This window comes from Exiguobacterium sp. s50, from assembly GCF_018618175.1.
GTDB lineage: Bacteria > Bacillota > Bacilli > Exiguobacteriales > Exiguobacteriaceae > Exiguobacterium > Exiguobacterium chiriqhucha.
In genome coordinates, this window is record NZ_JACSLP010000003.1 from 1 (window position 1) to 56,625 (window position 56,625).

The 56,625-nt window shown below is 51.5% G+C and carries 62 protein-coding genes (1 of these 62 only partly in view); 15 read left to right on the forward strand and 47 right to left on the reverse strand.

Features of this window, described 5'->3' with window-relative positions; all coding sequences use genetic code 11:
* Positions 1-155: 155 nt before the first annotated feature.
* The 10 genes from KNP68_RS04510 to cyoE all read right to left on the reverse strand — a co-directional run bounded on the left by KNP68_RS04510 (position 156) and on the right by cyoE (position 8,102).
* Positions 156-647, reverse strand: coding sequence for a cysteine hydrolase family protein (locus KNP68_RS04510; RefSeq protein ID WP_021067025.1), 492 nt, complete (start codon positions 645-647; stop codon positions 156-158).
* A gap of 133 nt (positions 648-780) precedes the next feature.
* Positions 781-1,053 carry a hypothetical protein gene (locus tag KNP68_RS04515; RefSeq protein WP_021067024.1) on the reverse strand — a complete coding sequence of 91 codons (273 nt, stop codon included), beginning with the start codon at positions 1,051-1,053 and terminating at the stop codon, positions 781-783.
* Positions 1,054-1,058: 5 nt separating this feature from the next.
* On the reverse strand, positions 1,059-1,673 hold the full coding sequence (locus KNP68_RS04520; protein ID WP_021067023.1) for an SCO family protein: 615 nt from the start codon (positions 1,671-1,673) through the stop codon (positions 1,059-1,061).
* Positions 1,674-1,693: 20 nt separating this feature from the next.
* A complete protein-coding gene (locus tag KNP68_RS04525) occupies positions 1,694-2,155 on the reverse strand; it encodes a DUF420 domain-containing protein (protein ID WP_034777049.1) in 462 nt (153 codons plus the stop codon).
* 23 nt (positions 2,156-2,178) lie between these two features.
* Positions 2,179-3,102, reverse strand: coding sequence for a cytochrome c oxidase assembly protein (locus tag KNP68_RS04530; RefSeq protein ID WP_214755770.1), 924 nt, complete (start codon positions 3,100-3,102; stop codon positions 2,179-2,181).
* A 134-nt stretch (positions 3,103-3,236) separates the two neighbouring features.
* A complete protein-coding gene (locus KNP68_RS04535) occupies positions 3,237-3,566 on the reverse strand; it encodes a cytochrome C oxidase subunit IV family protein (protein WP_021067020.1) in 330 nt (109 codons plus the stop codon).
* A 1-nt stretch (position 3,567) separates the two neighbouring features.
* Positions 3,568-4,194, reverse strand: a complete 627-nt coding sequence (locus KNP68_RS04540; RefSeq protein WP_021067019.1) for a cytochrome (ubi)quinol oxidase subunit III — start codon at positions 4,192-4,194, stop codon at positions 3,568-3,570.
* Positions 4,195-6,033 carry a cytochrome c oxidase subunit I gene (ctaD, locus tag KNP68_RS04545; RefSeq protein WP_214752323.1) on the reverse strand — a complete coding sequence of 613 codons (1,839 nt, stop codon included), beginning with the start codon at positions 6,031-6,033 and terminating at the stop codon, positions 4,195-4,197.
* 68 nt (positions 6,034-6,101) lie between these two features.
* Positions 6,102-7,118: a cytochrome c oxidase subunit II gene (gene coxB / locus KNP68_RS04550; RefSeq protein WP_260570837.1), complete on the reverse strand. Its 1,017-nt coding sequence runs from the start codon at positions 7,116-7,118 to the stop codon at positions 6,102-6,104.
* Positions 7,119-7,175: 57 nt separating this feature from the next.
* Entirely contained in the window at positions 7,176-8,102 is a 927-nt protein-coding gene (gene cyoE / locus KNP68_RS04555) for a heme o synthase (protein WP_214755769.1), read from the reverse strand.
* Between the two features lie 331 nt (positions 8,103-8,433).
* Here cyoE and KNP68_RS04560 point away from each other — a divergent pair, with 331 nt between their 5' ends.
* A complete protein-coding gene (locus KNP68_RS04560; protein ID WP_058763310.1) occupies positions 8,434-9,336 on the forward strand; it encodes a COX15/CtaA family protein in 903 nt (300 codons plus the stop codon).
* Positions 9,337-9,392: 56 nt separating this feature from the next.
* On the opposite strand, the gene KNP68_RS04565 is transcribed toward KNP68_RS04560, so the two are convergent.
* The 4 genes from KNP68_RS04565 to KNP68_RS04580 form a co-directional block, all read right to left on the reverse strand.
* Positions 9,393-10,748: a cryptochrome/photolyase family protein gene (locus KNP68_RS04565; protein ID WP_214798904.1), complete on the reverse strand. Its 1,356-nt coding sequence runs from the start codon at positions 10,746-10,748 to the stop codon at positions 9,393-9,395.
* 52 nt (positions 10,749-10,800) lie between these two features.
* Positions 10,801-14,238: a pyruvate carboxylase gene (locus tag KNP68_RS04570; protein ID WP_131471133.1), complete on the reverse strand. Its 3,438-nt coding sequence runs from the start codon at positions 14,236-14,238 to the stop codon at positions 10,801-10,803.
* Positions 14,239-14,269: 31 nt separating this feature from the next.
* Entirely contained in the window at positions 14,270-15,505 is a 1,236-nt protein-coding gene (locus tag KNP68_RS04575) for an FtsW/RodA/SpoVE family cell cycle protein (RefSeq protein ID WP_029595754.1), read from the reverse strand.
* Between the two features lie 86 nt (positions 15,506-15,591).
* A complete protein-coding gene (locus KNP68_RS04580) occupies positions 15,592-15,870 on the reverse strand; it encodes an Fpa/YlaN family protein (RefSeq protein WP_021067011.1) in 279 nt (92 codons plus the stop codon).
* 172 nt (positions 15,871-16,042) lie between these two features.
* On the opposite strand from KNP68_RS04580, the gene KNP68_RS04585 reads away from it, so the two are divergent.
* Together KNP68_RS04585 and KNP68_RS04590 are read left to right on the forward strand one after the other, a co-directional pair.
* On the forward strand, positions 16,043-16,510 hold the full coding sequence (locus KNP68_RS04585) for a hypothetical protein (protein WP_021067010.1): 468 nt from the start codon (positions 16,043-16,045) through the stop codon (positions 16,508-16,510).
* 92 nt (positions 16,511-16,602) lie between these two features.
* Positions 16,603-17,814, forward strand: coding sequence for a multidrug efflux MFS transporter (locus tag KNP68_RS04590; protein WP_051627736.1), 1,212 nt, complete (start codon positions 16,603-16,605; stop codon positions 17,812-17,814).
* 30 nt (positions 17,815-17,844) lie between these two features.
* On the opposite strand, the gene KNP68_RS04595 is transcribed toward KNP68_RS04590, so the two are convergent.
* Complete coding sequence (locus KNP68_RS04595) at positions 17,845-19,161, reverse strand: PhoH family protein (RefSeq protein WP_021067008.1); 1,317 nt, start codon at positions 19,159-19,161, stop codon at positions 17,845-17,847.
* Between the two features lie 32 nt (positions 19,162-19,193).
* Complete coding sequence (locus KNP68_RS04600; protein WP_021067007.1) at positions 19,194-19,643, reverse strand: PNPOx family protein; 450 nt, start codon at positions 19,641-19,643, stop codon at positions 19,194-19,196.
* 112 nt (positions 19,644-19,755) lie between these two features.
* On the opposite strand from KNP68_RS04600, the gene KNP68_RS04605 reads away from it, so the two are divergent.
* A complete protein-coding gene (locus KNP68_RS04605) occupies positions 19,756-19,956 on the forward strand; it encodes a YlaI family protein (protein ID WP_214798906.1) in 201 nt (66 codons plus the stop codon).
* 41 nt (positions 19,957-19,997) lie between these two features.
* On the opposite strand, the gene KNP68_RS04610 is transcribed toward KNP68_RS04605, so the two are convergent.
* Together KNP68_RS04610 and typA are read right to left on the reverse strand one after the other, a co-directional pair.
* The gene (locus KNP68_RS04610; RefSeq protein ID WP_235045181.1) at positions 19,998-20,342 is read right to left on the reverse strand and encodes a YlaH-like family protein; all 345 of its coding nucleotides are present in this window, start codon (positions 20,340-20,342) and stop codon (positions 19,998-20,000) included.
* Between the two features lie 86 nt (positions 20,343-20,428).
* A complete protein-coding gene (gene typA / locus KNP68_RS04615; protein ID WP_021067004.1) occupies positions 20,429-22,273 on the reverse strand; it encodes a translational GTPase TypA in 1,845 nt (614 codons plus the stop codon).
* Positions 22,274-22,436: 163 nt separating this feature from the next.
* On the opposite strand from typA, the gene KNP68_RS04620 reads away from it, so the two are divergent.
* Positions 22,437-22,613, forward strand: coding sequence for a hypothetical protein (locus KNP68_RS04620; protein ID WP_021067003.1), 177 nt, complete (start codon positions 22,437-22,439; stop codon positions 22,611-22,613).
* 61 nt (positions 22,614-22,674) lie between these two features.
* On the opposite strand, the gene KNP68_RS04625 is transcribed toward KNP68_RS04620, so the two are convergent.
* From KNP68_RS04625 to KNP68_RS04635, 3 genes are all read right to left on the reverse strand, one after another.
* The gene (locus KNP68_RS04625; protein WP_058763305.1) at positions 22,675-23,928 is read right to left on the reverse strand and encodes an inositol monophosphatase family protein; all 1,254 of its coding nucleotides are present in this window, start codon (positions 23,926-23,928) and stop codon (positions 22,675-22,677) included.
* Between the two features lie 79 nt (positions 23,929-24,007).
* Positions 24,008-24,196 carry a hypothetical protein gene (locus tag KNP68_RS04630; protein ID WP_015881266.1) on the reverse strand — a complete coding sequence of 63 codons (189 nt, stop codon included), beginning with the start codon at positions 24,194-24,196 and terminating at the stop codon, positions 24,008-24,010.
* A 246-nt stretch (positions 24,197-24,442) separates the two neighbouring features.
* Positions 24,443-24,709 carry a UPF0223 family protein gene (locus KNP68_RS04635; RefSeq protein WP_021067001.1) on the reverse strand — a complete coding sequence of 89 codons (267 nt, stop codon included), beginning with the start codon at positions 24,707-24,709 and terminating at the stop codon, positions 24,443-24,445.
* Between the two features lie 171 nt (positions 24,710-24,880).
* Between KNP68_RS04635 and KNP68_RS04640 the strand changes: the two genes are divergently transcribed.
* A complete protein-coding gene (locus tag KNP68_RS04640) occupies positions 24,881-26,362 on the forward strand; it encodes an aminotransferase class I/II-fold pyridoxal phosphate-dependent enzyme (protein WP_029595757.1) in 1,482 nt (493 codons plus the stop codon).
* A gap of 108 nt (positions 26,363-26,470) precedes the next feature.
* On the opposite strand, the gene KNP68_RS04645 is transcribed toward KNP68_RS04640, so the two are convergent.
* Complete coding sequence (locus tag KNP68_RS04645; RefSeq protein ID WP_214798909.1) at positions 26,471-26,794, reverse strand: DUF3055 domain-containing protein; 324 nt, start codon at positions 26,792-26,794, stop codon at positions 26,471-26,473.
* 74 nt (positions 26,795-26,868) lie between these two features.
* Here KNP68_RS04645 and aac(6') point away from each other — a divergent pair, with 74 nt between their 5' ends.
* The gene (gene aac(6') / locus KNP68_RS04650; protein ID WP_214798912.1) at positions 26,869-27,312 is read left to right on the forward strand and encodes an aminoglycoside 6'-N-acetyltransferase; all 444 of its coding nucleotides are present in this window, start codon (positions 26,869-26,871) and stop codon (positions 27,310-27,312) included.
* Positions 27,313-27,329: 17 nt separating this feature from the next.
* Here the strand turns inward: aac(6') and lpdA are convergent, their stop codons facing one another.
* The 4 genes from lpdA to pdhA all read right to left on the reverse strand — a co-directional run bounded on the left by lpdA (position 27,330) and on the right by pdhA (position 32,182).
* Positions 27,330-28,742, reverse strand: a complete 1,413-nt coding sequence (gene lpdA, locus KNP68_RS04655) for a dihydrolipoyl dehydrogenase (RefSeq protein WP_021066997.1) — start codon at positions 28,740-28,742, stop codon at positions 27,330-27,332.
* Between the two features lie 4 nt (positions 28,743-28,746).
* Positions 28,747-30,039: a dihydrolipoamide acetyltransferase family protein gene (locus KNP68_RS04660; protein WP_021066996.1), complete on the reverse strand. Its 1,293-nt coding sequence runs from the start codon at positions 30,037-30,039 to the stop codon at positions 28,747-28,749.
* A 76-nt stretch (positions 30,040-30,115) separates the two neighbouring features.
* Entirely contained in the window at positions 30,116-31,093 is a 978-nt protein-coding gene (locus KNP68_RS04665; protein WP_021066995.1) for an alpha-ketoacid dehydrogenase subunit beta, read from the reverse strand.
* 3 nt (positions 31,094-31,096) lie between these two features.
* Positions 31,097-32,182 (reverse strand): pyruvate dehydrogenase (acetyl-transferring) E1 component subunit alpha, encoded by a 1,086-nt coding sequence (pdhA, locus tag KNP68_RS04670; protein ID WP_021066994.1) that lies wholly within the window; start codon positions 32,180-32,182, stop codon positions 31,097-31,099.
* Positions 32,183-32,512: 330 nt separating this feature from the next.
* Between pdhA and def the strand changes: the two genes are divergently transcribed.
* Both def and KNP68_RS04680 read left to right on the forward strand, forming a co-directional pair.
* Positions 32,513-33,052: a peptide deformylase gene (def, locus tag KNP68_RS04675; RefSeq protein ID WP_021066993.1), complete on the forward strand. Its 540-nt coding sequence runs from the start codon at positions 32,513-32,515 to the stop codon at positions 33,050-33,052.
* 1 nt (position 33,053) lies between these two features.
* A complete protein-coding gene (locus KNP68_RS04680) occupies positions 33,054-34,679 on the forward strand; it encodes an alpha/beta hydrolase (protein WP_029595760.1) in 1,626 nt (541 codons plus the stop codon).
* A 104-nt stretch (positions 34,680-34,783) separates the two neighbouring features.
* Here KNP68_RS04680 and KNP68_RS04685 read toward each other — a convergent pair whose 3' ends face one another.
* Complete coding sequence (locus tag KNP68_RS04685) at positions 34,784-36,241, reverse strand: phospholipase D family protein (RefSeq protein WP_021066991.1); 1,458 nt, start codon at positions 36,239-36,241, stop codon at positions 34,784-34,786.
* 65 nt (positions 36,242-36,306) lie between these two features.
* Complete coding sequence (gene rnjA / locus KNP68_RS04690) at positions 36,307-37,974, reverse strand: ribonuclease J1 (RefSeq protein WP_021066990.1); 1,668 nt, start codon at positions 37,972-37,974, stop codon at positions 36,307-36,309.
* 219 nt (positions 37,975-38,193) lie between these two features.
* On the opposite strand from rnjA, the gene KNP68_RS04695 reads away from it, so the two are divergent.
* On the forward strand, positions 38,194-38,970 hold the full coding sequence (locus KNP68_RS04695; RefSeq protein WP_029595761.1) for a Cof-type HAD-IIB family hydrolase: 777 nt from the start codon (positions 38,194-38,196) through the stop codon (positions 38,968-38,970).
* A gap of 32 nt (positions 38,971-39,002) precedes the next feature.
* On the opposite strand, the gene KNP68_RS04700 is transcribed toward KNP68_RS04695, so the two are convergent.
* The 5 genes from KNP68_RS04700 to KNP68_RS04720 all read right to left on the reverse strand — a co-directional run bounded on the left by KNP68_RS04700 (position 39,003) and on the right by KNP68_RS04720 (position 44,472).
* On the reverse strand, positions 39,003-39,665 hold the full coding sequence (locus KNP68_RS04700) for a potassium channel family protein (protein ID WP_029595762.1): 663 nt from the start codon (positions 39,663-39,665) through the stop codon (positions 39,003-39,005).
* Between the two features lie 107 nt (positions 39,666-39,772).
* Positions 39,773-40,804 carry a cytochrome d ubiquinol oxidase subunit II gene (locus tag KNP68_RS04705; RefSeq protein ID WP_021066987.1) on the reverse strand — a complete coding sequence of 344 codons (1,032 nt, stop codon included), beginning with the start codon at positions 40,802-40,804 and terminating at the stop codon, positions 39,773-39,775.
* 14 nt (positions 40,805-40,818) lie between these two features.
* A complete protein-coding gene (locus KNP68_RS04710) occupies positions 40,819-42,207 on the reverse strand; it encodes a cytochrome ubiquinol oxidase subunit I (protein ID WP_214798915.1) in 1,389 nt (462 codons plus the stop codon).
* Between the two features lie 268 nt (positions 42,208-42,475).
* The gene (locus tag KNP68_RS04715; protein WP_131471124.1) at positions 42,476-43,597 is read right to left on the reverse strand and encodes an N-acetyldiaminopimelate deacetylase; all 1,122 of its coding nucleotides are present in this window, start codon (positions 43,595-43,597) and stop codon (positions 42,476-42,478) included.
* Positions 43,594-44,472 carry a transcriptional regulator CcpC gene (locus KNP68_RS04720; RefSeq protein WP_021066984.1) on the reverse strand — a complete coding sequence of 293 codons (879 nt, stop codon included), beginning with the start codon at positions 44,470-44,472 and terminating at the stop codon, positions 43,594-43,596. Before KNP68_RS04720 ends, KNP68_RS04715 begins: the two co-directional genes overlap by 4 nt.
* A 110-nt stretch (positions 44,473-44,582) precedes the next feature.
* On the opposite strand from KNP68_RS04720, the gene KNP68_RS04725 reads away from it, so the two are divergent.
* The gene (locus tag KNP68_RS04725; protein ID WP_021066983.1) at positions 44,583-44,972 is read left to right on the forward strand and encodes a disulfide bond formation protein B; all 390 of its coding nucleotides are present in this window, start codon (positions 44,583-44,585) and stop codon (positions 44,970-44,972) included.
* 381 nt (positions 44,973-45,353) lie between these two features.
* Here KNP68_RS04725 and nadE read toward each other — a convergent pair whose 3' ends face one another.
* The 8 genes from nadE to KNP68_RS04765 all read right to left on the reverse strand — a co-directional run bounded on the left by nadE (position 45,354) and on the right by KNP68_RS04765 (position 50,977).
* Positions 45,354-46,169 (reverse strand): ammonia-dependent NAD(+) synthetase, encoded by an 816-nt coding sequence (nadE, locus tag KNP68_RS04730; RefSeq protein WP_131471123.1) that lies wholly within the window; start codon positions 46,167-46,169, stop codon positions 45,354-45,356.
* Between the two features lie 117 nt (positions 46,170-46,286).
* Positions 46,287-47,129: a BsuPI-related putative proteinase inhibitor gene (locus KNP68_RS04735; protein ID WP_242678884.1), complete on the reverse strand. Its 843-nt coding sequence runs from the start codon at positions 47,127-47,129 to the stop codon at positions 46,287-46,289.
* A 100-nt stretch (positions 47,130-47,229) separates the two neighbouring features.
* Positions 47,230-47,424, reverse strand: coding sequence for a hypothetical protein (locus KNP68_RS04740; protein WP_021066980.1), 195 nt, complete (start codon positions 47,422-47,424; stop codon positions 47,230-47,232).
* Positions 47,425-47,668: 244 nt separating this feature from the next.
* Positions 47,669-48,760 (reverse strand): virulence factor, encoded by a 1,092-nt coding sequence (locus KNP68_RS04745; RefSeq protein WP_029595766.1) that lies wholly within the window; start codon positions 48,758-48,760, stop codon positions 47,669-47,671.
* 72 nt (positions 48,761-48,832) lie between these two features.
* Positions 48,833-49,072 (reverse strand): hypothetical protein, encoded by a 240-nt coding sequence (locus KNP68_RS04750; RefSeq protein ID WP_214799090.1) that lies wholly within the window; start codon positions 49,070-49,072, stop codon positions 48,833-48,835.
* Positions 49,073-49,141: 69 nt separating this feature from the next.
* Positions 49,142-49,702, reverse strand: a complete 561-nt coding sequence (locus KNP68_RS04755) for an NADPH-dependent FMN reductase (protein WP_021066977.1) — start codon at positions 49,700-49,702, stop codon at positions 49,142-49,144.
* Positions 49,695-50,408 (reverse strand): alpha/beta fold hydrolase, encoded by a 714-nt coding sequence (locus KNP68_RS04760; protein WP_214713866.1) that lies wholly within the window; start codon positions 50,406-50,408, stop codon positions 49,695-49,697. Before KNP68_RS04760 ends, KNP68_RS04755 begins: the two co-directional genes overlap by 8 nt.
* A 2-nt stretch (positions 50,409-50,410) precedes the next feature.
* Entirely contained in the window at positions 50,411-50,977 is a 567-nt protein-coding gene (locus KNP68_RS04765; RefSeq protein ID WP_021066975.1) for a GNAT family N-acetyltransferase, read from the reverse strand.
* Positions 50,978-51,128: 151 nt separating this feature from the next.
* On the opposite strand from KNP68_RS04765, the gene KNP68_RS04770 reads away from it, so the two are divergent.
* Together KNP68_RS04770 and KNP68_RS04775 are read left to right on the forward strand one after the other, a co-directional pair.
* Complete coding sequence (locus KNP68_RS04770) at positions 51,129-51,860, forward strand: hypothetical protein (RefSeq protein ID WP_214798917.1); 732 nt, start codon at positions 51,129-51,131, stop codon at positions 51,858-51,860.
* Between the two features lie 273 nt (positions 51,861-52,133).
* Positions 52,134-52,421: an FHA domain-containing protein gene (locus KNP68_RS04775; RefSeq protein WP_029595769.1), complete on the forward strand. Its 288-nt coding sequence runs from the start codon at positions 52,134-52,136 to the stop codon at positions 52,419-52,421.
* Positions 52,422-52,441: 20 nt separating this feature from the next.
* On the opposite strand, the gene KNP68_RS04780 is transcribed toward KNP68_RS04775, so the two are convergent.
* From KNP68_RS04780 to KNP68_RS04795, 4 genes are read right to left on the reverse strand one after another with little or no spacing between them, the layout of a single operon-like run.
* A complete protein-coding gene (locus KNP68_RS04780) occupies positions 52,442-52,633 on the reverse strand; it encodes a hypothetical protein (RefSeq protein WP_058763287.1) in 192 nt (63 codons plus the stop codon).
* On the reverse strand, positions 52,630-53,163 hold the full coding sequence (locus KNP68_RS04785; RefSeq protein WP_214713868.1) for a hypothetical protein: 534 nt from the start codon (positions 53,161-53,163) through the stop codon (positions 52,630-52,632). Before KNP68_RS04785 ends, KNP68_RS04780 begins: the two co-directional genes overlap by 4 nt.
* The gene (locus tag KNP68_RS04790; RefSeq protein ID WP_214713870.1) at positions 53,160-53,744 is read right to left on the reverse strand and encodes a phosphatase PAP2 family protein; all 585 of its coding nucleotides are present in this window, start codon (positions 53,742-53,744) and stop codon (positions 53,160-53,162) included. The genes KNP68_RS04785 and KNP68_RS04790 overlap by 4 nt, the downstream gene beginning before the upstream one ends.
* Positions 53,744-54,289 carry a phosphatidylglycerophosphatase A family protein gene (locus KNP68_RS04795; RefSeq protein ID WP_029595773.1) on the reverse strand — a complete coding sequence of 182 codons (546 nt, stop codon included), beginning with the start codon at positions 54,287-54,289 and terminating at the stop codon, positions 53,744-53,746. Before KNP68_RS04795 ends, KNP68_RS04790 begins: the two co-directional genes overlap by 1 nt.
* Positions 54,290-54,461: 172 nt before the next feature.
* Between KNP68_RS04795 and KNP68_RS04800 the strand changes: the two genes are divergently transcribed.
* Positions 54,462-54,971 carry a YjcG family protein gene (locus KNP68_RS04800; RefSeq protein WP_021066965.1) on the forward strand — a complete coding sequence of 170 codons (510 nt, stop codon included), beginning with the start codon at positions 54,462-54,464 and terminating at the stop codon, positions 54,969-54,971.
* A gap of 2 nt (positions 54,972-54,973) precedes the next feature.
* On the opposite strand, the gene KNP68_RS04805 is transcribed toward KNP68_RS04800, so the two are convergent.
* Complete coding sequence (locus KNP68_RS04805; protein ID WP_021066964.1) at positions 54,974-55,162, reverse strand: hypothetical protein; 189 nt, start codon at positions 55,160-55,162, stop codon at positions 54,974-54,976.
* An 84-nt stretch (positions 55,163-55,246) separates the two neighbouring features.
* Positions 55,247-56,020, reverse strand: a complete 774-nt coding sequence (fabI, locus tag KNP68_RS04810; RefSeq protein WP_058763280.1) for an enoyl-ACP reductase FabI — start codon at positions 56,018-56,020, stop codon at positions 55,247-55,249.
* Between the two features lie 150 nt (positions 56,021-56,170).
* Between fabI and KNP68_RS04815 the strand changes: the two genes are divergently transcribed.
* A protein-coding gene (locus KNP68_RS04815) for an FtsW/RodA/SpoVE family cell cycle protein (RefSeq protein ID WP_021066962.1) crosses the window boundary here: on the forward strand, positions 56,171-56,625 show its beginning. 712 nt of this gene lie beyond the right edge of the window; 455 of the gene's 1,167 nt are visible here — the first part of the coding sequence; the start codon lies at positions 56,171-56,173; its stop codon lies beyond the right edge, outside the window.

Sequence of the window (56,625 nt, forward strand, 5' to 3'; positions counted from 1 at the left end):
GGCTGAAGGGCGATGAAAACAGAGGAGCGTCATCCCTCCCGGGACGACGCTCCTCTGTTCAAAATCATTTGAAGTTTTTCAGTGCCCTCGCATAAGCGAAGGGGTTTTTCTTATGGACACATATAACGAACCGAGGTAAGCATCGGCAGAGCAGATTACGCCGACAAGTCCTCTGATTGGATGATGGTGCAGCCCTTACCCTCGTAATACGCGATCATGTCGTCGATTTTCTTCAAGTCATAGCTCGTGATGCAATCCGACAGGACGCTGACCGTATAGTCGGATTTCCGCAGATTGTAACACGTCGACTTCACACAGGCGGTCGCATCGGCACCGGTGATATAGAACGTGTCGATGCCATGCTGTTCAATGAACGCCGCGAACGCCTCGCTCGTCAAGGCGTTGCCCTTGTATTTGGTGAATACGTGATCGGACACGATCTTCAAATCTGGCGCTAATTCCGCCCCGCGCGTCCCGGTTTTGAACGTTCTTGTCCCCGCAGATAAGTTCTCATGTCGGATATAGACGACGGGAATCCCCTTGTCGACCGCCCAATCGATCGATGTGTTGATGTTGTCGATGACCGCTTTGTAATTTTTCGTGATGTCATTCTGAATGTCGATGACGACCAATGCTTGCTGTTGCATCTGATTTCCCCCTCGATGAGTCGCGTATCGTGACTACTGCCTTCATCATACCAGAGTTCACCACTGGAAAATATAGACAACAATCATCATCAACAGACAAAAAAGGGAGGACCCGCCGAGGGCCTCCCTTTTGTCATGTCGCGATGACGTTGAGCGTCACATCGACTTGTCCGAGCAACAAGTCGAACTGGTCGCGCACGTACCGATATAAGCGTTCAGCCTCAACGAGTGAGACGGGTGCAACGATTTGATAATCGTATCGCTCTTTCGAGACGGACACGACCTTCACTTCACGCAATCCGAATTCGATTGCACTGCAAGCAATCAAATCCTCAATCGCCCGCTCAGCGATCGTCACATCTCCATAGGAATAATCATTTCCGATGACAGCCATCGTATCATTCATCTTCTTCACTCCTTTTCTGCCGCGAGTACTAACACGTCCTCCATAATGGTTTCGATATCGACGGGTTTTTCTCCTGCCGTGGCCATTTGGGCGACCGCACGGACGTCGTGCTGACGGTCGATGATATACATCGTCGTCGCATGCGTGACGAGTCCGCTGTTCGCTTTCGAATAATAGAATTGAAGTTGACGCGTGATGCGGTCGATATCGGCCTGGTCACCGGTCAACATCTTCCAGCCCGTTGGTTCGGCTTGGAACGCCTCCCCGTAATTCTCTAGGACCGGCACCGTATCGACTTCAGGGTCGACAGTGATGGCGACGAGCTCGACGTCCGTCCCGTACAAGTCGTTCGCTTTCAACTCTTGCTCGAGCTTCATGAAGTCACGCAACGTGAGCGGGCAGATGTCCGGACAGTTCGTATAGAAGAACGTGACGATTTTGACTTTGCCATTGTCCGAATTGTACGACTGACCGTCGAGCGCATTCGTCAACGTGAACGGGGTCGGCTCTTGGATGACGGGCAGGTCCTCTTCTTTAAAGAATAAGAAGTACGAGGCCACACCGATCGCCACCAGAATGGCGACCGTCAAGCCGACCGTCATATAGCTGTTCCGTTTCATCCTCATCCCCCTCTCTCGATTCACCCACCGATAATGGCACGGAAGACGTTTGTCGTCTCACCCGGGTCATAGGCGACATAAAGGAGGACGTATACCGTCACGCCTGTAATCGCTGTGAAAAACCAGACGACTGAGGCTTTCGGTCCGATTTTACGGTGTTTCTCGACTTTATTTTTATAGCCGAGGTAAAGCGTGATCAATCCGAGGACCCCACCTGTCGTCGCGAGCAGGATATGGAAAATCATGAACGCCAAATAGTAAGGCTTCACTGAATCCGGTCCCCCGAAGGCGGTATTGCCGACGAAAATCGTCCGTGAGACGTAGAGAATGAAGAATGTCGTCGCGGCGATCGCGGCGGCCGTCATGACTTTCTTATGTTTGTCGACGTTGCGACGATCGCGCGCAATGATCGTCCATCCGATTGCGACTAAAATAGCACTGATGACAATGAATGTCACACTGATCAAGGCAAGATAGTTCATCGTAGTTTCCCCTTTGATTTAGTTCATTTTTTCTCTTTTGGTTCTTGCGGTGTGAACGACATGCCTTCGTCAAGCGCAAGCGATTTCGTCCGGCGCACCCAACCGAAGAACGTCCAGCCGAAGAAGAAACCGTATACGACTTCTTGACCGAGCTTCATCAATACCCCGCCGAAGCGTTGGTCTTCAAGAGCGCTGTTCGTTGCTCCCATGAGCGCATTCAAATCGAGACCCGACACATCGCCGTTCGGCATACAGTAGCCGAGCACCGTCGCGAACGTCTCGGCGTCCGTATAGGCGTCATAAAGAATTCCTTGGCTGAAGATGATGAGTGCACAGGCCGGTGTCAACAGCACGCCGTTCGCGATGATGTACACCATCCGCTTCAAATCCGACATCCCTTCCTCTTCTTCTGAGAGGAACGGTGCGATGACCGGATACCACATCGTCAAACTGAAGACGATGAGAGCGCCGTGGAAGATACGATGCACTTCATAGTTCGTCAAGACGTAGTCAAAGATGAATGGCATGTGATACAAGGTGAACAATGCATTGAACAAAACGAGGGCGATCAAAGGTTTTGACATAAATCTGAGCGTCGGCCCAATCACCTTATAGCCAAATAATTTCTCGAACACCCAATATGGCATCCCGTACACGACGAGCGCCGGTGCGAGCACATAGACGAGCACCATCTGCAACATGTGCACCGAGAAGATGATGTGTGCAAGGACATCGACCGGACTTCCGAAACCGATATAATACAATACAATGGCGGATAACATGCTGAACTTTTGTAGTAACGTGGTCGACTCGTACCCTCGCTTCGCCATTTTCTCTGTGACGACCGCATAGAGGACGTACAACCCTACCATCAACAATCCGAACCATGGACTCCAAAGTGTCATCCAATCGAACTGTTTGAGTAGCTCTGATGTATTCCAGAGCATCCCTTCACCCCTTTTCTTTCTCTCCCAAACCGATGAAACCGTTCACTTCAAGATTACTATTCCTTTATTTTTGAAGTAAAGCAAAAAGGACTGAATCATCTGTGTTTCCACAGATGTTCAATCCTTTGTCACATTTACCAAATGAGCAAGCGAAGTGCAGCGACTGTAATGATGGCGACAAAGATGCCAAGCCACATCATTCCGACGATCCACGTGTTGCCACGGTTGTTCATATGCATGAAGATATACAGCTGCAAGAACACTTGGATGATGGCGAGGATGATTAAGAAACCACCTGCTGCCCACACCGGCATGAGTTCAGCGTATACGGCGCCGAACGCGACGAATGTGAGCAAGATCATCATCGCGAAGCTGATCAACTGGAGTTGATATTCGCGGCGTGACTCGGCTTTTACTTCGAGCTCTAACTGTTTGTGCGATTCGTTGATTGGTTGTTTTTCCATGTTAGCTCACCATCCCTAAGAGGTAGACGATTGAGAAGATGAAAACCCAGACGACGTCGATAAAGTGCCAGTATAGGCTCGACACGTAAAACTTCGGTGCGTTGTACACATCGATCGGACGGTTCCAGTTGCGAATTAACAACGTCGTGATCCAAAGTAGACCGAACGTGACGTGCGCGCCGTGGAAACCGACGAGCGTGTAGAACGCAGATCCGAACGCGCTCGACGTGAACGTGTGACCGATATGGTAGTAGTGGATGAACTCGTAAATCTCAGCTCCAAGGAAACCTGCCCCGAGGAGAAGCGTGATCACCAACCAAAACTTCATGCGGCCTGGATTGTTCGCTTTCATGTTCATCATGGCGAGAACACTTGTGAGCGAACTTGTGAGGAGGAGCATCGTCATTAAGAAGACGAGCCCCATCTCAAAGATATTGTACGAACGAAGTTCCTCTGGCGCACCAGAGTTGAGTAGACCGACATACGTTCCGAAGAGCGAGGCGAAGAGAACGGTCTCTCCACCGAGGAAGAACCAGAAGGCTACATATTTATTTTTCCCTTCCAGCGTGGCTTTCTCTGGATTGGCCGGAATTCCGGTCACCGGGTGTTTTTCGACTGCATGTGCCATTTATTGGTCTCCTTTCTCACGAATCGCTTTCAAATCCGCTTCGATCTTCGATTTTGGAATGTAGAAGCCATGATCGTCAATCCATGAACGGAGGAACATCGACACGAATGTGATGAGCAATCCGACCACGATGAGCGACCAACCAACAACCGCGTTATCCATTTGGAAAATCGCTCCGAGTCCGGCGATGAACAAGCCGAGTGACATGAAGAACGGGATAATCGAGTTGTTCGGCATGTGGATGTCTGCTACTGGTTCAGCGACAGATACCCGTTTGTTGCCCGCCATCTTCTCGAGCCAGAACGTATCGAGACCTTTGACAAGCGGTGTTTGTGCAAAGTTGTATTCTGGAGTCGGTACAGGAAGCGTCCACTCCAACGTACGTCCATCTTCCCAATGGTCCGGCTTGACGCGTTGTTTCGACAAGAATGCTTTCACAACAGCGACGAGCAAGACAATCGTCGACACACCCATGAAGAAGGCACCGATTGTCGACAGCAAGTTCATCGTCTCAAACCCTTGGTTCGGAAGATATGTGAAGACGCGGCGTGGCATCCCGAACAATCCGAGGAAATGTTGCGGGAAGAACGTCAAGTGGAACCCGATGAAGAACAACCAGAACTGCCAGTAGCCAAGCTTCTCAGAGAGCGCTTTGCCGAACATGAGCGGGAACCAGTAGTAAAGTCCTGCAAATAGACCGTATACAACCCCACCTACGATAACGTAGTGGAAGTGAGCGACAACGAAGTAACTATCATGGTATTGATAGTCGGCCGGTGCGACCGAAAGCATGACCCCTGTCATCCCCCCGACGAGGAATGATGGAATAAATGCGACCGAGTAGAGCATCGCGACGTTGAACTTGATTTGTCCGCCCCATAGTGTGAACAACCAGTTGAAGATCTTGACCCCTGTCGGCACGGCAATGGCCATTGTTGCGACAGCGAAGATCGAGTTGGCGACCGGTCCAAGACCGACCGTGAACATGTGGTGGACCCAAACCATGAATCCGAGGAAACCGATGAGCATCGTTGCGAAGACCATCGTTGTGTAACCGAATAGGCGTTTACGAGCGAATGTCGGAATGATTTCCGAGAAAATACCGAACGCCGGTAAAATCAAGATATATACTTCCGGGTGTCCGAAGATCCAGAAGAGGTGTTCCCAGATGATGACGTTACCACCCATTGCTGGGTCGAAGTAAACGGCCCCGAACAAGCGCTCGAACATTAACATGAACAAGCCGACTGTGAGCGGTGGGAACGCGAAGACGATCAACGCCGAAGCGACGAACGTCGTCCACGTGAAGAGCGGCATCCGCATGAGTTTCATACCTGGAGCACGCATGTTCAAAATCGTGACGAGGAAGTTAATCCCGGCCATGAGTGAACCGAAACCTGAAATTTGAAGACCAAGGGCGTAGAAGTCGACCCCTGATGCTTCCGGTTGTGTCGAGAGCGGCGCGTACGCCGTCCAGCCTGCGTTCGGTGCAGCGCCGAAGAACCAGCTAAGGTTCAACATGACACCACCGAAGAAGAACAACCAGAATCCGAGTGAGTTAATGAACGGGAACGCGACATCGCGTGCCCCGATTTGAAGTGGTACGACGGCGTTCATGAATCCGAATAACATCGGCATGGCCGCTAGGAAGATCATCGTCGTCCCGTGCATCGTAATCAATTGGTTGAACGTTTCGCCGCTGACGAAGTCGTTCATCGGACGAACGAGTTGCCACCGAATAAGTAATGCTTCAATTCCACCGAGAAGGAGGAAGAAGATTCCTGAGAACAAATACAAAATACCGATTTTTTTGTGGTCAACCGTCGTAACCCAATCCATGATGCCATTGTATTTACGCGGTTGCTGCAATGCAGTGGTCTGTGCCACGTGAAATCCCCCTTTTCCCGTTAGTCAATCTTCTGATCGTACAAGAAGTCAACGAGTGCATCTAACTCTTCATCACTGATTTGGCCTTCACTGAAGCCAGGCATGAGCGCGCCTTCTTTCAATTCTTGTGGATCACGAATCCATTTTTTCAAGTCGTCCTCGTTGTTTTCGAGGTAACCGATCAACCATTCGCGATCACCAAAGTTTGTCAAGCTAGGCGCAACTTTCCCGCCCCCGTGACAGCTCAAGCAGCTCTCGACGTACACGGCCTCACCTGTCGTCAAGTTTTGGTTATCTGCAACAAGGTTTTCTGTGTTCGCGTCTTGCTGTGCTTTCATGTCTTCGAGCCATTGGTCGTAATCTTCTTGCTCGAGTGCGATGACTTTGAAGTCCATGAGCGCGTGTGACGGTCCGCAAAGCTCGGCACATTTCCCAAAGAACGTACCTGGTTCATTTGCATGCAACCACATTTCGTTATCAAGGCCTGGGTTCGTATCCGTTTTACCAGATAAAGCCGGTACCCAGAACGAGTGGATGACGTCTTTCGATGTCAAGTTGATGCCGACACGTTTGCCGACCGGGATGACAAGTTCTTGTCCCGTGACGACGCCTGCGTTCGGATATTCAAACTCCCACCAGTACAAGTTAGCCGTAACATTGATTTCTTCTTCTTTTTTCGCTTCTTTCGCTTTCGCGAGTTCGACAGTCGTCGTGATTGTCGGTACAGCGAGAATGATGAGCAAGATGATTGGTACGACTGTCCAAATCATCTCGAGCGTGCTGCTTCCTTCGACTTGCTTCGGAATCGAATCGTCTTTACGACGGAACTTCATGAGCACGTAAACGTAAATGATCGATACGATGACGAGTACGAAGAGCATAAGTACCAAACTGATGATAATGATCCGGAGCTGAATTTCAGCGCCTTCTCCCATCGGCTTCAATGCAGACAATCCCTCAACGCCGCACCCTGATAATAGCAGTGCGAACATCATCATCGGGACGATGCCAAACAGAAGCTTTTTAAATGATTTCACAACAATCCCCACTTTCTCCCAAAATGATGTGTAATGGTTTCTATATAGTGAGTGTGATTACGCTAGTGCTGCCGTCAAAATCAGCGCGACAATCCACACGACTAAATAAATTAATGAATAAAAGAACATTTTGTTTGCCCACTTGATTTCATCCTCGGCTTTAAAACCTTTCAACCCGAGATATAACCAGTAGCCCCCAAGACCGGCTGCAATGATTACGTAGACTAACCCGTAATGCATGAACAAGAGCGATGCTGGAATCAGCGTCGCAATCCACCAGATGATTTGACGCTTTGTAATCGCAAAGCCGTTGACGACCGGTAGCATCGGAATGCCGGCCGCTCGATACTCCTCGGTACGCCGCATGGCGAGCGCGAGGAAGTGTGGCGGTTGCCACAAGAACATGACGAGGAACATGAGCCACGCGTCGATATGAAGCGCGGGATCGATGGCTGCCCAACCGATGAGCGGCGGTACCGCTCCGGAGATGCTACCGACGACCGTGTTCAACGTGTGCGTCCGTTTAAGCCACATCGTATAAATGACGACATAAAAAAATGCCCCGATTAAACCGAAGACTGCTGCCACATACGAGACGATCAATAAGAGCAATGTCCCGATCGCAAGCTGCGTTAATCCAAGGAGCAAAATCCGTTCTCCCGAAATTTTACCGGTGACACTCGGCCGATTGTCTGTACGTCCCATCAAGTAATCGATATCACGGTCCACGAAGTTGTTTAGGTAACAACTCCCGGAGATGACGAGTGCGCTTCCTAACATCGTTAATAAGAGCTGCGGCCAAACCTCAAATAAATAAAAGACTGGCGTATCACTCTGATATGTTGCTGCTACAAAGAAACCGGCGAATACCAACAACAAGTTGGCGCGAACGATTCCCATTTTTGCCAGAGCAACATAGTCGCGGAACGAGGCGGATTCTGTATATTCTACTTCTGCCATTGTTCCTGGGTTGACTTTTGTCATACTGACCCCCCTACTAATCACGAAATCCACGTATTCTTTTCACAGAAAAAACACAATATGAACAAAGTTCACCTAACTCATAACAAAGATACCATATTTTCAAAAAGAATACGTCGTTTATGCTTGTAAAATAGCTAGTTTTTTGTGACAAACGTGTGATAATTGTCACAGTAAAAACGCCATGTTAATACTAGAATAACGATTTTGATAGCGATTGCAAGCTTTTCCGTTTCGTTTTTACGACGTAAAGCCGTATAATAAGTATGGCGAAAAAAATATAAACTTACAAGGCACAATTCTAGTGATTTTTCTCAAAAGCAGGTGGAAACGAATGCATAAAAAACTCGCACTATTTTCAGCGCTCGTCACGCTCGGGATGATGCTCGTCCTGATCATGGGTGGAACCGTGACAAAGACGGACTCCGGCGACGGGTGCGGAACGGATTGGCCGCTCTGCCACGGGAAACTGATCCCGACCAATCCGAGCGTCGAAACGATGATCGAGTACAGTCACCGTGTCGTCTCTGGCATCGAGGGACTGCTCATCATCGCCTTGACGATTTGGACGTTTGCGGTCGTCAAGAACCGGTATGATGTCAAAGTGTTCGCGTTCCTCGCGTTCATTTTCATGCTCATCCAATCGATTATCGGTGCCGGGGCCGTCATCTGGCAACAGTCGGACGCGATTCTCGCGCTCCACTTCGGTATCTCGCTCGTCTCGTTCGCATCGCTGCTCATCTTGACGATTCTCTTGTTCGAAGGGGAACGCGTGCATCGGGCCGTCTCCGAACGATTGAAGGTTCACCTTTACGGCTTGACGATTTATACGATGGTCGTCGTCTATACGGGCGCTTACGTCCGTCACCTCGGCGCGACGTACGCCTGTGTCGGCTGGCCGATTTGCGACCAGAACGTGTGGACGTTCGAGTCATACGTCCAAATGGGGCACCGCATCATGGCCGGACTGCTCGTCTTCTATACGTTATACGTCCTCTACTTGGCACGTCGGGAGACGAACCGACTCGTCGAGACCGGCATGTGGGCCTCGCTGTTCTTCATCCTGCTTCAAGTCGGCACGGGTGCGTGGATCGTCCTTGGGGGACACGCCACGTACGTCCCGCTTCTCCACGCCTTCTTGATTACCTGCTATTTCGGGATTATCTCGTACTTGGCATATCATGCGTATCGGAGTCAGAAACAGACGACCGAGGCCGCACGACAACAATCCATTTAATCTTAATAACGTACACAAAAAGGAGCGACGGCATCGCTCCTTTTTTTGATGCCTATTTACTGCGCGTCCTTGAACCGCTCGAGTGCCCGGGCACGCGCTTCCTTATGGTCGACGATTGGGTCGACGTATCCATCCCGCTCGGTCAAGTCAGGGAAATGAATCGCTTTTTTGTCGAGATTCACGAGTTCGGGCACATACTTCCGGATGAACGTCCCGTCCCCATCGAACTTCTCGGACTGCGTCGTCGGATTGAAGATACGGAAGTACGGCACCGCATCCGTCCCGACCGAAGCCGCCCATTGCCAACCCCCGATATTCGAGGCTGCTTCATAGTCGATCAGCTTCTGTTCGAAATAGCGTTCCCCTTTCCGCCAGTCGATCATCAGATGCTTCGACAAGAACGAGGCGACAATCATGCGAAGCCGGTTATGCATCCAGCCCGTCTCATTCAATTGCCGCATCGCCGCGTCGACGATCGGGTAGCCCGTCTTTCCGTCACACCACGCCTGGAAGTTCTCGTCATCGTTCTCCCAATCGAGATGCTTATACTTGTCGTTGAACGGACGGTCTTTCAGTCCCGGGAATTGGACCATGATCATATAGTAAAATTCGCGCCATAACAACTCATCGTAATATGTGTCGCGTCCGCTCGATTTCGGCGCCTTCAACACCGCTTCCGTCACGGTTCGGATGGAGAGCACCCCGGTCCGGAGATACGGAGACAGACGGCTCGTGCCGGCGATGGCCGGGATGTCGCGGTCTTCATCGTACGCATCGATCCGATTCGCGACGAAGTCGCTCAAACGACGTTTGGCTGCCGCTTCGCCGAGCGCTTTCCACGAACGCTCACAGCGATCGAACTGACGCTTCAATTCGACCGGGACTTCATGCCCTGTCGTCACGTGACGCTTCAATGCATTCACGTCGACCTCATACGGCGCGGGCGGCGCCTCGGCATAGGCTGCTTTTTTAAATGGCGTGTATACCTTATACGGATCGCCGTCTTTTTTCGTGAACGCATTCGGGGCGAACAAATGGCGGTCGAGCAGGCGGATGACTTTGACCGCTTCCCCGAGCGCCTGGATGACGGCGTCGTCCCGCTGTTTGAACGGTTCGACATACTCGGCGTTGAAGTAGAGCACATCGAGCTCACCGAGCGCTTCGACGAACTGTTCGGCCGTATCGGCCACGATGACCCGAAGTCCGAGCCCGCGTTCTTCCAACTCGTCCATGAATTGACGCATCGTCGCGAAAAAGTAATCGTGGCGCGTCTCGAACGGCTCGCAATAGTTAGGGTTGAGCCAAAAAACGAACTCCATCTCATCGTCGGAATCAGCGTCTTTCAAGGCCCGGTGTAACATATGATTATCTGTCAATCGAAAATCCGATCGAAACCAGCATACTCGTCTCATCTCTCCCACTCCTATCTAAAAAAGAAGCATAGCGCGGCTATGCTTCTTTTCATTATACAAACTCAATCAATAAGTCGTCACTTTGGATTGTGTCGCCTTCTTTAATATGGACCGCTTTGACTTCTCCGTCTTGCGCGGCTTGAACCGTCGTCTCCATCTTCATCGCTTCCGTGACGAGGAGCTGTTCCCCGCGGTGGACACGGCTACCCGGTTCGACGAGCACTTTCAACACTGAACCTGGCATCGAAGCGCCGACTTGTTTCGGGTTCGCCCGGTCTACTTTCGGACGGCTCGTCGTCGCCGACTTCACGTTCACGTCTTTAATCTCGATTTCACGCGGGACGCCGTTCATCTCGTACGAGACGAGACGGATGCCGTCCTCGTTCGCCGCACTGATTTGAACGAGTTTGATGATGAGTGTCTTCCCGGTCTCGATTTCAACTTGAATCGTCTCACCGACGTTCAATCCGTAGAAGAACGTCAACGTGTCAAGCACCGATACATCCCCGTACGTCGTCGAATGCGTGACATAGTCTTCAAACACTTTCGGATACAATGCGTTCGAGAGCAATTCGAAATCTGTTACCGGACGATCGAGTTTCTCGAACAGCTTCGACTGGGCCGCTTCAAAATCATACGGCTCAATCAACTTACCTGGACGTACGTCAAGCGGCTTCTCACCTTTAAGAATCGCTTGCTGGACATCGGTCGGGAACCCTCCTGGAGGCGTCCCGAGTTCGCCGCGCATCATCTCGACGACCGAATCCGGGAAGTCGAGTTGGTGACCGCGGTCAATCACATCTTGTTCGCTCAAGTTATGCTGGACCATGAATAGCGCCATGTCGCCGACGACTTTCGACGACGGTGTCACTTTGACGATATCCCCGAACAACATGTTGACACGGGCATACATCGACTTCACTTCGCTCCAACGGTCACCCAATCCGACCGCTTTCGCTTGTTGCTGCAAGTTCGAGTACTGTCCGCCCGGCATCTCGTGCTCATATACCGACGGGTTCGAAGCGCGCATGTCGCTCTCGAACGGCTCGTAGTTATGACGCACGTCTTGCCAGTAATCGCTGATGACCTCGTAATGCTTCGCATCGATTTTCGGTTGACGCGCGTGATGGTCAAGCGCATAAATCAAGCTGCCGCCTGAAGGCTGTGACGTCATCCCCGACATCGAGCTCGCAGCCACGTCGACGATATCGACGCCCGCATCTGTCGCCCGGGCGTAAGTGAAGATTCCGTTGCCCGACGCGTCGTGCGTATGCAAGTGGATCGGCAAGTCGACGGCATCTTTCAATGCCGAGACGAGCGCGTACGCCGATTCCGGTTTGAGCAGGCCGGCCATGTCCTTGATGGCAAGGATGTGAGCCCCGCTCGCTTCAAGTTTCTTCGCCAAGTCGACGTAATACGGCAAGTGGTATTTCGGACGGCTACCGTCATACAAGTCACCCGTATAACAAACCGCTGCCTCGGCGACTTTGCCGGTCGGTAACGTCGCGTCAATCGCGAGTTGAATCGACTCGAGGTTGTTCAAACTGTCAAAGATCCGGAACACGTCGACGCCGGCATAGGCCGCTTCGTGGACGAACTTCTCGATGACGTTGTCGGCATAGTTCTTATACCCGACGGCGTTGGCACCGCGGAGCAACATTTGAATCAACACGTTCGGCATCTTCTCACGGAGACGCATGAGGCGTACCCAAGGGTCTTCTGAGAGGAAACGATAGGCGACGTCGAACGTGGCCCCGCCCCATGCCTCGACCGAGAACAGCTCCGGCATGAGCTTGCTCGTCGGTTCGGCGATATTGATGATGTCTTGCGTCCGCATCCGTGTCGCGAGCAGAGACTGGTGCGCGTCGCGCATCGTCGTATCCGTCAATAACAGTTCGGGCTGGCGCTTAATCCAGTCGGCGAGGCCATCCGGACCAAGTTCCGTCAAAATCTGTTTCGTGCCCGGTTTGGCTTCAGCCGGCAGGTCTTGCGGAATCCGGACCGAGCGGCTGATCGGCTTGTCTTTCAAACCGACGCCCGGGAATCCGTTCACCGTGACATCGCCGATATAGTTGAGCAATTTCGTCCCGCGGTCTTTCCGTTTCGGGAAGACGAACAGTTCCGGCGTCTCATCGATGAACGACGTGTTATAGTCGCCGCTGATGAAGTTCTGATGCTTCATCACGTTGATTAAGAACGGGATGTTCGTCTTGATGCCACGAATCCGGAACTCGTTCAAGTTACGGACCATCTTCGAAGCGGCCTGTTCGAACGTCATGCCATGTGTCGACAGCTTCACGAGGAGCGAATCGTAATATGGTGAAATCTCGGCACCGACGTAGGCGTTCCCACCGTCAAGTCGGACGCCGAAGCCGCCCGGAGAACGGTAGGCCATGATTTTACCGGTATCTGGCATGAAGTTGTTGGCCGGGTCTTCCGACGTGACACGCGATTGGATCGCGTAACCGAGCAATTTGATATCTTCTTGTTTCGGCATGTGGATGACGTCGCCGTGGAGCGACTCACCTTGTGCGATCATGAGTTGCGTCTGGACGATATCGAATCCGGTCACCATCTCGGTGATCGTATGCTCGACTTGAATGCGCGGGTTGACTTCGATGAAGTAGAACGACTCGTCTTCCGTGACGAGGAATTCGACCGTACCGGCATTGATGTAGCCGACATGGCGCATCAGTTTCACGGCTGCGTCACAGATTGCTTGACGCGACGCATCCGATAACGTCACACAAGGTGCGACTTCGACGACTTTTTGGTGACGACGCTGAACCGAACAGTCACGTTCGAACAAGTGAATGATGTTCCCGTGGTCATCCCCGAGGATTTGGACCTCGATGTGTTTCGGGCGTTCCACTAGTTTTTCTATGTACACTTCGTCTGAACCAAACGCTTGCTTCGCTTCTGACTTGGCACGTTCAATCAAATCTTTCATCTCGGCTTCCGTACGGATGACGCGCATCCCGCGGCCGCCTCCGCCCATCGCGGCTTTGACCATGAGCGGGAAGCCGTGCTCGTTCGCAAAGTCTAAAGCGTCCTCGTAAGACGTGAGCGGTCCGTTCGAACCTGGAATGACCGGGAGTCCGGCTGCGATCGCACTTTGACGGGCCCGAACTTTATCTCCGAACGCATGAAGGTGCGCTTCGTTCGGACCGACGAAAATGATGCCTTCTTCACGGCAACGACGTGCGAGTTCAATATTCTCAGACAAGAATCCGTAACCTGGATGAATCGCGTCAGCCCCCGACTGTTTCGCGATGCGGATCACGTCCTCGATATCGAGATAGGCGTCAATCGGTTTTTTATCGAGACCAATCAAATAAGCTTCATCCGCTTTAAAGCGGTGTAACGAGCCGCTGTCTTCTTGAGAATAGACGGCGACCGTGCGCATCCCTAATTCAGTGGCGGCACGGAACACGCGAATGGCGATTTCACCACGGTTGGCTACGAGTAATTTGCTAATTGATTTCAACATAAATCCCCCCATTTAAGTAGTTCAATCCTTTTTACCTTACAACATGCAATGATGAACTTTGAACGTTTTCTGCGGATTTCTCCCGAATTTCTGCCCGTTTCGTCGCTTCCCGGTGCCGATTTCGCATCGAGATGCTACTGAGCACACCGAGAATCCCCATCGTCATGATGAGTGACGTCCCGCCGTAACTGACGAGCGGGAGCGTGACACCTGTACCCGGGAACCAACCGGACATGGCACCGATATTGATTCCGGTCTGGACCATGATTTGAGCGGCGATGCCGAACGAGACGAACATCGCGAAATGACTATCGCTATGGTTGGCGATATTGACGGCCCGGAAAGCGATGAAGAACAGCAAGGCGAGGACGACGACGACCCCGATAAAGCCGAGCTCTTCAGCGATGATGGACATGATATAGTCCGTCTCCGGTTCCGGCAAGTACCCATACTTCTGATAACTGTTCCCGAGACCGACGCCGGTCAAGCCCCCATGGACGATCGAGATGATCGACATGAGCAATTGGTGCCCGTAGCCTTCAGGGTCCATGAACGGATTGAAGACGACTTCGATCCGGCTGCGCTGGTTCTCCGAGAAGATTGTCGTGAACATCAGATAGACAAGTCCAAACCCGGCGAGCACAGCAGGCACGATGATCCGAAGCGGTGCCCCGACGGCAAGCCACATGAGGAACATGATGGCCCCGAGGACGAACAAGCCCCCCATATCCGGCTGTCCGTTGATGGCGATGGCGTATGGGAAAAAGAAGTAGATGACCGGTATCATGAAGAAGGCACCAAACTGAGCCCGGATTCCTTTTTTAGTGATAGCGGCTCGCCCTAGTCGACCAGGCAACCCTTTCAGCTCCCCATTCCACAACTGGTGATAATAGTTGGCGAGCAGTAGAATCAACACGAATTTGGCGATCTCGACCGGTTGAATCGTAAAGCTGCCGATGATGAGCCAGGCCCGCGCACCGTTGAGCGGTGGCATCGCCCACGTGATGAACAACAGTACGACCGATACGAAATAGAGGCCATACAAAATATTAGGTTTTCTAAAGTTCTCATAGCGGAACATCGTCGCAATGAAGTAGACGACAATCCCGATCCCTGCGTAGACGAGTTGGCGATAGTACAAGCCGCTGTTCGCGTAATCGCCGCGATTCCACACGCTCGCACTATAAATCATGATCGAACTGATTCCGACGAGCATGAGCACTGCAATGAACAACGAGAAATCAAAATACCGAAACCGAGTTTTCATGTTTTCACTTCCTTATGTACAACAATCACTGACCCATTATAAAAAAATACTCAAACAGCGCCGCTTGCACAGTTTGAGTATAAGGTTCATAAATCTGAAGCTTCCGCGAGGGCGGACAGCTTTTGTTCCAATGAATCGAGCAGTCCTTTACCTTCAATGTCTGAAATGAGTCCAAGACGGACCGCAAAATCAATTTGGCGTGATAGACCGAACATATGTGTATCAAGCACCTCTTCATAAAGCGGGCACTTCGGCATTTTTAGGTTTTCTAACTGCACTTCAATCAAACAACGGATTTTTTCTGCGTCTGCCTCTAATAGTTGAAGCGCTTGCTCCCGTTGGACTGCAGCCAAATTTGTCGCCACTACGACCCCTCCTCCGTACAATGACAGACTGTTTGTCATAACTCAACTGTACATTATATTTCATCATAATTCAATGAACAGTCTGGATTCGCGGCGAGTTTCTCGCAGTTTCCCTTTTTCTGAGAAAGAGCTGTATAATGTACAGTGTATTGTGAATAAAGGGGGCGTATCCATGATTTTTCCACTAGACGGAGCGGTTCGTCACGCGCTGACGATCGACCCGACCGTATGGATTTTTGATGACCGCAAGCGAAACGTCGAGGATCTCGACCGCGCGGTAGAAAGTGACAACGACGCATACTATGCCAAGATGGGGAAGGCATGGGATGACGGCTTGACGCAAGGGTCACGCGTCGACCATAACAAACCGATGTCTCGGGCTGATAAGGATGCGGCGCTGCGCGACTCGTTCGCGATGCCGTTCGCGCCATTCCTTCAAAATGCCGAACCGATCGCCACGGCGACGCACGTCAGTTTTTATGGGGAGACGGTGCTCACGTTGCCAATCGACGAGGCCAGAAGCGTTTACTTACAGTTCTCTCGAGACGGAAAAGTACTCGCGGACGGTCCGGTGTACGTCTTGCACAATCAACAAGTATGGCGCGGTGTCCATCACATCGCCGTGCGAACAGAGGCATGATAGAGAAGGCACAGCGCCTTCTCTTTTTTTAGACTTTTTACTTCATAAAGTGTAACATATAAGGTATCGAAAAACTTCAATCTCGAAAGGTCGTGACGCTTACGTACCCTTTATGGAAGAAAAACTTAATCATCGTCTGGATCGGTAGCTTTTTGACGGCGGCCTCGATGAGTCTAGTCCTACCGTTCCTCCCCTTGTTCATCGAAGAACTCGGGGTCACCGATTCCGACCAAGTCGTTACGTGGTCCGCGGTCGCATTCGGCGCCACTTTCCTCGTGGCTGCCATCGTCTCCCCGCTGTGGGGACGGCTCGCCGACCAAAAAGGCCGCAAATTGATGCTCATCCGCGCTAGTCTCGGTATGGCCGTCGTCATGACGCTCATCAGTTTCGTCCAAGACGTGTATCAGCTCGTCGGTTTACGGCTCTTAATGGGTGCCGTATCCGGATTTATCTCGGCGGGGATCACCCTCGTCGCTTCACAAACGCCTAAAGAGAAAAGTGGCTGGGCGCTCGGCACACTGTCGACCGGTGGCATCACCGGCGGACTCCTCGGTCCCTTGATTGGAGGACTCCTCGCAGACTTGATTGGGCTTCGACCCGTTTTTCTCTTGACCGGCAGTGCCTTATTCATCACGTTCCTCATCACACTCGTGTTCGTCAAAGAGGACTTTGTGCCGGTGGCGCGCGAGCGGCTTGATTCGACGCGATCGATGATCGCCTCGCTCCGTAACCCGCAACTCATATTTAGTCTGTTTCTGACGACGTTCTTAATCACGTTCTCGGCCCAATCGATTGGCCCGCTGTTGACGCTGTATGTCCGGGAATTGAACCCGTATACGACGTCGCTCGCCTTTATCGCAGGGATCGTCGCGTCAGCTCCTGGTGTGGCCGCCCTCATTTCCGCACAACGTCTCGGTCGGCTCTCCGACCGCTACGGGGCCGAACGCATCCTGTTCTGGGCGCTCATCGTCTATAGCGCCTTCTTGATTCCACAGGCATTCGTGACGTCGACGACACAACTCGTCATCATGCGATTCGGCCTCGGCTTCGCCACGGCGGCACTCATGCCGTCGGTACAGTCGTTACTCCGCCAACATACGCCGAGCCGGGCGACCGGCCGCATCTTCTCTTATAACCAATCGGCCCAGTTCATGGGCAACTTGCTCGGACCGTTGTTCGGTTCGCAAGTCGTCGCCCACTTCGGATTCTCGGCACTGTTTATCGTGACCGGTCTGATTATGCTGATGAACGCCTTCCTGGAAAAATCGAACGTGCAAGTGGCACTCCATCCAAATACGAAATAAACGCCGAGCGGCCGCTCGGCGTTTATTTCGTTATAGTAAATCGGCGGCCAACCGGGCGAGCGACGAGCGCTCCCCTTTGATGAGTTGGACGTGTCCGAATACGTTTTGACCTTTGAAGCGTTCGACGGCGTACGTGAGACCGTTCGAATACTCGTCCAAATACGGATGGTCGATTTGATACGGGTCCCCGACGAGGACGATTTTCGAGTTCTCGCCGACTCGGGTCAGAATCGTCTTAATCTCATGTTTCGTCAAGTTTTGGGCCTCGTCGATGATAATGAACTGATCCGGCATGCTGCGGCCACGGATATACGTGAGCGCCTCGAGCTGAATCGATTTGATGCCGGCCAAGATGTTCCCGAGTTCGTCTTTCGAGTTGGCGTTGAACAAGAACTCCAAGTTATCATAAATCGGCTGCATCCATGGCCGGAGCTTCTCTTCCATCTCACCGGGCAAATAACCGATATCGTTCCCCATCGGGACGACCGGTCGGGCCACGACGAGCTTGTTGAAGCGACGTTCGTCTTCGACGAGCGACAGGCCTGCCGCGAGCGCGAGCAACGTCTTCCCGGTACCGGCCTTCCCGAGCAATGTCACGAACGGAATATCGTCCCGCAACAACAAGTCGAGCGCCATCCGTTGCTGGACGTTACGAGGATGGATGCCCCACACGTGTTCGACGTCTAGCGAGAGCGGACGGAGGATCGGTTGCAACCCATCGACGACCGCGAGTGCGCTCGCTTTCGAGACGTTACTCTTTAAGACGACGAATGAGTTCGGATATAGCTGATTTTTTGAAACGGCTTCTAGCGGAAGCTGTCGGACTTTATAAAATTCATCGATGATGGCTTGATCGACTTCGATTTCACGATAGCCGGCGTATAAATTCGTCGTATCGACGATATGGTCGGTCAAGTAATCCTCGGCTTCAATGCCGATGGCGTCCGCTTTGACACGGACGAGTATATCTTTCGAGACGACCACGACTTTACGGGTCCGGTCGTGCTCGTATTGTTTCATCAGTCCAAGTGCCACGGTCAGGATACGATTGTCGTTCGTCATGACGTCGAACGGGAAATCGACAGTATGCTCGTGACCGATCTCGACGAACAATCGTCCGCCGTTCTCGAGCGGGACCCCGTCGTGCAGTTTACCGGTCGTCCGCAATTGATCGAGCACGCGCGCCGTTTCTCGGGCGTTGCGGCCGACTTCATCCATATTACGTTTTTTACCGTCAAGCTCTTCTAAAACGATGGCGGGAATGACGACATCGTGCTCATCGAATTGGAACAAGGATAGTGGGTCGTGTAAGAGTACGTTCGTATCGAGCACATACGTTTTTTTCATAGACTTTGCCGCCCCTCGAAAATTGTTGGTGATCAAGAATTCAAACTCTCCTTGACTTCACGGTCCAACTTTTCTGCTGCTTCGACATCGTACGTCTTGACGATGTCCGGTTGTCCATAGGTTGCCCCGTAAAAGGAAATGTTACGGACCTCTTCGACTTTCCCTTCAAAAAAGCGAAGGTGTAACGCCGGCTTCACGCTAGGCTCGAATTCGTGTACGTGTGACAGGGCGATACTGTAGGCAAGTCCCCCTTCAAGAAAGATGAGACTCGCTGTCTTCTCATACGAGAGCAACGTGATCACATGCGAATTCTTCGTCAACGCCAAGCGAATCGTCCTCTCGTTCGGCGCTTGCACCCAGCTGATCGCATGGGTGATCGGCCACCGTTTCGGCTCATCAAACGTGACTAAGAACGTCAACGGCATCTCGTTCAATACGTCTTGTTGCGCCCTCGAAAGTTCGAACGCAGCTTTACTCGCCATAGACTCCCCTCCTCCCGAACGGGTATACGAAATGGATTCGCCCTTACAAACCTCTTTCCCTGCTTTTCTCTCCTGAAATCATGCTATAATCAACGAAGAGGAAGGTGAGACCATGCGCGTAAAGTGCTCTCTTTGTGACAAAATCGATACGATTGATTCGTGGTCGTTCGAAGCGAAACGACTTCGTAATAAACCTGCTAAAACGTATATGTGCCAGACGTGTCAAGAACGCATCACCGCGCGAACAGCGGAGCGTGCCGCGACCAGCCAATTCCACCTATATCCATCGTTCCGCCAAAAACGGAGATGGTAAGCAAAAATGGACGTTTCGCCCGAGGGCGAAACGTCCATTTTTTAATGTGATTCGATGCCTTGTCGACGGTTCCACCAAAGGCGGCCCCGGTAGATTGCCAAGACGACAGCCATGACAAGGAGAACTTCTGGAATCGGCCATGTGAAGAAGACGAGCGCCATCGTGCCTGCCCCGAGTGCGAGCAGCATATAGACGACGAGTGATTTCCACCACGTCAATTGTTTCGCAAAACCTAATTTAAACACAAGGATCGTCAATAAGATGACCGTGATGATTAACGCGTTGAATCCGACCGAGAAGTCGTTCGCGTCACTGCCGACGCCAAGTAGCGAGGCGATCCACGGCACATCGATTTGTGTGATGTCCATCGTTTGAGAAGCTTTCAAGCTGATAATCCCCCTTTATTTCCTACACAACCATTCTACACTATCCAAAACAAAAGGGAACGCCTAGGCGCTCCCTTTTTTAAGACTTATTCTTTACCAAGTTTACGACGCTTGTCAGCTTTCTCACGCTCGTTCTTGTTCAAGACTTTTTTACGGAGACGGATTGACTCCGGCGTGATTTCACAATACTCGTCATCGTTCAAGAACGTGAGCGATTCTTCGAGTGAGAAGACGCGTGGACGTTTCAAGACTTGTGTCGAGTCTTTTGCTGAAGCACGCATGTTCGTCAACTGTTTTCCTTTGACGGCGTTGATTGCGAGGTCGACGTCACGGTTACATTCACCGATGATCATTCCCTCGTATACTTCTACACCTGGCTCGATGAAGATCGTTCCACGGTCTTCAAGGGCACCGATCGAGTAAGCCGTCGACTTACCAGGTTCGATACAAACCATGACACCACTGCGGCGTCCGCCGATGTCAGCAGCGATGAACGGACGGTACTCTTCGAACGTGTGGTTCAAGATTCCATATCCGCGTGTCGCTGACAAGAACTCGTTACGATAGCCGATGAGACCACGTGAAGGAACGATGAATTCCATACGTGTTTGACCGTTGTCGTTTGTGTTCATGTTGGCAAGTTCACCTTTACGGAGACCGATTGATTCCATGACTGAACCTGTGTACTCTTCTGGCACGTCAACGATGACGCGTTCGAACGGCTCAATTTTCGTACCATCTTCGTCTTCACGAATGATAACTTGTGGTTTCGAAACTTGAAGTTCGTAGCCTTCACGACGCATGTTCTCGATCAAGATCCCGAGGTGAAGCTCACCGCGGCCTGAAACGACCCATTGGTCAGGTGAATCAGTGTTCTCGACACGGAGTGAAACGTCCGTCTCGAGTTGTTTCATCAAACGCTCTTCGATTTTACGTGCCGTCACGAAATCGCCTTCGCGTCCTGCGAACGGTGAGTTGTTTGTCATGAAACGCATTTGAAGCGTCGGCTCATCGATGCGGAGAAGCGGAAGTGGCTCTTCTTTACCGACTGGCGTGACCGTCTCACCGACGTTGATGTCTTCCATCCCGGCGATGGCGATCAAGTCACCAGCTTTGGCTTCTTCGATTTCAACACGTTTGAGGCCGAAGTAACCGAACAATTTAGTGACGCGCAATTGTTTGATTGATCCGTCTGTTTTGCAAAGTGACACTGATTCGCCGACTTTGATTTTCCCACGGAAGACGCGACCGACACCGATTCGGCCGAGGTAGTTGTCGTAGTCGAGCATCGTGACTTGGAACTGAAGCGGCTCATCCGAGTTATCGATTGGTGCCGGTGTGTTCTCAAGAATCGTGTCGAGCACGTACGTGATTGTATCTTCTTGCTTCTCTGGATCAGGATCGAACGAACTTGAACCGCTGACAGCAGACGTATAGACGACAGGGAATTCAAGTTGATCTTCATCTGCTCCAAGGTCGATCAACAAGTCGACAACTTCGTCGACGACGTCGAGTGGGCGTACCATCGGCTTGTCGATTTTGTTAACGACAACGATTGGACGGAGACCTTGGTCGAGTGCTTTCTTCAATACGAAACGCGTTTGCGGCATGCAGCCTTCACGTGCATCGACAACGAGGATAACGCCGTCAACCATACGCATGATACGCTCTACTTCACCACCGAAATCGGCGTGACCTGGTGTATCAACAATGTTGATGCGTGTATCTTTATAATCGATTGCCGTGTTTTTAGCGAGAATCGTGATTCCGCGTTCACGTTCGATGTCGTTCGAGTCCATGGCGCGTTCTGCGACCATTTCGTTTGTCCGGAATGTACCAGACTGTTTCAATAATTCATCGACGAGCGTTGTTTTACCATGGTCAACGTGGGCGATGATGGCTACGTTCCGAAGGTTAGTTCTTACATTCATGTAGTTAGTCCTCTCTTATTTAAAAAAGTTTCATCTTTTATTCAACTTTAAGAGTATAGCACACGTTCCACCACCTTTGTCGAGTGTTATCAACTGTTAACGTTTTCAAACGCATCATTTTTGACTACAATGAAGAAGACTAGCGAAAGAAGGGGGAATCTCCATGCAACTCATGTTCGTTTTAATCGCGACCGCGGTCGTCGCCGGCTTCGTCGGTATCGGCATCGGTGTCGCTGAAGGAAGTGCCGCCATCATCATCGGCAGTCTCGCCTTGAGCGGCATCGCCACATTTTTTGGAATCAACTTGCGCCGCCGGGTCCTCTCGAACCGACGTCCATAACACAAGGCCCGGGCAAAACGCCCGGGCCTTCTTTATGATTTTGTCCTTTTTGCGCCCACGCTTATAGGTCGCGCGTCAGACAGATGCGGTCACGCAAGGCGAGCCCGTCCTCTTCGATTGGCGGATAACCGTGGTCCGGGAAGTAATCCCGCTCGACTGATTCAAAGCGGAAACCGGCTTGTTGATAGAAGCGCAACTGGACGATGCTCGAGTTGCCCGTACAGACGAGCATTTGCTTCGCCCCGCTGCTCTCGGCCCGACGAATCGCGTCTTGGAGCAGGCGTTGCCCGATCGTCTGGTTCTGCCGTTCCGGTTTGACGGCGATATTGACGAGCTCAATTAACGTCTCGCTGCGTTTGACGAGCATGTACGCCCCGACACGTTCCCCGCCGAGCGTGGCCTCATATGTCGTCCCGGCTTTGTATTGATCGCGGACCATCGTTTCATTCGGGTTGGCCAGGACGAGCAAGTCACGGACGCGGTCGTAAGACCCGTTGATTCCAATTTGCAAGTCCGGCTTCACTTCAGGGGTCGCACCCTTGGCGATGACGTAATGCTTCACCACGTCCTTGACGAACGTCTCGCTCCCCGCGAGAACGGACGTCTTCCCGTCATAACGGACCGGCTCCCCATAAATCGAGACGACCCGTCCCCCGACTTCTTCGACGAGCAGTTTACCGGCAGCATAGTCCCACGGCATATTGCGCATCGTGATATACCCGTCGACTCGTCCCGCTGCGAGCCAGGCGAGTTCGAGCGAGGCGGCCCCATGCGCCCGCGTGCCGACGGAATCGCGCACAATCGGCGCGAGCACTTCCGGTGCAATTTGCTGATTCGGCGTCACCCATGTCGCGTTCATACTGAGGAAAGCATCCCGGACGTGGTGCTCTTTGATGGTCGGGAGTTTCCGGCCGTTCAGCGTCGTCCCGACGCCACGGCGTGCGACGAACAACTCATCCGCCATCACATCGTAAACGAAGCCGTACTCGACGACCCCATCGACCATGATGGCAATCGAGATGGCGAACATCCGCTTTTGATGGATGAAGTTCAATGTGCCGTCAATCGGGTCGACGAACCAGACCGTGCCCGACAAATCATCCGGTTCCGTCGAGATACCCTCTTCCCCGATAATATGATGCTCGGGATACGACTCACGAATCCGGTCGACAATCAACTGTTCGACGGCCCGATCGATTTCCGTGACCAAATCACCTTTCCCCGTCTTGCGTTCGATTCGATAGCTCTCGTCAATCTGTAAGCGGATATACTCCCCTGCCTGTTTTATCAAGTCAATCGCGAACCATTCCAACATGTTTATCACCTCTATTATGTATTGTACCAAACAAAAACCAGTATCCGCATGGAATACTGGTTGAATGGGTGGTTGTGGGTCAGGCTTCGAGACGCAATAGTTCTTGGCGATATTTCTCTAACCGATGCTTGCTAGCCTGGACAGTGGCATCATCTTGTGACGCCATTGCATCGAAGAGCGTTGCCAATTCATAATCAATCTCTAAGCGCAGCACCGGAATCCGTTTTTCTGCGTCTTTTCTTTTGAATGCCTCGATCACTTGTTTCATGAGATGCCACACTCCTTTAGTTGGGCTACAAGTTACGGTTTAGTAAGTTGAATTGAGTATATCAGATGAGATTCAAAAAAGAAAGAGAATTGTCTGACTATTTTGAATTTTTTATCTTAGTGAGTATATTCCCATTTCAACTAAGCCTAAACCTGATTGAACTGTTAATGATATGTACCCTATTTATTAGAGAAATAACAAAAAAAGCATGAGAAAACGGTTACGTCCTCCCATGCTTTCAAGCAGTTACAACTTTATAATCTTTGCATTTGATTTTAGGGCCGCTTGGACCGTACGATAGGTAGAGTATCCGGTCTGCTCATCGTGAACGGCACTCAGCTGTTTCTCTTCTGACTTCGACGTCACGATTTGTTTGAACGACCGATACGCGTCCAAAAACGACTCCCGGTCGACACCGCCTTCATTGGCCAAGGCGACTTGGTTATAGAACTCGACGACTTCAATCAGTTCATCTGTCGTCCAGTCCGGATTAATCGGATAGTTGATTTGCATATTCTTCACCTCGACAACCATTGTATCAACAAAAAAAACTATTGCAAGTTGGGATAGAAATCACTATAGTTTTTTTGTTGCATTGTTTTTGAATCGAAATGTTCAGATTGCCCAAAGCTTGAAACCAAACCGACAACCCATATACACACTGTTATCAAGGAGGACTTACTATTGAAACTTAAAGGTGCTACACAGCTCGAGACACCGCTCTTTGACACGTTGCTCACGCACGTGGATACGAACCCGATCGCGTTCCATATCCCTGGCCATAAAGGCGGAAAAGGGATGGACCCTCAATTCCGTGACTTCATCGGCGAAAACGCCTTGAAGATCGATTTGATTAACATCGCCCCGCTCGATGATCTCCATCATCCGAAAGCGTCGATTGCCGAGGCCGAGCGCCTCGCTGCCGAGGCGTTCCGTGCCGACGAGACGTTCTTCTCGGTCCAAGGGACGTCGAGTGCCATCATGGCGATGATCATGGGCGTCGTCGGTCCGAACGAGAAAATCATCGTTCCCCGGAACGTGCATAAATCCGTCATGTCCGCCCTCATCTTGACCGGGGCCCACCCGGTCTTCATCCATCCGGAATATGATGAGACGTACGGGATTGCCCACGGGATCACAGCAAGCGCCGTCGAACGCGCCCTCGAGATGCACCCGGACACGAAAGCAGTCCTCGTCATCAACCCGACCTACTTCGGCATCGCCGGTGACTTAGAGCGCATCGTCGCCGTCGCCCATGCGCAAGACGTACCGGTCCTCGTTGATGAGGCACACGGTGTCCACTTGCCGTTCCACGACGAGCTCCCGCTCTCGGCGATGCAAGCCGGAGCGGACGTCGCGGCCACGAGCGTACACAAGCTCGGCGGCTCGATGACGGGAAGTTCGATTTTGAACGTCCGTCGCGGTCTCGTCTCCCCGGAACGGATTCACGCAATGTTGTCGATGATTACGACGACATCGACGTCTTACCTCCTCCTCGCGTCGCTCGACGCGGCCCGTCGTCAATTGGCGACGAAAGGAGAAGCGATGAACGAACGTGCCCTCACGCTCGCACGTACGGCTCGTACGGCCATCGACAATATGCCGCACTTATCGGTATACGGTCACGCCGAACTCCATTCAGAGTCGACGTACGCGCTCGACGAGACGAAAATCCTCGTCTCTGTCCGTGAGCTCGGGATCACCGGCTTTGAAGTCGAGAAGTATTTGCGTGAGACGCATCGCATCGAAGTCGAGATGTCAGATTTGTTGAACGTACTGTTCATCGTGACGAGCGCCGACGACGAGTCGACGATTCAAGCGTTGATTGACGGTATGCGTGACGTCGTATCGGTTTACGATCAGTCAGGAAACGATTCACTATCGATCATGCTCCCTGAGATTCCACCGCTTGCACTCAGCCCGCGTGACGCGTTCTACGAGGAGACGGAGACGATTCCGCTCGAGAACGCCGTCGGACGCATCTCGGCCGAGTTCATCATGGTGTATCCACCAGGAATCCCGATCATCATCCCGGGAGAACTGATCACGACTTCGACGCTCGACTATATCATGGCGAACATCGAGGCCGGTCTTCCCGTCCAAGGACTTGAAGATGAATCGCTTCAAATGATTAAAGTCATCCAACAGACAAAAGCCATCCGTTAAGACGAAAGCGAGCCGGTCCATATGGACCGGCTCGCTTTGTGTCATCAAAAGAAAAGGTAGCTTATGATGATCGAATTGCTTCCCCTACGTACCATTATAAGAAAACGCTTACATTTTTTCAAGGGTAGAATTTGGCGATTGTTCTTGTTCTTGCCCACTTTCGTCCAGACAGAGTCGTAAAAACTCGGCGACGTGATCTGTATCACGCAACGTGATCCCGAGCATCGGATACAGTTGTCTCGGTTCTTCGAGCGCATGGATGTCAAGAAGGGCAGACTGCCCGGTCTGCATACAGACGACGAGCACTTTTCCCATGAATTGATGCGTATACACAAAGCCGAAATCATAACGTGACGTCTCAGTCTCGATTCCCGTGAAGCGGACACGGCTCGTCTCAGAGACGGTATATAACAATTCTTCATCGAACGCCATCATCGTTCCCTCCTTTCTCACTTCATTCCTTATTTTCCTTTATACTGAACGTATGAAACCTAAGGAGGATCCCAATGAACATACGAAAAGCTAATGAGCGCGATGGTATCGACTTGGTTCGGCTCATGCGGCAGCTATGGCCCGATGCGCCCGAAGACGAATTGACGTTGGAGGTCCGCCTCGGCATCCGCTCCGGCAAGATGCACTATTTTATCGCGGAGACGGATGAGGCGGTCGGCTTTTGCCAGCTCAGCTTCCGTCATGACTACGTCCCCGGAACGACCTCTTCCCCGACCGCCTTTTTAGAAGGAATTTACGTCGTTGCATCCGTGCGACAGCAAGACGTGGCGACACGGCTCGTCGAAGCCGCCTCCACCTACGCCCGGTCGAAAGGATGTGACGAGCTCGGCTCCGATACGGAAGTCGAGAACGACGGTAGCCAACGGTTCCATGAACGCATCGGCTTCCGAGAAGTCGAACGGACCGTCCATTACGTAAAAATGCTCTCTCGCGAGTAAGCGAGAGAGCTTTTGACTTATTTAACGACGTGGATTGGCATACCCATTGCGATTTCTGCCGCTTCCATTGCCATCTCACCGAGTGATGGGTGAGCGTGGATTGTAAGCGCGATATCTTCTGCAGTCATGCCTGCTTCGATGGCGAGACCAAGTTCGGCAATCATATCTGAAGCGCCAGTTCCCGCGATTTGAGCACCGATCAAGAGACCGTCCTCTTTACGCGTGATGAGCTTCATGAAGCCGTCTGGCTCGTCAAGAGCGAGGGCACGGCCGTTCGCTGCGAATGGGAATTTCGATACTGTGATCTCAAGTCCTTCTTCTTTTGCGAGTGGCTCTGTGTAACCGACTGTTGCAAGTTCAGGATCAGTGAAGACGACCGCTGGGATTGCTGAGTAGTCGAGGTAAGCTGGCTTACCGGCAGCTGCCTCCGCTGCGACTTTCGCTTCGTAAGAAGCTTTGTGCGCGAGCGGTGGTCCTGGTACGATGTCGCCGATTGCGTAGATGTTTTCGTTCGACGTTTTGCACTGGTCGTCGATTTCGATGATGCCGCGGTCGCTGATTTTAACTTCCGCGTTTTCGAGACCGATGTCGCCAGTGTTTGGACGACGGCCGACTGTGACGAGGACGTAGTCCGCTTCAACAGACTGCTCTTCGCCGTTCACTTCAAACTTAACTGTTACGCCGTCTTCTGTTTCCTCGACGCCTTTTGCAAGAGCGTTCGTGTGAATCGTGACGTTGCCTTTTTGTTTGAGTTTCTTTTTGACGATTTGCGTCATTTGTGGCTCGAAGCCAGACAAGATGTCGCTTGCGCCTTCAACGACGACGACTTCTGTATCGAAGTTCGCGTACGCTGTGCCGAGCTCCATACCGATGTATCCGCCGCCGATGACGACGAGTTTCTTCGGTACTTCAGGAAGAGCCAATGCGCCAGTTGAAGAAAGGACGCGTTTTGACCATTTGAACGATGGAATCTCGATAGGTGTTGAACCAGTCGCGATGATCGCTTTTTTGAACTTGTAAGGAGTCGAGCTATCTTCTGTGATGACACGTACTGTGTCTTCAGATGCGAAGAAAGCTTCACCTTGAACGATTTCAATCTTGTTACCTTTCAAAAGGCCTTTGACGCCGCCAGTCAATTTGTTGACGACCGACTGTTTCCAGTCTTGGACTTTTGTGAAGTCGACTGACACGTTATCAGACGTGATCCCCATTGAAGAGTGACCTTTAGCGTGCTGGAAGTTGTGACCAGCAGTGATCAATGCTTTCGATGGGATACAACCGACGTTCAAGCAGACGCCACCAAAGTTTCCTTTTTCGACGATTGTGACTTTAAGGCCGAGTTGTGCGCCACGGATGGCTGCGACGTATCCACCAGGACCGGCGCCGATGACAAGCAAATCAGTTTCTTGTGCGAATTCTCCTACTACCATGTTCTTATCCCTCCATCATTAGAAGTGCTGGATCTTGAAGCAAGCGTTTCACCATGTTGAGTGCGTTTTGAGCTGTTGCACCGTCGATGAGGCGGTGGTCAAAGCTGAATGAAAGCGCGAGGACTGGAGCCGCGACGATTTCACCGTCTTTAACGACAGCTTTTTCAGCGATGCGACCGATACCGAGAATTGCAACTTCTGGGTGGTTGATGACAGGTGTGAACCATTGTCCACCAGCTGAACCGATGTTCGTGATTGTGATCGATCCGCCTTTCATGTCGTCCCCAGCAAGTTTGCCTTCACGTGCTTTACCGGCAAGCTCATTGATGTTTGTAGCGAGTGCATAGATTGATTTACGGTCCGCTTCTTTGACGACAGGAACAACGAGACCGTTGTCCGTATCAGCAGCGATACCGATGTTGTAGTAGTTTTTGTAGACGATTTCTTCGTTCACATCGTCGATTGACGCGTTGATCGCTGGGTAAGCTTTCGCTGCAGCAGTCAATGCTTTAACGACGAACGGCAAGTACGTGAGTTTCACGCCTTGGTCAGCAGCCACTTGTTTGAACTCTTTACGGAGTGCGACGAGTTTCGTGACGTCGACTTCGTCCATGAGTGTAACGTGTGGAGCTGTGTGCTTCGAGTTAACCATTGCTTTCGAGATCGCTTTACGGATACCACGGATTTTCTCACGCGTTTCGAGTTCAGGCGTTGCTGACTCGTAAGGTTTGATTTCCGTTTTCGCAGCCGCTGCTGGAGCTACAGATTCTGTTTTCTCTGTTGTAGCTTCTGCTGTTGGTGCTTCTCCGTTTGCGAATGCATCGATGTCTTCTTTCAAGACGCGGCCGTTGTCGCCAGAACCCTGGACTTCACGGATGTCGACGCCTTTTTCACGAGCGTACTTGCGGATTGAAGGCATTGCGATGACGCGCTCCGATTTGTGAAGTTGAACTTCACGCGGGCCGTCTTCTTTCACGTCTTCTTTCACATCTTCAGTCTTCTCTTCAGCTTTAGGCTGTTCAGGAGCTGCTTCTTCTTCACCGGCTGGTGCGTCACCTTCGATATCGAACGTGATGAGGACGTCGCCGACGACCGCAACTGTACCTTCAGAGACTTTGACTTCTTTAACTGTTCCATCAACTGGAGCTGGAATCTCAACGACGGCTTTGTCGTTTTGTACTTCAAGAAGAATGTCATCTTCTTTTACTGTATCCCCTGCTTTTACGAACCACTTGACGATTTCACCTTCGTGAATTCCTTCACCGATGTCTGGTAATTTAAATTCAAATACTGCCACTGGTTTTTCCTCCCATCAATTAATCATGTAAACACAATGAGGGAGACAATTCTCCCTCATCGTTAAATGAACACGATCAGAAGTTGATAACTTCCTTAACTTTTGCAACGACATCTTTATGGTCAGGTAACCATGCGTCTTCACCTTGTGCGAAAGCGAAGACTGTGTCTGGTGCAGTTACACGAAGCACTGGTGCCTCGAGGTGAAGAATTGCGCGTTCTTGAATTTCAGTTACGACGTTAGCCGCAATCCCTGCTTGACGTTGTGCTTCTTGAACGACGATCGCACGGCCAGTCTTTTTAACAGACTCGACGATTGTATCGATATCAAGTGGGCTCACTGTCATGAGGTCGATGACTTCGACGTTGATGTTTTCTTTTTCGAGCTCTTCTGCCGCTTTGAGTGACGTGTGGACCATTGCACCGTAAGTGATGATCGAAACGTCAGTTCCTTCGCGTTTCACGTCTGCTTTTCCAAGCTCGATCGTGTATTCGCCTTCTGGAACTTCGCCACGGAATGAACGGTAAAGTTTCATGTGCTCTAGGAATACGACTGGGTCGTTGTCACGGATTGCTGATATCAAAAGACCTTTTGCATCGTATGGCGTTGACGGGATGACGACTTTAAGACCAGGTGTCTGAGCCATCAAGCCTTCAAGGCTATCCGCGTGAAGTTCTGGTGTTTTAACACCGCCACCGAATGGTGAACGGATTGTGATTGGCTGGCTGTAAGCGCCGCCTGAACGGTAACGCATACGCGCCATTTGAGCTGCGATCGAGTCGAACACTTCGAATACGAATCCGAAGAATTGAACTTCCATGATCGGACGGAAGCCTGTAAGACCGAGACCGATGGCAAGACCACCGATACCAGACTCAGCAAGCGGCGTGTCGAAGACACGGTCTTCGCCGAGCTCGTCTTGGAGACCTTCCGTTGCACGGAAAACCCCACCGTTTTTACCAACGTCTTCTCCGAAAAGAAGTACTTTCTCGTCGCGCTTCATTTCAACGCGCATCGCATCAGTAATCGCTTGGATCATTGTCATTTGAGCCATAACTTACTTCGACTCCTTTGCTGTATATTCTTCAAGCTGCTCTTTCAAGTTTGAAGGAAGTGTTTCGAACATGTTGTTGATGAAGTCCGAAACTTTTTGTTTTGGTTCTTTGTCAGCGAGGCTGATCGCTTCTTTCACGTCTGCTTTCGCTTGTTCGATGACTTCATTCTCCATGTCTTCGCTCCAAAGCTTCTTGCCTTCGAGGAAGAGGCGGAAACGAACGAGTGGATCTTTCTCTTGGTACTCTGTATCGAGTTCTTTTGTACGGTAACGCGTTGGGTCATCCCCTGCGAGCGTATGTGGTCCGTAACGGTATGTGAGTGCTTCGATGAGCGTCGGAGTTCCGTCAAGTGCGTCTTTACGCGCTTGTTGTGTTGCGGCGAGGACAGCAAGAACGTCCATTCCGTCAACTTGGATTCCGTTGATTCCCGCTGCGACAGCTTTTTGCGCGATCGTTTTAGCTGCAGTTTGCTTCTCAACAGGTGTCGAGATGGCAAAGCGGTTGTTTTGAACGACGAAGATGGCTGGTGATTTGAATGCACCCGCGAAGTTCAATCCTTCGTAGAAGTCACCTTGTGATGAACCACCGTCACCCGTGTAAGTAATGGCGACGTTTGTGTTGCCGTTGCGTTTGAGGCCCATTGCCACACCCGCAGTTTGAATGATTTGTGCCCCGATGATGATTTGCGGCATCAAGACGTTAACGTCTTCAGGAATTCGGTTACCTGCGACGTGACCACGTGAGAACAAGAACGCTTGATAAAGCGGAAGTCCGTGGAATACGAGTTGCGGGATATCACGGTAGCCTGGAAGAATCCAGTCTTGTTTGTCGAGCGCATATTGCGTCCCGATCATCGTTGCTTCTTGACCAGCCACTGGCGCGTAGAAACCTAGGCGTCCTTGACGGTTGAGCGAGATGGCACGTTGGTCCCAGATTCGTGTATAGACCATGCGGCGCATAAGCTCCTGAAGTTGCTCGTCCGTTACATCTGGCATTGCGTCTTGGTTGACGACCTCGCCCTTCTCGTCGAGAATACGGAACGTTTGGAAGTTTTCTTCCACGTTTTGAAGTACCTGAACGTTGTTCATTCGTTTCACCTCATCCTTTCAACTATGAGACAATTGTCTTTTTTGTGATCAAACACTACCTCAAATCTTAAGTGTATCTGTCCAAAAAAGCAATCTGTATTAACGTGATTCAGGAAAGTTACACTTATCCTGCCGTTTCCTAGTCAGTATAAAACGGGTTGTTATAATAACGCAAAAAATATGCTCACTCTATAAAAACGCTTACATCAACACATCTTTTCCCTTATTTCGCCTCTGTATCATTTTCATTTCACCTTCTGTACCATCTAAGCGAAATGACTAATAAATATGATATAATTGGTCATATCGCAATGGGAAAGGAAGTTTTGCATGTTAACGATGAAAGATGTGATTCGTGAAGGAGACGAGCGGCTCCGCGCCCGCTCAATCGAAGTGCCGGTCCCACCGACGGCAGAAGACCTCGCGCTACTCGACGAGATGGAGACGTTCCTCGTCAACAGCCAAGATCCAGAGATGAGCGCGAAGTATGAACTTCGGGGCGGTGTCGGCATCGCCGCACCACAACTCGGCGTCAATCGCCGTTTCTTCACGGTCTTGCTCCATGAAGAAGAAGAGACGTTCAAACTATCCATCTTCAATCCGAAGATTACGAGTCACTCGGTCGAACAGACGTATTTGAATGGCGGTGAAGGCTGTCTCTCTGTCGACCGTGTCGTCAAAGGCAACGTCCCCCGCTATCGTCGCATCACAATCGAAGGGTTCGACCGTGACGGCGCCCCGATTAAATTGCGGCTCCGCGGTATGCGCGCCATCGTCTGTCAACATGAGCTCGACCATTTAGATGGGGTGCTCTTCTACGACCGCATCAACACGACTAACCCGTTAGAGACCTACGGTGAGCCGATTTGAGGTGACGAGCTTGAAGAAAAAGGCACTGTTGTTAGTATTCCCATTTCTGTTTCTTTTAATCGGGGGATGTGTCCGAATCGAATATGATGCGACCGTCCACTACGACCAATCGGTCACGTTAGAGACGACGTATGCTTTCCGCGACCATCCGGTCATGAAGCTGCTCAATTTGCGGCTCGATTGGGATACATGGAAACAACAGGCGAATGAGAACGGGTATGCGACACGTGACTACTCGAGTCAAGACGACTATGAAGGCATGGTGCTCAAGAAGACGTTCGACAACGTCGATGACCTCCAAAACATTAAAGAGGAGTGGAAGACCGGCCCGGCCGGTATCCTCGTCCCACCTGATATGAAGTTTGATGTCGACAAAGAAGATGGGATTTGGTTTGACTCATACGTCATGAACACGAACCTCGACCTGCGGCTCGACCGCGTCGATTTGCCAGGTCTGAATTTAAGCGGCTCCCCGAAACAACTGGCCGAACGTTACGTTCGTCAAGCCGATATCCGGTTCAATCTGACCGTGCCGACCGGGGTGTTCGTCGAAGACGGTACTGGACTCGATGTACGGTCGATGAAACATGTCGAGTGGCAAGTTTACGGTGGCCGTCAAAATAATATGACGCTCGTCGCCCACGTGCCGAACGTCAAGGCGTGGATTATCACAGGCGTCATCATCGTCGTCCTTGGCCTGGTCGCTTTCTTTGTTTGGCGGAAATATCGTCAAAACGTCGGCGATCCGGACAAGACGTCGATTCGTTCTCGCATCTTCGGCGGCTTCATCCTCGTCTTGACCCTCGCGTTGATGATCGTGACGATTCGAGACGAGTTGACGACGGAACGGAAATCTGAGGCGATTCGCCAGGCGGCGCAGACGGACGAGTTCATCCCGACGTTCGCCGTTCACGGCTTGCTCGGGACCGACCGCACATTCCTCCGCTTCTCGCAGTATATGGAACAGCGTGGGCTGGCGAAAGATGGTGCGCTCTGTACCGTGACGGTGAAAGGCGCGGCCGATTGCGTCATCAATGACTACAGCTCGAACCGACCGATTGTCCGGATTGAATATGAGGATGCCGAGGCATCGCTCAACAACCAGACGAAGTGGTTGAATGCGGCGATCGAACGCTATAAACAGGAACGAAACCGTTCGTTCGACCGGATGTATTTGATCGGTCACAGCATGGGCGGTGTGGCGGCAGCGAACTATATCTTGAATCAAGATGAATACATCGTCGATAAGTTCGTGACGTATGATAGTCCGTTCGCCGGAACACGACTTGCCAACTTCGGTCTGTCCGCCAGTAATTTCGGTATCAATACCGGCAGTCCTGCCATCCGGGATTTGTCCCCGAGTTCTGACGGGTTGCAGGCGTTCCAAGAAAAACTGGAGACGTGGCCACGCTCCGTCCAAGTGTTCTCCTTCTCGGGACGCGGTGGCGAGTTCAACTTGATTGAGCCAGCGAGTTCGCTCTTGCTCGAAGAATATACGAACAACATCGAGACGGAAACCGTCCCATACGATCACTTCTCGCTCCACCGGAAGACAGACGTCCTCCGCGACACGGGCCGGTTCCTTTACGAGTTCACGAACGAATTCAATCCAGTCGAAACGAAATGATGAAAACCCGCCTTCACATATTATGAGGGCGGGTTTTGTTCGTCGTCATGTCGATGGTAGCCCGTCCACAACAAAGCCCACCTTCACAGGAAGGCGGGCTTGTGTCAGTAGGTCATCGTCCAAGTGAGTTTCTGGATCCAATAAATCACATACTTTCCGATTGGCAAATCGGTCTGAATCTCATCATAGGCGAGCGTATACGTTCCTTGCTCGTTGTTCCAGAGACGCTTGAAGTACCCGTCGACCTCGCGGATGAACGCTGTCTCTTCGGTCGTGACGACTTCGACATCCGCCTCCAAGTTGTAATCGTTCATGTTGCGGGTCGTATAGTTGCCCGACCCGATGACGACGACTCGACGGTCCCCTTCCACGTACAGCATCTTCGGGTGGTACTGCTCTTCGCCGACTTCGTACCACCGAATCTCGATTTGCTCCGGGTTCACCGTGTTCAATTCCGCGGCGACCGGCAAGTTCGGCAATCCTGACTTGTCGCGCCCGAACGCGTTCGTATTCGGGTCAAGAATCAGTTTGACGAAGACGCCGCGCTCGGCGGCCTCATGAATGGCTTGAATGATGTTTCGGTCAGCCAAGTAGAACATGCCGATCCAAATCGTCTCACCTGATTCCGCTTCTTCCATCGCCTTGATGACGGCGTCCTGAATCTTGGATTCCGTGACGTAGCGGATTTGCATCGGGCCTTCCGACGGCTCGTCGCGCAGATTCGCGAGTTTCTCCTCGCTCGGGAAACGTTCGGCATCCCCTTTCGAGAACGTCGCGATCGCTTCCTCCCCTTCGAGGATGTCCGCTAAAATCGGGCCATCGAGCCGCACCCCGACGTTTGAATGATACCCGCTCGCATCATGCGGGTTGGCCGATAAGACGAAGCCGTCATTCTCGGTCACCATCACTTTGCGGTGGTTCGCTTTCACGTTCAACAGCCGTAAATACGACCGGATCGTGATGTCCGGTGCCGATTTGGCCATCGGGTTCGGCAACCAGCCGTTCTGGCTGTCCCCGAACCATTGGAACCCGATCCGATACAGCGTCGAGTATAAGATGTTCGGGTCGCGGAGCGCATCGAGGTTCGTGTAGACGATTTCCGCGCCCGCTTCCTTCAAGACGTCGAGATGATCGGACGCGTGTCCGTTATAGGTCGTATTGATTTCATCCGTGATTAAGACGACGTTCATGTCCGGATAGGCTTCCATCTGTTCGAGCAAAGCCGATGACAGTTTGGCCGTGATGTCCGGATATTGCCGGTCTTCATTCGAATATGGGTTGAATAAGAAAAAGTCCATGACGATATATTCCCGCGCCTCGCGGATTGACCGCTCGACGTCTTGAAAAATCTCTTGCTCGTTCACTTCCGTGTCTTCCCCTTGATACGTCAAATCAAATAAAAAATCGATTTGGTCATCCGAAATCGCGACCGGTTCCGACGCACGCGACACGCCGTCCGGCAACGGTTTGACTTGATGGTATACCATCGTGATGAGGAAGAGTAAGGCGAATGCGGCCAGGCCCCATTTCAACCAACCTTTCTTCCGTTTCTTGCGTTCCATCAGACACCATCTCCTTTATCTTTGTCCTCTAAAAAACGGGCTGTAGTCCCCTACAGCCCGCTCGTTCATACTTCCATGATGATCGGAAGAACCATTGGGTGTCTTCGTGTTTTTTGTGCCAAGTATGGCGTGAGTGTATCCGAGACGAGTTGTTTCAACTCCGACCACTTCATCTGTTTGTTCGACAACCCTTGCTCGACCGTCTTCTTGAGCAAGCGCTCGCCGTCACGAATCAAGCTGCCCGATTCGCGCATATAGACGAAGCCGCGTGAAATGATATCCGGACCTGAGACGAGTTTACGCGTCTTGCCGTCGATGCTGATGACGACGACGACGAGTCCGTCCTCTGAAAGGATGCGGCGATCGCGCAAGACGATATTGCCGATGTCCCCGATGCCGTTTCCGTCGACGTACACGGCGTTGGCCGAGATTTTCCCGGTGATGGCGGCCGAGTCGGCGTCGACGGCGAGCACTTCACCGTTATCCATGATGAAGCTGTTCTCTTTCGGGATGCCGACCGATTCGGCGAGTTCGGCGTGTTTCACCAACATGCGATACTCCCCGTGAATCGGCATAAAGAATTTCGGGTTGAGCAAGCGGATCATGAGCAATTGCTCTTGTTGCGACCCGTGACCCGACGTGTGGATGTTCGTCAATTTTCCGTAAACGACGTCCGCGCCGGCTTTATACAATTGGTCGATCGTTTTCCCGACCGAAATGGCGTTACCCGGAATCGGAGATGACGAGAAGATGACCGTGTCGCCAGGAATGATCGATACTTGACGGTGTGTTCCGTTGGCGATGCGGCTGAGCGCAGCCATCGGCTCACCTTGCGAACCGGTACAAAGAATCGCCACTTCATGCGGCTCGTAGTTCCGTAACTGATTCGCTTCGACGATCATGCCTTTCGGGACGTTGATGAAGCCGAGTTCTTGCCCGATCGTCATGACCTTGTCCATCGAGCGGCCGAAGATGGCCAAATGACGGCCTGTTTCGGCACACGCATCGACGACTTGTTGCAAGCGGTAGATGTTCGAGGCGAACGTCGCGAAGATGACGCGCCCTTCGGCTTTCCGGAACGTCTCACTGATCGTGCCGCCGACAACTTTTTCACTCATCGTGAAGCCTTCGACTTCTGCGTTCGTCGAATCGGACAAGAGGCAAAGCACGCCTTCTTTCCCGATGTCTGCCATCTTGGCAATGTCAGCCGGTTCGCCGACCGGTGTGAAGTCGAACTTAAAGTCACCGGTATGGACGATATTCCCTTGTGGCGTCTTCACGACGACACCGAGCGAGTTCGGAATCGAGTGAGTCGTGCGGAAGAATGAGATGCTCGTCTTTCTGAACTTGACGATGGCGTCCTCATCAATCTCATGCAGTTCCGCTTCCCGGAGCAACCCGTGCTCTTCGAGTTTCACTTTAATCAAGCCGAGCGCGAGTTTCGTCGCGTAAATCGGAAGCTTCACTTGTTTCAAGAGAAACGGGATGCCGCCGATATGGTCTTCGTGACCGTGGGTGATGAACACCCCTTTGACTTTGTCTTTGTTTTTAATCAAGTATGAGTAATCAGGGATCACGTAGTCGATTCCAAGCAAGTCATCCTCCGGGAACATGACGCCCGCATCGATGACGATGATTTCATCTTGGAATTGAACAACGTACGTGTTCTTCCCGATTTCTCCGAGTCCGCCTAGTGCGAACACAGCTGTTTGGTGGTTCTTTACAAACTTCATTTAATCTCTCCTTACTACAAGTAGTTGATGTTCATCTATGTGAAACATAAGTGATTCTCGCAATATAATTACGTTCCGTAAGATTCTTTCTTCATTATAGCTCATATTGTGACAATATTTCACTATTGACGTAAGATTGAGGGAGGTTTCTCGATTTCGTGTTATGCTTTTTAGTATACAACTGACTTAATCAAGACAGAGAAAGCATGGTGAAGAAAAATGGAAGATAAGAAAGTAGTCTTTTTTGACATCGATGGCACGTTGCTCCATGAAGGGTCGTACATTCCCCCTTCGACGATCGCGGCCATTCAGCAGCTACGCCACAACGGCGTCGAGACGTTCATCGCGACAGGGCGTGGCCCGGCGATGCTGTCTGATATCCCAGAACAGCTCGGCATCGACAGCTTTGTCTGCTACAACGGACAAATCGTCGTCCACCAAGGCGAGGTCGTCTATCGGAACACGTTGCCGACCGACGCGCTCCGTCGCTTGACCGAACATGCCGGCTCAAACGACCATACGCTCGTCTATCTCGGACAACACCGTGGCGGTGCCACGAAAGCGAACGACCATGTCGTCGAACAGTCACTCGGAGAACTTGATATGCCGATTCCGACATATGATCCGAATTTCCATATCGAACAGGCCGTCTATCAGACGCTCCTATATTGCGCGCCTGAAGAAGAACATCACTATTTGGATGCGTACGGCGAGTTTGATTTCATCCGCTGGCATCCGCACGCCATGGACGTCATCAATCGTGGCGCCAGTAAAGCCGACGGTATCCGTCACTTCATCGAGACGAACGGCTATCGGCTCGAGAACACGTACGCGTTCGGCGACGCCTTGAACGATTTGGCGATGCTTCAATACGTTGGAACGGGCATCGCAATGGGCAATGCCCGGGTCGAAGCGAAAGAAGTCGCCGACTTCGTGACGAAATCGATTCTCGAAGATGGAATCGAGTACGGCTTAAAATCAATGAAGCTCATTTAATGAAAAACGAGAGGCGCGCGCCTCTCGTTTTTTTATCTGGACCGAAGTGTGCGTTCGAGTCGATCCAAGTCCGTATCTTTCCCGATGATGATCAAGATGTCCTCTGGCAAAATCATCTCGTCGGCTTGCGGTGAGATGATGACGTCATCATTGCGGCGGACCGCGACGATGTTGACGCCGTATTTGGCGCGAAGGTCCAAATCGATGAGCGACTTGTTCGACAGTTTGTCCGACGCCTTGATTTCAACGATCGAGTGCTCGTTCGAGAGCTCGAGGTAGTCAAGGATGCTTTGGCTCATCAATCCGTTCGCAATCCGGATGCCCATGTCGCGCTCTGGGTGGACGATGTTATCGGCCCCGATGCGGCGCAGCACTTTCTCGTGATAATCATTCGTCGCCTTGACCGTGATGATTTGAACACCGAGCTCTTTTAAAATGAGTGTCGTCAAAATCGAGGCTTGAATGTTTTCACCGATGGCCACGATCACGTGTTCAAAGTTGCGAATGCCGAGACTTTTCAATACGTTCTCGTCGGTCGTGTCCGCGATGACCGCATGTGTCGCCAATCCCATAAACTCGTTGACGCGTTCTTCATCCGCATCAATCGCCAACACGTCATAACCGTTCGCCGATAGTTCCCGAACGATCGAGCCGCCAAACCGTCCTAATCCGATGACTGCAAATTCACCTGTCATAATTTCATACATCCCTTTCCTACGCTGTTTCTGTTCCCGATTCTTCGTACAGTGTAACCGATTCCCCTCAAAAAAACTATATAAAAAAAGACCGGAATATCCGGTCTTTACGCTTTACCACTCGAACGCTTTCCGCGTACATAGTCATTGTCGAACAAGAACAGGCGTAGCAAGAGATACAGCGCCGGTACGAGCAAGAGCAATCCGAGGATGAAGACGACGACGAGGGCGATGGCCATCGACTCGTTGACGACGCTTCCGTTGATGTCGATGTACGGATAAAGAATGTACGGCAAGTGCGTATATCCGTATCCGAACCAGGCCATAAAGAACTGACCCATGACCATCAAGAACGCGATGCCGTAGTTTCGCTTCATGTAGACGAGTGCAACGGCTACAGCGAAGAAGATGAAACTTGCAGCGAACCACCACCAGTTGCCCGCTAAGATGCTCTCATAATGCCAAGCTGCCTGCGACTTCAACCCGAAGAAGACGAGGCCCGACGCGACAATCGTCGGAACGCTCCAGAACAAGGCCCATTTTCGAACGAGTGGGACCGCCTGAGCGTCACGCGCCTTATCGGCATAGAACAAGAGGAACATGGCACTGATATAGAGCACCGACACGATTGCCAAGGTGACGACGGTCCAAGAGTAGAAGTTGGTGAACAACTTCATGCCGTCAAAAAAGACGCCCGACTCGGTCTCATTGATAAATCCACCTTGGCTGACGGTAAGAACGGTAGACATCGAGGCCGGGATTAACAGCCCAGTCGCCCCATATAAGAACATATAGAACGTGCTCTCTTTTGATCCATAGTTGGCAAACGCGTAGAAACTACCGCGAATCGCCAACAGAATCAACACGACCGAGGCCGGTACGAGAAGCGCCGTCCCGTAATAGTAAGCCGTATCTGGGAAAAACCCGACGATCCCGACGAAGAAGAAGACGAAGAACACGTTCGTCACTTCCCACGTCGGCGATAAATACCGTGCAATCAGACGGTTGATCTTTTGGTCCCGCTTCGTGTACTTACTATAGAAAGCGAAGAAGCCGGCACCGAAATCAATCGATGCGACGATGAGGTAGCCGTACAAAAACGTCCATAGTACGGCAATCCCTAATTCTTGAATCTGCATGTCATACCCTCCGATCACACTTCATCCGCGAACATCGCTTCACCGCGAAGCTCCGATTGTTTTAGTTCTTTCCCTACTGGGTTGTCTTTGAACAGACGAGTCAAGACGAGTACCGTGACCACGCCAAGAACTGCATACAGGATCGCAAAGGCGATAAGCATCCATCCTACGTTTGCCGATGTCGTCGCCGCTTCACTCGTGCGCATCAAATCATAGAGCGCCCAAGGCTGGCGACCGAACTCTGCGAAGAACCAACCGAACTCGATGGCCATCATCGCGAGCGGACCGCCTGCGGCGATGGCGATGAGCATCGGTTTACTGAATTGAGGCAGTCGCTTGATATACCGTCCGAGCACGAACAAGAACGAAATCAATGCCAGCAACATCCCAATCCCGACCATCGCATCAAACAGGTAGTGGATGAATAGTGGAGGTTGATCTTCTTTCGCAAATTCATCAAGACCGGTCACCTCGTAGTTCGGCACACCGCCCGCTAGGATTGACAAGGCGTACGGAATCTTCAAGGCGCCACGTACTTCGTAACCGCCCTCTCCGTCTTCCTCGAGCCATCCGCCTAGAATCAGCTCGGCCTCCGAGGAGGTTTCAAAATGCCACTCCGCAGCCGCCAATTTGTCCGGCTGGTACTTCGCCAAGTATTTACCTGAGAAGTCTCCGACGAGTGCAGTCGCAATCGCGAAGATGAGCGCGACGGTCATCGTCAAGCGAAGACCTTTTTTATGATACTCGATTGATAACTTGTCGAGTTGGTTCCGTCGCTGACGGAGCAACTGGACAGCGGCGATAGCAGCTAAAATGAACGCCGATGTCAGAATGGCCGACGTCAAGACGTGCGCCATTTTGGTCGGCATCGCCGGGCTGAACATCGCCTCGATTGGACTCACGTTGGCGAGTCGACCGTCGACAATATCAAATCCGACCGGCTGGTTCATGAAGCTGTTGACGGTCGTAATGAAGAACCCTGAGAACAAGGCACCGACCGCGACTGGAATCCCGACTAGCATATGGTGCCACGGGTTTTTAAATCGATCCCACGTGTACAAATAAATCCCGAGGAAGATCGCTTCAAAGAAGAAGGCGAACGTTTCCATGAACAGTGGAAGTGCGATCGTTTGACCGGCGACCCGCATGAGGTTCGGCCAAAGTAAAGACAGCTGGAGCCCGATTGCCGTACCTGTCACGACACCGACCGCTACTGTGACGACATATCCCCGTGACCACCGACGGGCCATCAAGGTGTATTTCGGATCTTTCTTTTTAATACCTAGAAACTCTGCCAATAAAATGAGTAATGGAACCCCGACGCCGATTGTGGCAAATATCACGTGGAAACCCAACGTGAGTGCCGTTAACGCCCGGCTCATCAGGACAGGATCTTGAAACATCTATTGATTACCTCCTATCTCTCTCTAGCGCTTTAAACCAATGTCTATCGCGCAACATCACAGATGATTTCCCTTGGATACCCTTATCATAATGATTTTATATAGCGCTGTAATGTTTCAATGCTTGAGTTCGCAAAATGTTCACATTTGAGCATGCTTAACAATATCGACGCTTTACAACTCTTACTTTTTTCCCAAATCTTTAACGGTTCACGCACAATTCTACACATTTCATACAAAAAAGCGGACACCGTCGTGTCCGCTTGCTTCACTTAATGATGGCCGTTCTAAAGAAATGATCGAACAGCTCGATGGCGACATCGATGGCCCGCTCATCCGGGTTGAGCGTCGATTGGTGAAGTCCCGACCCCATATCGTTCACGCCGAGCCAGACCATAAAGCCTGGAACTTGTTTCAGCATGTATCCGAAATCTTCACCGGTCATGGCCGGTACGCACGTCTTGTATGAGTATCCGACTTCCTCGACCGCTTCTTCGAATTGGAACAAATAACGTTCGTCGTTGACGACCTCGTGGTACCGGTTGCCGAACTCGAGGTCGATGTGGACGTTATACGTCATCTCCACCCCGGCGATGATTTGACGGATGCGTCGTTCGAGCACGACCATCTCCTTGTCCGACAAGGCCCGAATCGTACCGTCGAGCTTCGCCGTGTCCGCGATGATGTTCTCTTTCGTCCCAGCCATCACTTTCCCGATCGAGATGACCGCGCTGCCCATCGGGTCGATGTTCCGCGAGACGATTGTTTGCAGCTGCATAATCAACGCGGCCTGGACGATGACGGCATCAATTCCGGCGTGTGGGAAGGCACCATGCCCGCCTTTCCCATGAATCGTCAGATGCAACTCGCGCGCACTCGCGAATAATACACCTGGACGCGACGCGATTGTGCCGACAGGATATTCTGGTGCGACGTGAAGTCCGAACATCGCATCGGGACGGAAATGATAGAACAATTCCGACATGGCCATCGGCTCAGCTCCGCCCGGACCTTCTTCGGCTGGTTGGAAGAAGATGACGAGGTGATGGTCGAGCGGCTCTTCGACGGCTCGCTTAATCAACCCGAGAGCGATTGCCATATGAACGTCATGGCCACAGGCGTGCATCATCCCTTCATGGACCGAGGCAAACTCGAGGCCCGTCTCTTCGGTGATCGGTAAGCCGTCCATGTCGGCCCGGTAACCGATCGTCTTTTCACCGGCAAGCCCGTCGATGCGGACGAACAAACCGGTACGCCAATGCGAGATGTGCACGCGCGGCGAGTTCAAGGATCGAATCAGTTCCTCAAGCGTCGCCTGTGTCTTGAACTCTTCATAACCTCGTTCTGGAATCAAATGTAATTGCCGTCTTGCCTCAATTGCCCAACTCATTCCACACTCTCCTTCGTCACTTCATCAACAATCTCCCAAAACGCCTTCACTTGCGCCAACTCGAGCATCGACTCGGTCGATAACATCCACGTATCCCGGACGAGCGGAATCCCATCCGACGACGTGAGCGGAATCTTATTGATTGCCTCGACGTCGCGAATCGTCGACTCAGGTAAAATCGCGAATCCGATTCCGTGTAACGCCATCTGTTTGCACGTCTCGATTTGGTCGACGACGAGCGTCGTGAGCGGCGGGCTCGAGAAGCGCTCTTGCCACCACTCCAAAATTTCTTGATAATACGTCGAGTCGCTCTTGAATTGAATGAACGAACGCTCGTTATTCTTTAATTGTTTCAAATCGGTCATCCGCAAGTCGACCAGATGAAGCGAATCTGAGAACAATTTCATCTTCTCACCGCGCCAATCCGGATTCCCGCGAATGATGCCGATATGGAAATTTTCCTCTAGCATATAGCGCATCATCTCGCTTGACCAGCCCGTGACGAGTTTGACTCGAACCGATGGATACCGCTCGACGAATCGCTTCAAGACGCGCGGTAGCCAATACTGACCCATGATGGATGCGACAGCGATTTTTAATGTACCGTACACCTCACCTTGTTGCGCTGTCAACTCCCCACGCAGCTCCTGCTCCTCGCTATACATCTTCTTCGCGAAGTCGATGATTTTTTCACCGTCCGGCGTGAGCGCGAGGCCCCGTGTCGAACGGACAAAAATTTTCTTGCCCCACTGATGCTCGATTGTGACGAGGCGCTGACTGAGTGCGGGCTGGGAGACGAACAAGCGCTCCGCCGCTTTCCGCATATTCAACTCTTCGGCGAGGACGATTAACACTTCCACTTCTGATACTTGCATGACGTCACCTATTTCTCTATCGTTTCAAAGATTGTATACTGGATACGTTATTGCTTCACTGTATCATATCATGTTTGTCGATTAGTTTTGAATCGTCAGGAGGAAATCAGATGCAACGTCATCATTTTGCCTTTATTGTCGCCACCATCGCGACGCTCGGCAGTCTTTATTTCTCGGAAATCATGCTGTACGTGCCATGCAAGTTATGCTGGTTCCAACGCATATTTATGTATCCGCTCGCCATCTATTACTTGACGGTGCTTCTCTCGAACCGTGCTGTGAACAAATTGTTCGTCGGTCTCATGGCCGGGGCGGGTTGGGCAATCGCCCTCTATCACGTCATTCTCGAACGCATTCCGAACGGCGACGCGTTCTGCAGTAACGACTGTTTGATTCGTTGGGTGAACTACTTCGGATTCATCACGATCCCGCTGCTCAGCTTGATCGCGTTCACACTCATCTTGCTCATCCAATTCGTGCCGACACGCTCGAAGCGCTAATCTGTGATACACAAAAGAACCGGTCTATCGATCGGTTCTTTTGTGTGATTTACGATCGCTTTGGCCGGCATCCTTCGTTTCTGGGGCGATGCGGATGCCTCCGCAGCGCGAATCGCGCTTTACGGGGTCGTCCTTGCATCGCTCTCCCCTAGGAGTTCGGTTGCCGGCTTTTGGCATCGATTGATTTGTAGCATAGGGAAGTCCCTTCGATCCGGCCCGTGGCGCCCTGACTCATGCAGGTAAGCAATCCAACGAAGACCCCGCAGTGCCGGATTCGGCGCGAGGAGGCTTCGGGATTGCCTGCTGAAAGCATGGGCGCCTAACGGGACGGTTCGAAAGTTACCACATAAAAAAGAACCAGCCGGGGGCTGGTTCTTAAGATCACTGCCACCACTCGTCATAGAGCGAGGCCGGCATATGGTGTTTATGGCGCGACCGTTTGAAGATTGTCTCAATCCGTTCAGCGATGGCTGGATCGACTGATTTCCCTTCGAGATAATCATCGAGTTGATCATACGTCATCCCGAGAGCGACCTCGTCCGGGAGTCCCGGTTTGTCATCTTCCAAATCAGCCGTCGGCACTTTATAAATCAAGCTCTCATGCGCTTCAAGTTCATGGAGCAACGCTTTCCCTTGGCGCTTGTTCAATCCTGTGAGCGGCGTCAAGTCGGCCGCCCCGTCCCCGTGCTTCGTGTAAAAACCAGTGACGTATTCGGCCGCATGGTCCGTGCCGACGACGAGGGCACCGTACGTGGCTGCGATGTCGTATTGCACTTTCATCCGCTCGCGCGCTTTCGTGTTCCCTTTATGGAAGTCGCCAAGTTCGAGTCCCGTCGCTTCATGGAACGAGTTGGCTGAGGCATCGACGGCCGGTTTCACGTTGACCGTGAACGTTTTGTCCGGTCGAATGAAGTCGAGGGCACGTTTGGCGTCGGCCTCGTCATGTTGCTCGCCATATGGCAGACGGACGGCGTAGAATGTAAAGTCCGCACTTGTTTCCTCACGCAATTCTTCCATCGCCAGCTGGCAGAGCTTGCCGGCGAGCGTTGAGTCTTGTCCTCCCGAGATACCGAGGACGAGCCCTTTCGCGCCTGCTCGGTTGACATAAGCCTTTAAAAAATCGATTCGGCGACGAATCTCCTCGGCTGGGTTGATGGATGGTTTGACGTGTGTCGTCTCAATAATATGTTGCTGCATTCTCAACTTCCTCCCTATCTGATATTGGTTTGCCTAATTGTCTGACAATCTATGAATGCCGTCAACTTGTTTCATTCCCGAAACAAAACGACGGAAACCTAAGTTTCCGTCGTCCGGTTATTGAATGCGGAACGATGCGACGTCGCCGCCGATCGGTGTCATCTCCAAGAATAATGCTTTTCCTGCCGGTGGTTCTTCATCCATTAAGACACCAAATGTGAAGCTGCCACTTGTCACTTCGGCCGCACCTTGGGCATATAGATTATGACCGTCCGACACGCTCCATTCGAACTCTTCGACGTCCGTGTATCCAGAAACATCGATCGCGTTACCGTTCAATTTGATGACCACATCGCGGAACGAACCGTCCGTTTGCGCGGGTTGGTCGCTCGGCTCTTCAACGGGTTCTTCTGTCGTTTCTTCTGTCGTTTCTTCCGTCGTTTCTTCGGCCGGCTCTTCCGGTGTTTCTTCAGTCGGCACCTCGGAAGCTTCAACGGTCAGCGACTGTTGATCGGTGACCGCCATCTCAGGTGCACCTTCGACTTGGGCCAGACCGACGAAATCCACCGTGTACTCACCCGCTTCGAGCGTGAGTGGGAATACTTCATCGAACACTTTCTTCTCACCTGGTGCCCACGTCTCTTCGATAATCGATTCTGTGAACATATATTCACTGCCATAGTCGAAGATGGTCGTATCCCCGTTCATCACCGTCATCTGAAAGCGTTGCGACGAATTGAACGTCACGTTGACGGGCTCCTCGTTCGGATTCGTCATCGATACCGTCGCCGACAACTGTTTGGACTCGGCATCGTAGCTCACGTCCGTCTCGAGTGTCAATAAGGCAGGCGGTGTCGACGCGTTACCGTCCACATCGCTCGGGTTCGCTTCTTCTTTGCTGCAAGCCGCGACGACCAACATCATCGCCGTAACGATTGCCAATAACCAAGTTTTCTTCACGTATCCCACTCTCCTCTGAAAAATAAAAAAACGTCTATAGCACTAGTGTAAACGTTCGTGCAGACGTTTGTAATGGGTTTACGGATATTATTCACCTTTATTATGAAACTTGGACGTTTTCCACGTATTGCTGCCATCCTGTCATGAACAACGCGTCAGCGACGTCGATATCGGACCGAACTTGTGCAGAGATCGAGAACGTCTCGCTGTGAATCGACTCAAAGATGACCGTGATCATACCATCGACGACTTCCTTATAGGCTACGAGTTCTGGTGTTTCTGCAAAAAGCATCATGAGTGTGGCTCCTTTTCGGTTATAAGATATGTATAGTGTATCAACGATTATATTGAGAATAACGTCCCATCGTTCGACAGGCCAAAAGACCCGTTTACCCAACTGTCGAATTGCTGGTATCGATTGTTAGTCATTTGGATGAATTATCAAATTATTCGTGCAAAAAGAGAGACGAATCGCAATCCGATTCGTCTCTCTTCCTGTAACTGTAAAAAAATTAAATTCATGATTGTCGAATGATTTGTTACTTCGTTCGGTTTGAAATTTGTTGCCACACTGTCCCGAGTGCCGTTTCCCCGCTCGTGATCCGTTCTTTGGCAAGGCGTGCCTGCAACGACACCTCGAACTCACGATCGTCTTCGGCGATTTTGAGGGCGGGTACGGCCTGTTCATCTCCGCAGTCGAACAAGAATCGAGCGGCCCGCCACCGGACGAGCTTGCTCTTATCCTTGAGCGCCTCAATCATCGACGGTTGCGACTGCGGCAACGCCCAATCGGACACCGTGTCGCCGGCCGTACGCCGTACAATCGGTGACGAGTCGACGAGCGCCTGTTCGATATACGTGACATACTCTTCCCGATTCTCTTCGAACATGCCAATCATGACGACCGCTTGTCGACGGATGGCCATCACCTTGTCCTCGAGGGCGCGGCGGAAGTACACCATGTTGTCCGGGGTAATCTCGAGCTCGTCCAAGAACGCCAAACGTGCTTTCCAATCGTCTGATTGCAATTGGTTCGCATTGGCTTCATAGTCGGCTTCCCGGCCAAACGCCCGGGCGACGATGCGAGCGACCCGTTCTTCAGGATACGCCGCCTCGAGCTCTTCTTGCGCGACGACACTCACATCCTCGAGCTCGCCGTAACGCGGGGCTTGTTCGACCCAGCGTCGGTCTTGGATGACGTTTTTCACTTGGGCCTGCACGTCAAGTGCGGCGTCGACGAACCGTTTTGACAGACCGACCCGTTTTTCCGAATCGCCTTTGACGAGTTTCAATTGCATCGGCACATCGAGGACGAACTGGACCGAGACGTGCACCGGTTCGTAGTCCGCCGCCATTTGGCTTGCCTCGACTTCCGGCACGTCTTCCCCGAACGCGCGGCGAATCTCGTTCATGACGTCGTGCCAGTCATGTTTCGGATGGCGTTCGACGGCGAGGAAGTCGGAGACAGCGTAGACCGACTTGACCCCGCGTAAGCCGACGATGTCTTCAATGATCGGCGGCATATCACGGCTCGCCTTGTCATACGTGACACCACGGCCCGTGAACGCCGGTTCGACGATAATCTTCAAGTTATTTGGACTTGGAGTTGGTTCGATTGCTACTAATTTCATTCTCATCACCTCACTCTCAATCGTGACGAAAACGACAAAAAAACGCAAGCGAGTCGCTTGCGTCGTGAACAATCAAAATAGGGCGATGAACTGTTGGAGCGAATACTCTTCTCCTTCGACGATGAACGTATCATCTGCTGACACAGGCTCAAGGAAGAAGCGCTTCTCCCCATCGACCTTGACGTATCCGAAGATATGGCTCGTTTGATAGAACAATTCCACAATCGTCACCCGGCCGAACGTCATCCCGTCATTGATGATCGCCCGGTCCTCCAACTCGCCGCCATTATACAGTTCAATATACGTTTGCATGTTTGTCGTCGCTCCCTTTGTGTTTGTTTTCACAATTCATTTCTATCAAACAATCAGGGCGACTTCAAGTTAATTTTTTGCGTGACGCTTCCAAAAATCAATCCAGTTATAATACTCGGATAACACTCGGTCGATTTGTTGCCGAGACTTTTCATCATGTAATCCAGTATCATCAATCTTTTCTTTACAATGCGTGATAAAGATTTCATTTCCTGGTAAAACGTTAGCACGATTTGTGGCAAATACTTGACGGAGATGAATTTGACATCGCGCCGTCCCAAGCATACCCGGAGACGCCCCGGCAATCATGACCGGTTTCTCACGGAGCGGCGTGCCTGGTTCGAGCGACAGCCAATCGATTGCGTTCTTCAACACACCCGGGATGCTGTGGTTATATTCCGGGGTGACGACGAGCAGACCGTCCGCCTCACGCACGGCTCGTTTGAAGTCGCGCACGACTTCGGGTTCATCCGGGTCGATCAAGTCGTCGTTATAGAGCGGCATCTCAATCGAAGCAATCTCGACGTCGAACCGATCTTGGCCAAGCTCGATGATGGAATGGAGCAGCGCCGTGTTGTATGACGCCTTACGAAGACTTCCTGATACGGCAACGAGTTTGAATTTAGACATCCTGTACCTCCTTGAGCCAATCATTGATGAGTTGCGCTTCTCGTTCTGGCTGTTCCATCATCCCCATATGGCTAGCCGGTACCGTCTGTTTCGTATGACGGTCCGCCCCTAGGAAAGCGCGTTCCGCATCCATGTTCGGATCACTAGATCCATAGAGGAAGAGACCGGGCAAGTTCGTCGACCGGACCGTCTCCGTTTCATCGGCACGGTCGCGAATGGCCATCTGCGCGGAAATGATTCCTTCTTTTGACATCTCGTAGCCGATTTGCTTGGCGCGTTCAATCAACGCGGTGTCGGAATCAGCGGCAAACACACCCGGAATCATCGTGTCGATGAACGGATGTACCCCTTCTTCCATCACTCGTTCGATGGCTTCATTCCGCTTCACTTTGGCCGTCTCTGGATCAGCCGCCGCCGTCGAATGAATCAATCCGAAACCGGATAGCGCGTCCGGATGACGGCGGACGAGGTTGGTCGTGATGTAGCCCCCGAACGAATGACCGAGCACGATTGGACGCTTGAGATTGCGCAGTTTCATCTCAGAAAGTACCCAATCCGCAAACTGATCCATCGTCTCTGGTCCGGCCTCCGTCCCGGCATGTCCCGGTAATGTCAGCGCGTATACGTCCGCGTCCATCAATGGGATGAGTTCCTCAAAATAATCAGGTGATCCACACAATCCATGTAACAGCACAACTTGTCTCAACGTCATTCCTCCCTTTCGTTCCATTCGTCTTTCAAGAGACGATACATCGTCAAATCCATGAAACGTCCGTGACTATAGGCATAGTCATGGAGCAATCCTTCCTCCGTAAAGCCGAGCTTTTGCACCAACCGGTTCGACCCTTCGTTCCCTGGAGCGACGAGCGCCGAGATCCGATGAAACTTGAACTCGTCAAACCCGTATCGAATGACGGCAGACGCCGCCTCGAACGCGACACCCCGGCGCCAATGGCTCGGCGCGACCTCGAAGCCAATTTCGGCTCGAAAATACTGCGGGGTCCAGTTGTGAAAGCCGATCGTCCCAATCAGTTCGTTCGTGTCGCGGTCACAGATTGCCCAGCGAATCGCTTTTCCTTGCTGAAATTGATCTTTGAAATAAGCGATGACGTTCTTCGCCTCATAGACGGCCAGCAGAGGATCGGACCCGTAATAACGCATCACTTCCTCGGTCGAAAGAATCACATAGAGCGCCCTCGCGTCACGGGGTTCGAGTTCCCTCAAAATGAACCGGCTCGTCACGAGCTCGGGAAAGCTTTTTTTCAACCCCCACATATGGAATCCGCCTTTCTGCTTCTTTTCCTCAATTATAACCATTTTCCCAAAAAAACCATCATCTCAATCCTCTAGAACCGCTCAAACATGGCGCGCCACGAAAGGATTTGCTAAAATCAAACTATAGTGACTTCGAACTGAGGGGATAATTATGTCAAAACAGTTGTTCTATATTAAACAAGACCGAGAACTGCAACGTTTTACACTGCATGGCGTCACTTTAAACGATGTCACCGAGGCGTTATCACTCGCCCGCCCGATGATTATTTGTCGGACGGACATGAAAGGGATGAGACAGTCGTCCCGGACCCGGTTCCGCTATATCGAGGCGCACGAACTGTCGACGTTCTCGACCAAGTATTTAAATAACCAAACGAGTTTCACCGCCATCGACTTTCCTGACTATCATCTGCTTGAATCGCTATCGGATCACGAAATCGCTGAAATTTTGTTCCTCAGTCATATGGAACGTGGCTTAAAAGGACCTTTCTTGAACTCGATTCAAAACGAGATTGCCTTCTTCAACGAATCGAACGATCGTCATAGCAGCCTGTACATAAAAGACTGGTCGACGATCTCGCACTTCTTGCAGAGCGTGCTGCAAAGCAAGCTCGACCGCGACATTCGCAACATCAGTTTCGTCCCGATCCCGCTCCCGGTCATTGATGAGATTTTGGCGTTATCACCGCAAGGGTTGATTATCGATTTCGATCATACGAAGCGGAGCCTGTTCAATCGGCAAGTCTCGATTTCCTTCTATGTCGCCGGGCGTTACGAGGACATGTCGGTGCTCGAAGAAGACTTTGATGCGAAAAAAGAATCGATCGCGTTGAAAGGACAATTGACGTATCGCCGTCGTACGTGGGAGATTGAACGATTTTGAGTTCACCCGTGCAATAATCTTTATCGAACCTGAGCCAATCAGGTTCTTTTTTGTTATCCCGCTCATACGGATTACGTTTCAAATCCCATCACCAAGCGCCTGAGACACTATTTTTAAAAATTGATAACAAATTGTCTTAATTTTTCGTTAAATTAACTCTTTTCTTTTATCGCGAGGAGGGTATACTAGGAATAACCTTCTGGAGGAATGGAAGGCAATATAGAGAAAGCGAGGTGAAAATCTATTCATCACGCGGATGAATAGATACACGAGATGGAACAACTGAAAGTACAGGGAATGTCTTCGTTCACCAAGTTTGCGACGAATGGAAAAATGCTGAAACTAAAAGATGCAGTAGCCGGCGAGCAACGGATTTCGCTTCAAGAAGCGACCGATATTCAAGTCTCAATGCTCGACGAGGACCATTCGCGCTTCACTATATTCGGTCAGTCACACCCACTTGTCGAACTGACCCTTCCTCACCATTCTTGTGAAGTGTTACATGCCTGGTTATTACACAAGTTAAAACGACAAAAAATCAAATTGGCTTCTAACGCCTAAATGAACAAAGCGCGTTCCTCTTATGAGGACGCGCTTTGTTCGTTTTTCCGATAAATCGTCACGCCGCCGTGTTTCGCTTCACCCACGACTTCAAACAGCCAGCCCTTGTCGACCAAAAGTGAACGGACCGTCAAAAAGTCGTCTTTTGGGACGATGAGTTCGTCGACCGTCCCGTCGAGAAGTTCTTGAATTTTTGGTTCCCACTCGTTCATTTCACTTCATCCCTCTCCGTTTGTTGTCGGTTTGCCCAGGCGAACAATCGTTCACTCGTCTGCATCACATTTTCCGGTACGAACACATCTTCCGGCACCTGAGGATGCGACGCGACCGGCTCATCGATGGCGAGCACGACCGTTTCACCGAGTGCCCGCTCCACATAATCGGCTACAAACGCGATCCGTTCACCGTACGTTTTTGGCGCAGCGTCGTCGAGGGCGACCGCATAGGCCACATCCACTTCGTTGTCCTTTAATAAGACTCGGCCCGAATCGAGGATGGCGAACGGCGGGACCGCGTCGACATGAAACACTTCATAGGCTCGATACGCCGTCTCATCGCACGATAAGAGCGGCACGAAGCGTCGTTGTCCCGTCCACTTCTTGAGTTGGAACAACGTTCGCATCGCCGTGAATGACTTGGCCCCGGACGCATCTTTTTCGACCAAAATCGTCGGTGCGTCGGCCGCGTCCGCTCGAGTTTGGTCCATGAACAACCATGTTTCGACTTGTGAGACTAAAATCAATTTCGTTTCCTCCTTATTACTTCTGACCCTGCCACGATGACGAGCGCGACGAGCCACCCGCCGATGACGTCACTGAAATAGTGGACGTTCAAGATGACCCGGCTGAACGAGACGGCCAACACCATCGCGACAAGCAAGCCGAACCCGATCAAGTTTTCATTGCGGCGGTACATCAATATCGCCAGCATACCGTACAAGGCGAGTGATCCAGAGGCGTGACCGCTCGGGAAGCTATAAGTCGTCGCGTCGAGCGCGGCATCGATTGACGGTCGGTCAACCCCGAACACGAGCTTCAACACTTGTGTCACGAGAAGCGTGGCGATGACGACAATCGGCAAACGGAACGCCTCAAAGCGGTTCCCTCGCCATAAGAAATAGAGCATGCCAATAATGGATAGACCAATCAACACTTTCACACTGCCGAGCTCGGTCACATAAACGAACAATGGTCCAGCGAGCGGTTCAAGCAAAGCCGTGACGAAGCGGTCGACCGGTACGACCCAACCTAAAACGACGACCACCGAGAAGAGAACGAATCCAATCGTCCCGGTGATCGCCAGCTCTTGTAAGCGAGAAGTCATCAATACAACCCTTTCCGTTCCCGCATCTCGTCTTCGCCGAAGTCGGTCATGTCACGCAGACGGTGCGCCAACCGACCTGAGGCGTTCGCCGCGATGGCACCGACGAGGTCATCCATGAACGTATGGACTTGGCCGTCGTCCATTTTCGTGTCGAGCTGTTTGATGATCCCGATTTTCGCTTTGTCTAAGTATCCGAACGTCGTCACGGCAATCGAACCATATGTGTTGACGGCCCCGATCGCAATCGTCTCATCGACACCGAACAACCCTTCATCCGACGCCACGATTGACAAGAGCGGCTCCGACAATTGCCCGCGCTCGGCGAGCATGTCGAGTTCCGACCCGACGAGAATCGCGTGTTGGAGCTCGCGTTTATCTAACACGGCCTCGACCGAGTCCATGCAGTCTTTCAATGATAAGTGTGGCGAATACGGTGCTTGCATTTGATAGACGATTTCGGCGATCGATTCGATCGATACGCCCCGTTCAATTAAGCGAGCCCGTGCCGCGTCGCGTACATCGCGTGAGTGTGGTACATGTTTCATCATAGATGCGGGAACATTCCCGCTACACATCCTTTCATCTCGAGAAGAGCTTCTCGAAGTACTCAATGTCTATTATACTGAAAACTCGAAAAAAAGACTAAGCCCGCTTTGACTTCATTCATTAAATCGGTCATCATAAAAAAGTAGACCACTTTATAAAGGGGGAACTGGAATGAAGATTGGGGTAGTCTTATTTCCATCAAAACAAGTTCAAGACTTCGCCAACTCGTATCGGAAGCGATACGACACGAAGTATGCGTTGATCTCACCTCACGTGACGATCAAGGAACGCACTGAAATCGACGAGGCCGATTTGCCGAAAGTGCTCGAGTATCTCCAGCAAGTCGCAGACTCGACCAAACCGGTTCAATTGAAAATCGACGGGGTCCGCTCGTTCGCACCGACGAACAACGTCCTCTACTTAAAAGTATTGCCGACGCGCGAACTGTCAGCGCTTCACGACAAACTGCACGACGGTCTGCTCAAGCAGCCTCCGAAATACGAGTTTCTGCCGCATATCACCATCGGTCAAGATTTGACCGATGCCGAACTGTTCGACGTGCTCGAACGGATGCGAATGGAACAAGTGCATTTCGAGGAGACGATCAATCGCATGGCCGTCATGTATGAGCTCGAAAACGAAACATGGAACGTCTATGAGACGTTCCGGTTCCGCGGATAAGATTACACGCTCCGGTCGACGAAACGACCGGGGCTGTTTTGTTGTTCGGCTTCTAACCATTCTTCTTGACGGGGCCGGATTCGTTGGACACGTTGAATGCGTGTGACCGGCTCGATATTCGCCCGTTCTGTTGGTTGAACTTGGCGATTTCCATATTGGACGACTGTGAAATCAATCTGATAAGGACCCATGATCCAACCTCCTTCACAAGTCCTTACCCGAAATTCTTCAACGATAATACAAAAAAGAGCGTATCGCTACGCCCTTCCCCATCTTTATAAAATGTGATAACCGCTATCGACGTGGATGACTTCACCTGTCACGCCGCTGCCCATGCTCGACAAGAGGAACAGGCCGGTCGAGGCCACTTCTTCTACCGAGACGTTGCGGCGCAATGGCGCTTTTTGCTCGAGTTCAGACAAGATGCTGTTAAAGTCGCCGACTCCTTTAGCCGACAACGTCCGAATCGGGCCAGCCGAGATCGCATTGACGCGGACGCCGTGTGGGCCGTACTCGTTTGCCAAATATTTGACGCTCGAGTCGAGCGCCGCCTTGGCGACACCCATCAAGTTATAGTTCGGGACGACGCGTTCGCCGCCGAGATATGTGAGCGTGATGACCGATGCATCTTCTGCGAAGTACGGTTTGGCCGCTTTGACGACAGCCGTCAAGCTGTATGCCGAAATATCGAGCGCTTGCGCGAACTGGCCGCGTGTCATCTCTGAGAATTCACCGCGGAGTGCTTCTTTGTCTGCGAATGCGATCGAGTGCGCAATCCCTTGAATCGGGCCTGCTTGTTCATGAATCGTCCGGAACGTCGTGTCGATGGCTTCGTCGTTCGTGACGTCACACTCTAACAGCAAGGCTTCTCCGTTCAAGTCGGCTGCAAGCGACTCGAGTCCTGACTTGAAGCGTTCGCCCGCATATGTGAGCACGAGCTTCGCGCCTGCTGCGTCGAGCGTCTTCGCGATTCCCCAAGCGATCGAGCGTTTATTGGCGATTCCCATGACGACATACGTCTTATTCGTTAACGTTGGATAGATTGACATCGTAAACTCCCCTTTTTTAGTACCTGGTGATAATATCTGTTATCAGATTACAGAATGGTGTCTGTTTTGTCAACTAGCGCGTAACGTATTGCGATTTTTTTAACTTACGGTAAGATAAAATACGTAGAGAAAGGGTGAGACGACTTCATCATGAACCGCATTCAATCTTATTTTAAAAGTTTAGACACAACACTTTTGACAATCGTCTTTTTCTTGATGATCATCAGTTTAGGTGCCATCTATACGGCCCAACCGATGTTGCCGACGCGATTGCAACATATTAATTTCGCATTTGACCAAGGAATCCGCTACATCATTGGGTTCTTCGCCATGTTCGCCATCATGACCATCGAATATGAACAGTTGCGAAAAATACACTGGTATTTGTATGGCTTCGGGTTATTGCTACTAGCCGGTTTGATTCCGCTCCGCGATACGACTCTCGTTCCGAACATCAACGGGGCGTACGGCTGGTATAACGTACCGGGCTTCAGTTTCCAGCCAGCCGAATTCATGAAGTTGTTCTTACTTATTTCCATGGCGACGATCGTCTATGACCATAATAAACGCTACGGTTCGTCCCAACAGGACACATGGCTATTAAT

Excerpts from the sequence above, each read along its gene's own strand:
- typA (WP_021067004.1), bottom strand. The coding sequence starts at position 22,273 with ATGAATGTAAGAACTAACCTTCGGAACGTAGCCATCATCGCCCACGTT.
- KNP68_RS04635 (WP_021067001.1), bottom strand. The coding sequence starts at position 24,709 with ATGCAAATCAACTATCCGATTAATCCGGACTGGACGACAGATGAACTG.
- KNP68_RS04515 (WP_021067024.1), bottom strand. The coding sequence starts at position 1,053 with ATGAATGATACGATGGCTGTCATCGGAAATGATTATTCCTATGGAGAT.
- KNP68_RS04535 (WP_021067020.1), bottom strand. The coding sequence starts at position 3,566 with ATGGAAAAACAACCAATCAACGAATCGCACAAACAGTTAGAGCTCGAA.
- KNP68_RS04790 (WP_214713870.1), bottom strand. The coding sequence starts at position 53,744 with ATGACTTCTCGCTTACAAGAGCTGGCGATCACCGGGACGATTGGATTC.
- rnjA (WP_021066990.1), bottom strand. The coding sequence starts at position 37,974 with ATGAAGTTTGTAAAGAACCACCAAACAGCTGTGTTCGCACTAGGCGGA.
- KNP68_RS04700 (WP_029595762.1), bottom strand. The coding sequence starts at position 39,665 with ATGACAGGTGAATTTGCAGTCATCGGATTAGGACGGTTTGGCGGCTCG.
- nadE (WP_131471123.1), bottom strand. The coding sequence starts at position 46,169 with ATGCAGCAACATATTATTGAGACGACACACGTCAAACCATCCATCAAC.
- KNP68_RS04720 (WP_021066984.1), bottom strand. The coding sequence starts at position 44,472 with ATGCAAGTATCAGAAGTGGAAGTGTTAATCGTCCTCGCCGAAGAGTTG.
- KNP68_RS04685 (WP_021066991.1), bottom strand. The coding sequence starts at position 36,241 with ATGGAACGCAAGAAACGGAAGAAAGGTTGGTTGAAATGGGGCCTGGCC.
- KNP68_RS04805 (WP_021066964.1), bottom strand. The coding sequence starts at position 55,162 with ATGGGTCCTTATCAGATTGATTTCACAGTCGTCCAATATGGAAATCGC.
- KNP68_RS04765 (WP_021066975.1), bottom strand. The coding sequence starts at position 50,977 with ATGTGGGGGTTGAAAAAAAGCTTTCCCGAGCTCGTGACGAGCCGGTTC.
- KNP68_RS04755 (WP_021066977.1), bottom strand. The coding sequence starts at position 49,702 with ATGTCTAAATTCAAACTCGTTGCCGTATCAGGAAGTCTTCGTAAGGCG.
- KNP68_RS04715 (WP_131471124.1), bottom strand. The coding sequence starts at position 43,597 with ATGAGTTGGGCAATTGAGGCAAGACGGCAATTACATTTGATTCCAGAA.
- KNP68_RS04770 (WP_214798917.1), top strand. The coding sequence starts at position 51,129 with ATGTCAAAACAGTTGTTCTATATTAAACAAGACCGAGAACTGCAACGT.
- KNP68_RS04620 (WP_021067003.1), top strand. The coding sequence starts at position 22,437 with ATGCAACTCATGTTCGTTTTAATCGCGACCGCGGTCGTCGCCGGCTTC.
- KNP68_RS04645 (WP_214798909.1), bottom strand. The coding sequence starts at position 26,794 with ATGGCGTTCGATGAAGAATTGTTATATACCGTCTCTGAGACGAGCCGT.
- def (WP_021066993.1), top strand. The coding sequence starts at position 32,513 with ATGTTAACGATGAAAGATGTGATTCGTGAAGGAGACGAGCGGCTCCGC.
- KNP68_RS04520 (WP_021067023.1), bottom strand. The coding sequence starts at position 1,673 with ATGAAACGGAACAGCTATATGACGGTCGGCTTGACGGTCGCCATTCTG.
- KNP68_RS04800 (WP_021066965.1), top strand. The coding sequence starts at position 54,462 with ATGAAGATTGGGGTAGTCTTATTTCCATCAAAACAAGTTCAAGACTTC.
- KNP68_RS04560 (WP_058763310.1), top strand. The coding sequence starts at position 8,434 with ATGCATAAAAAACTCGCACTATTTTCAGCGCTCGTCACGCTCGGGATG.
- KNP68_RS04510 (WP_021067025.1), bottom strand. The coding sequence starts at position 647 with ATGCAACAGCAAGCATTGGTCGTCATCGACATTCAGAATGACATCACG.
- KNP68_RS04775 (WP_029595769.1), top strand. The coding sequence starts at position 52,134 with ATGGAACAACTGAAAGTACAGGGAATGTCTTCGTTCACCAAGTTTGCG.
- KNP68_RS04540 (WP_021067019.1), bottom strand. The coding sequence starts at position 4,194 with ATGGCACATGCAGTCGAAAAACACCCGGTGACCGGAATTCCGGCCAAT.
- KNP68_RS04625 (WP_058763305.1), bottom strand. The coding sequence starts at position 23,928 with ATGTTGGAATGGTTCGCGATTGACTTGATAAAACAGGCAGGGGAGTAT.
- KNP68_RS04750 (WP_214799090.1), bottom strand. The coding sequence starts at position 49,072 with ATGCAAACGTATATTGAACTGTATAATGGCGGCGAGTTGGAGGACCGG.
- KNP68_RS04525 (WP_034777049.1), bottom strand. The coding sequence starts at position 2,155 with ATGAACTATCTTGCCTTGATCAGTGTGACATTCATTGTCATCAGTGCT.
- KNP68_RS04595 (WP_021067008.1), bottom strand. The coding sequence starts at position 19,161 with ATGAAAAAAACGTATGTGCTCGATACGAACGTACTCTTACACGACCCA.
- KNP68_RS04530 (WP_214755770.1), bottom strand. The coding sequence starts at position 3,102 with ATGCTCTGGAATACATCAGAGCTACTCAAACAGTTCGATTGGATGACA.
- ctaD (WP_214752323.1), bottom strand. The coding sequence starts at position 6,033 with ATGGATTGGGTTACGACGGTTGACCACAAAAAAATCGGTATTTTGTAT.
- KNP68_RS04605 (WP_214798906.1), top strand. The coding sequence starts at position 19,756 with ATGCGCGTAAAGTGCTCTCTTTGTGACAAAATCGATACGATTGATTCG.
- KNP68_RS04600 (WP_021067007.1), bottom strand. The coding sequence starts at position 19,643 with ATGGCGAGTAAAGCTGCGTTCGAACTTTCGAGGGCGCAACAAGACGTA.
- KNP68_RS04570 (WP_131471133.1), bottom strand. The coding sequence starts at position 14,238 with ATGTTGAAATCAATTAGCAAATTACTCGTAGCCAACCGTGGTGAAATC.
- KNP68_RS04780 (WP_058763287.1), bottom strand. The coding sequence starts at position 52,633 with ATGAACGAGTGGGAACCAAAAATTCAAGAACTTCTCGACGGGACGGTC.
- KNP68_RS04745 (WP_029595766.1), bottom strand. The coding sequence starts at position 48,760 with ATGAAATTAGTAGCAATCGAACCAACTCCAAGTCCAAATAACTTGAAG.
- KNP68_RS04565 (WP_214798904.1), bottom strand. The coding sequence starts at position 10,748 with ATGAGACGAGTATGCTGGTTTCGATCGGATTTTCGATTGACAGATAAT.
- pdhA (WP_021066994.1), bottom strand. The coding sequence starts at position 32,182 with ATGAACAACGTTCAGGTACTTCAAAACGTGGAAGAAAACTTCCAAACG.
- KNP68_RS04740 (WP_021066980.1), bottom strand. The coding sequence starts at position 47,424 with ATGATGCTTTTTGCAGAAACACCAGAACTCGTAGCCTATAAGGAAGTC.
- KNP68_RS04795 (WP_029595773.1), bottom strand. The coding sequence starts at position 54,289 with ATGAAACATGTACCACACTCACGCGATGTACGCGACGCGGCACGGGCT.
- fabI (WP_058763280.1), bottom strand. The coding sequence starts at position 56,020 with ATGTCAATCTATCCAACGTTAACGAATAAGACGTATGTCGTCATGGGA.
- KNP68_RS04695 (WP_029595761.1), top strand. The coding sequence starts at position 38,194 with ATGGAAGATAAGAAAGTAGTCTTTTTTGACATCGATGGCACGTTGCTC.
- KNP68_RS04725 (WP_021066983.1), top strand. The coding sequence starts at position 44,583 with ATGCAACGTCATCATTTTGCCTTTATTGTCGCCACCATCGCGACGCTC.
- KNP68_RS04575 (WP_029595754.1), bottom strand. The coding sequence starts at position 15,505 with ATGAAAACTCGGTTTCGGTATTTTGATTTCTCGTTGTTCATTGCAGTG.
- KNP68_RS04585 (WP_021067010.1), top strand. The coding sequence starts at position 16,043 with ATGATTTTTCCACTAGACGGAGCGGTTCGTCACGCGCTGACGATCGAC.
- lpdA (WP_021066997.1), bottom strand. The coding sequence starts at position 28,742 with ATGGTAGTAGGAGAATTCGCACAAGAAACTGATTTGCTTGTCATCGGC.
- cyoE (WP_214755769.1), bottom strand. The coding sequence starts at position 8,102 with ATGACAAAAGTCAACCCAGGAACAATGGCAGAAGTAGAATATACAGAA.
- KNP68_RS04665 (WP_021066995.1), bottom strand. The coding sequence starts at position 31,093 with ATGGCTCAAATGACAATGATCCAAGCGATTACTGATGCGATGCGCGTT.
- KNP68_RS04705 (WP_021066987.1), bottom strand. The coding sequence starts at position 40,804 with ATGCAGATTCAAGAATTAGGGATTGCCGTACTATGGACGTTTTTGTAC.
- KNP68_RS04630 (WP_015881266.1), bottom strand. The coding sequence starts at position 24,196 with ATGAAACAAGTGATCGAGGCATTCAAAAGAAAAGACGCAGAAAAACGG.
- KNP68_RS04710 (WP_214798915.1), bottom strand. The coding sequence starts at position 42,207 with ATGTTTCAAGATCCTGTCCTGATGAGCCGGGCGTTAACGGCACTCACG.